Below are 56188 nucleotides of genomic sequence, written 5' to 3' on the forward strand. Positions count from 1 at the left end.
GCAACAAGTCGGACGAGCAATACAAGGGCGTCGCGACCTTCTTCGCCTATCTGTCCAAGACCGATGTGCAGGAATATCTGCACCAGAAGTCGGGATACCTGCCGGTGACGCTCGCCGCCTACGAGGCGACCAAGAAATCAGGCTTCTATGACAAAAACCCCGGCCGCGAGACACCCATCCTGCAGATGACGGGCAAGGCGCCGACCGACAACTCGAAGGGCGTGCGCCTGCCGAATCTGCCGCAGGTGCGCGATATCCAGAACGAGGAGATCGAGAAGATGCTGGCCGGCCAGCAAACCGCTCAGCAGGCGCTTGACAACGCGGTCACGCGCGGCAACGCCGCGATCAAGGAAGCGCTGGAGAACTGATTAGATTATCCCGGTTAATCGATTCGAATATCGCCCACGCGAGCTCGCGTGGGCGACCCCTGGATAGCGAGGGAAATCAGCCTGTCTCCACGCATCGTCTTTCCCAACAAGATCCTGCCCTACCTGCTGGTGGCGCCGCAACTCGCCATAACACTGGTTTTCTTCTACTGGCCGGCCGGTCAGGCGCTTTACCAGTCGATGCTCAGGCAAGACCCGTTCGGGCTGAGGACTAGGTTCGTCTGGTTCGCCAATTTCCGCAAGGTGCTGGCCGATCCGGCCTACCTCAACTCGATCCACGTCACCGTAGTGTTTTCGCTTGCGACGGCGATCGTTGCGATGGGCGTGGCCCTTTTGCTTGCGGTCATGGCCGAGAAGGCCGTGCGCGGCAAAGGCCTGTACCGCACATTGTTGATATGGCCCTATGCCGTGGCGCCGGCGATTGCCGGCATGCTGTGGCTGTTTCTGTTCAATCCTTCGATCGGCTCGTTGGCGTATTTGCTGAGAAGCCTCGGCATCGCATGGGACCCGCTGCTCAACGGCACCCACGCCATGATCCTGCTGGTGTCGGCGGCTGCCTGGAAGCAGATCAGCTACAATTTCCTGTTCTTCGTCGCCGGGCTGCAGGCGGTGCCGAAAACGCTGATCGAGGCGGCGGCGATGGATGGCGCCGGCGAGACCAAGCGCTTCTGGACCATCGTCTTCCCGCTGCTTGCGCCGACGACCTTTTTCCTGCTGGTCGTCAACACCGTCTATGCCCTGTTCGACACTTTCGGCATCGTTCATGCCGTCACCGGCGGCGGGCCGGGCAAGACCACCGAGACGCTGGTCTACAAGGTCTATAATGACGGCTTCGTCAATCTGATCCTGGGCGACTCGGCGGCGCAGTCGGTTATCCTGATGGCCATCGTCATTGCGCTCACCGCCATCCAGTTCCGCTACGTGGAACGCAAAGTCCATTACGGTTGAGGGCAGCGATGATCGGCCAATCCCCGCTCCGCACCTTCATCGCCCATGCCGTGCTCATCCTTGGCCTATTGATCGTGGCTTTTCCGATCTACTACACCTTCGTTGCCTCGACACACACGCTGCAAACCATCCTCAGGCCGCCGCTGCCGCTCTTGCCCGGCGGCCAGCTCTGGAACAATTACAGCGAGGCGCTGTTCGGCGGCATTGGCCGCATCGGCGGTGTCAGCGTCGGCCAACTGCTCCTCAACACCACGGTCATGGCGCTCGGCGTTGCGGTGGGAAAGATCTTCATCTCGATCCTGTCGGCCTATGCGATCGTGTTCTTCCGCTTTCCCTTGCGCATGACCTTCTTCTGGCTGATCTTCATCACCTTGATGCTTCCCGTTGAGGTGCGCATCCTGCCGACCTACAAGGTTATGGTCGACCTCGGCATGATCGACACCTACGCCGGCCTGATCATCCCGCTGATTGCCTCCGCCACCGCGACGCTGCTGTTCCGCCAGTTCTTCATGACCATACCGGGCGAATTGGTCGAGGCGGCGCGTGTCGATGGTGCCGGGCCATGGCGCTTCTTCTTCGATATCCTCTTGCCACTGTCGCGCACCAACATCGCGGCGCTTTTCGTGATCCTCTTCATCTACGGCTGGACGCAGTACCTTTGGCCGCTGCTCGTCACCAACAGCAACGATATGAACACCATCGTCATCGCGCTGAGAAAGATGGTTTCCTTCGCCGATGCCGATACCGAATGGCACCTGGTCATGGTCACGGCGATGCTGGCCATCGTGCCGCCGATCCTGGTGGTCGTGCTGATGCAACGCTGGTTCGTGCGCGGCCTGGTCGAATCCGAAAAGTGAGAAGCCGATGGCGACCGTCGATCTGAGGGACGTGAAGAAGGTCTATCCCGGCGGCGTCGAAGCCGTGAAGGGGATCTCCATCGCCATTCCCGACAGGGAGCTTTGTGTTCTGGTCGGCCCCTCCGGCTGCGGCAAGTCCACGCTGCTGAGGATGATCGCCGGGTTGGAGACCATTTCTGCCGGTACGGTCGCCATCGACGGCAAGGTGGTCAACGCCATTGGCCCGACCGAGCGCGACATCGCCATGGTGTTCCAGAACTACGCGCTTTACCCGCATATGAAGGTCTACGACAACATGGCCTATGGCCTGCGCAATCGCGGCACGCCGAAGGACGAGATCGACAGCAGGGTGCGCTCGACAGCCAAGGTGCTGGAGCTTTCGGCGCTGCTCGACCGGCGCCCGCGCGAGCTTTCCGGCGGCCAGCGCCAGCGCGTCGCCATGGGCCGCGCCATCGTGCGCAACCCGAAAGTCTTCCTGTTCGACGAGCCGCTCAGCAATCTCGATGCCAAACTGCGCGGCCAGATGCGGGTCGAGATCAAGAATTTGCAGCGCACGCTTGGCGTCACCTCGGTCTATGTCACCCACGACCAGCTGGAGGCGATGACGCTGGCCGACATCCTTGTTGTCATGAACGCCGGACTGGTCGAGCAAACGGGCGCGCCGCTCGACGTCTACGAGAAGCCAGCCTCGATCTTCGTCGCTTCCTTCATCGGCGCGCCGCCGATGAATCTTCTGGCGCTAACCGGAAGTTCCTCGGGCCCGCTACTGGCCGACGGCACGGCGATCGGCTTTGCGGCCCCTGCAACACCAGCCGTGACACTGGGTTTTCGTCCGGAAGATGCCGACGTGACCTTCAATGCGGGGGCGCTGGCCGGTGCGCTCGTCCTGCCGGCGACAGTCGAGGCAGTCGAACCGGTCGGTGCCGAAAGCTTTCTTCACTGCGCCGCAGGCGGTAGCCGTATCGTCGTACGCGTCTCAGGGCGCGCCGCCGCAAATCCTGGTGACCAGTTGCGCGTCGTGGCCAAAGCCGAAAAGCTGCATTGGTTCGATCAGGCCGGAAAACGGGTCGAGTGAAGCCAGCCTGTCGTCCTGGCCAGCGAACCGCGCGAGGCGCAAGGCCGTTCAGGCAAACACATGCGCCTTGCCCGACACCGTCAGCCGGACGATCTCGCCAACCCCCGGTGTGTCCATGCCCGGCTTGCGCAGGATCAATGGCGTGTTGCCGATCGCGGCTGCGTCCGGCGGATCGGGACTGTTCAAGAGCCGCACCGCGATGGTGCACATCGAACCGGCGAATTCGGACTCCGTCACTTCGCCGAACAGCATGTCCGGCGTGCCCGACATGCCTTCGCGCGATGTCCGTTTCAACAGCACCTGTTCCGGCCGCAGCATGATGCGGACGATATCGCGCCGCTCGGTGCTGTCGACGGCGATGCGGCCGAGCGGCGAGTTGGCGAAGCCGTCCGCGATCTTGGCCGGCAGGATGATGGCATCGCCGAGGAATTCGGCGACCATCCTGTCCTTCGGTTTGAGATAGAGTTCGTGCGGCGTGCCGATTTGCGAGAATTTTCCATCGCGCATCACCGCGACCTGGCTGGCAAAGGACAGCGCCTCGGCCTGGTCGTGCGTGACCAGGATCGTGGTGATACCGGCGGTCTCCAGAAGTTCGGCCACCGCCTTGCGCATCGAGGCGCGCAGCCCGGTGTCAAGCGCCGAGAACGGCTCGTCGAGCAGCATCAGTCGCGGCTTCATGGCCATGGCGCGGGCCAGCGCCACACGCTGCTGCTGGCCGCCGGAGAGCTCGTGCGGCCGCCGTTTCAGGATCGCCTTGTCGAGCCCGACGATATAGGCGAGCTCGACGATGCGCTCGGTGCGCTTGTCCTCGTGATGCCGCATGCCGAAGCCGATATTGGCGGCGATGCTCAGATGCGGGAACAGGGCGCCGTCCTGCGACACCACGCCGATGCCGCGCCGATAGGCGGGCACGGCGGCGCCGCCATTGGCCAGCACCTCGCCGTCAAGCACGATGCGGCCCTGGTCCGGCGCCTCAAAGCCGGCGATCAGCCGCAGCAAGGTCGTCTTGCCGCAGCCGGACGGCCCGACGATCGCGGTGCGGCTGCCGCTGGCCACGCTGAGATCGACACCGGCCAGTGCGGCCACCGGGCCGTAGTGCTTGTGCACATCGGTGAGTTCGAGGAAGCTCATCGTCCGGCCATCCGCTTAGACTGGACATAAAGCAGCCAGGTCAGCGGCAGCGAGATCGTCACCATAATGAGGGCGTAAGGTGCGGCGGACGCATAGTCGATCTCGCCGCTGTGCGCCCAGAACGCCATCGCCAGCGTGCGGGTGCCGTTGGGCGCCAGCATCTGCGTTGCGGTCAATTCGTTCATGATGCCCAGCGCCACCAGCGCCATGCCTGCCGCGGCACCCGGCGCCGACAGGCGGATCGTCGTCGACCACAGCGCCTTGAGCGGTGACCGGCCGAGACTGGCGGCGGCGAGTTCGAGCTCGACCGGCGCCTGCGCGATCGACGCCCGCAGGCTGATCAGGGCGCGCGGCAGGAACATCAGCGCATAGGCAACGAGGATTGTGAACAGGGTCTGGTAGAACGGCAGAGCGATGCGCACGGTGATGGTGACCAGCGCCAGCGCTACGACGACGCCGGGCAACGATCCGACGATGTAGTTGCAAGCCTCCAGAAGACGCTGCAGCGGTCCCGGCGCGCGGATTGAGATCCAGGCCATCGGCAGGGCGGCGATGGTGGCGAGCAGGGCGCCGGCGAGCGCCAGGAACAGGGTCTGGCCGAGCGCAAGGCCGATCTCATCGAGGCGCCAGACATCGGCACCGCCGGCCACGAGCCAGCGGCCGATGGTGACGAACGGCACGCCCAGCGCCAGCAGAGTGGTGATAACCGGCAGCAGCAGGCACGGGAGCGTGGCGCGGCCGAGCCTTGTGCGTTGCTGCTGGCGCGCGGCGCCCGAGCCGACGCGGGCATAACGCTCCTCGCCGCGCACGAGCACTTCGATCCCGAGCAGCACGAAACAGCATGTCACCAGCACCGCAGCCAGCATGTTGGCGGCGGGGCCATTGAAGGTCGACTGGAACTGGTCGACGATCGCCGTGGTGAAGGTGTCGAAGCGGATGAACACGTAAAGACCGTATTCGGCCAGGAGATGCAGGCCAACCAGTAGAGAGCCACCGCAGATGGCGAGCCTGAGCTGCGGCAGCACCACCCGCCGGAACACGCGCCACGGCCCGAGGCCGACAGCTGCCGCGGCATCTTCGAGAGCAGGATCGAGCCGGCGCAAAGCTGCCGCCACCGGCAGATAGAGGAACGGGAAATAGGCGACGACGGAAACCAGAACGCCGGCCCACAGGCCATGCAGTCCCGGCACCAGGGTGATCCAGGCATAGCTGTGGACGAAGGCGGGGATGGCGAGCGGCGCCACCGACAGCCAGGCCCACAGGCGGGAACCGGGTAGATCGCTGCGTTCGGTCAGCCAGGCCAGCGCCACCGAGAGCACGATACAGATCGGTACCGCGAGCATCACCAAAAGCAGGGTGTTGACCAGCAGCTCGCCGACGCGCGGCCGGAAGACCAGTGCCGATACGGTCTCCCAGCCGGTCTGCACGGCAATCCAGATGATGAAGGCGAGCGGCAGCAGGGAGAAAAGTGAGATCAGGATGGCGGCAAGCGAAATCCAGGATATCGGCGGCCGGCGCGTCCATTGCCCAGCAACCATGCCGATCGGCAGGACCGAGCGTGCAAGGTCGGCCGCAGACTGCATCAGCTCAGGCGCCGTGCCGCTGCCGCCCGATGGCGGAAGCGGTCGAAGGGCCGCAAACGCGGCCAGAAACGCAGCTTGTCGTCATGGACGAAATGCCACCTCGAAAAACAGAGCGCTCCTGCGGAAGCGAATTCCCGCAGGAGCGCAGTCGGTTGCCCTTTTAGGACGAACGCCGACTAAAGCAAGCCGGCTGCCGTCATCAAATCCGTCACCTTCTTGGAGTTCAGCGTCGTCGCGTCGACCTTCGGCGCCTGCAGTTCGGCCAGCGGCACCAGCGCCGGATTGGAATCCGCGTCCTTGCCGACCGCGTATTCGAAGGAATTGCCGGTCTTCAGCACGTCCTGACCACCCTTGCCGGTCACCCATTTCAGGAAGGCCTGGGCTTCCTTCGGGTGCTTGCTGGAGGCCAGCACGCCACCACCGGAAACCGAGACGAACGCGCCCGGATCCTGGTTCTTGAAATAGTGAAGCCCGATGTTCTTGCTGTTCTCACCGGTCTTGGCCTGGTCGCCGTAGTAGTAATAGTGATAAATCACTCCGCCTTCGACCTCGCCGGCATTGACCGCCTTCATCACCGTGCTGTTGCCTTTGTAGGCGGTGAAGTTCTCTTTCATCGCCTTCAGCCAGCCGGCCGTTGCGGCCTGACCCTTGAGCTGCAAAACCGCGCTGACGATCGCCTGGAAATCGGCGCCGGACGGCGAAGCGGCCCAGCGTCCCTTCCAACTCGGATCGGCGAGATCAAGCAGCGACTTGGGCAGCTGCTCCGCGGTCAGCTTGGTTTTGTTGTAAACAAAGACGGTGCTGCGCGCGGCGATGCCCACCCATTTTCCGCTGGACGGCTGGTACTCCTGCGGAACCTGGGCCAGCGTCTCGGCATCGACCGGCGCTAACAGGCCGGCGGATTCGACCAGCACCATGGCGGGGGAGTTTTCCGTCAGGAACACGTCGGCCGGCGACGCGGCGCCTTCGGCGACGATCTGGTTGGAGAAATCGCTGTCACCGCCGTGGCGAACGGTGACCTTGATGCCGGTTTCCTTGGTGAAACCTTCAACCCAAGCGTCGGTCAGGCTTTCATGCTGGGCATTGTAGACGACGATGCCGCCGTCCTGAGCCATTGCCGGGCCGACGATCAGGCTGATTGCAAGTGCCGCGGCACCGGCAAGGGCGGAAAGAGCATATTTCATGGACGTTATCCCTCTCGATCTCAATGGTCTTTGATTTAGCAAGACTGCACCTATCAATTCCTGATCGGTGTAGTCAACATTGATGAACGGCGCAATCGGGCGCTGGAGGTGAAACCTTCGTGATATTCCCATATTTTGGCTTGGACATTATTCGCCGGCCACGTAACAAATCAGCGCCGAGGCGCGAATATCGGGGAGTGAACTCTTGTGACCGGCAACGACGAGGCCGAGCTTTCCCGGCTGATGCGGGCCGCGATCGCGGGAGATGAAAAGGCTTACGCCGACTTTCTGCGCCGGACGGCTGCTCTCGTTCGCGGCTTTATCAGGCGCAAGATCGTTCAGGGCGGGGTCGATCCCGAGGACGTCGTGCAGGAAACCTTGCTGGCCATTCATGTGAAGCGGCATACCTGGCGGCAGGATCTGGCCGTGCTGCCCTGGGTCTACGCCATTGCGCGCTTCAAGTTGATCGATGCCTTTCGGCGGCGCGGGCGGCGCATCGAGATCGAAATCGACGAGATCGCCGAGACCTTCGCCGAGCCGGAGGTTGAGACGGTCAGCGAGCGCGACATCAATCGGGCATTGGACGGCCTGCCGCCGTCGCAGCGTTCCGTGGTCTCGTCGGTATCGGTCGAAGGCCGTTCCATCGGCGAGACGGCAGCGAAGTTCGGCATCAGCGAAACGGCGGTGCGCGTGTCGCTGCATCGTGGGCTCGCAACCATTGCCAAACGGTTCGGGGCCAGACAGTTCAAGCGGGAATGACATGAAGACCGACGATCTCATAAGGGCGCTCGACGCCGATGCCCACAGCAGGGCGATGCCGCTTGGCTCGGCCTGGTGGGTGGCCGCCGGTGCGGCTACGGCGATCGCGGCGGTGGTTTTCTGGCTGGCGATCGGCCCACGCACCGACATCGCGACCGCCATGCATACGATGCGCTTCCTCGCCAAGTTCGTCTTCACGACTCCTCTGGCCGTCAGCGCCTTCGCCTTGATCCGCGTCCTGTCGACACCCGGTGCATCGACGAGCAGGGCGGCGGCCTGGATGATTGCCGCACCGCTGCTGGTGATCGTTGCGATGGTGCTGGAACTCCTTTCCGTGCCTGAAGCCGACTGGGGCACGCGTCTGATCGGCAGCAATCTGGTGATCTGCCTGACATTCATCCCGCTGATCGGCATCGGTCCGCTCGCTATCTTCCTAGCGGTGCTGCGCTATGGCGCGCCGACGCGGCCGGTGCTTGCCGGAACGGTGGCGGGCCTGCTCGCCGGCGGGCTGGCGGCAACTTTCTATGCCGCACACTGCTTCGACGACTCGCCGCTTTTCGTCGCCACCTGGTACACGATCGCGATTGCCATCCTCGCGGCGCTCGGCGCGCTCGGCGGGCGGCTTCTCGTGCGCTGGTAGCTACGGCCCGCGATGGGAGACCGTGATGTTCTAAGGTCAAAACTCATTCATTTCTGAACGACCTAGTTCGACCCGTTGCGGAAGTTCGTTCGCCCGTGCCGAATTCACGCCCTTGACCCGATAATGACCTTCCTGACATCGCGCTTCAACGTCCGCACAGGGGGTGAATGCTGTCATTGTTGCGCAGTCGTGGAGGGACGAGCCACTGAATCTCGATCTGCGAGCAGGTAACGATCGGCCAGCGCCGTGATCACTCGGGATCAGTTCGACTCGCCGCCGCGGGGGCCAATGAGACCTTGGCATGCGACATGGCAGATACTGTGGGCTGGACAAATCATGGGCCGGCCGCATTCCGCCCCGACCCGGAACTCGGATTGGGACGCTTTGACAAAGCGCACGTGATTTCGTCGCGTGAGATACCAATGTCGTTAAGAATGTCATCCGGTGACCGGCTCAACCCGTCCGTTATCATCCACATAGCTTTTCGCTCGGCGCGAAGGCGGAACCATCCGCGAATATAGCCAATGGTGCCATTATGAAAACTTGTCCACATCGAAGTCATTCCTTAATCATCTGCTCGAACACACGGCACGGAACGGCACTGGCGGTATTCACCGCGAGAAGGACCGGTTACGTCGCATCAATTCCGAACTTATCGGTCTCGTCCGGCTGGGCGCCTCGCGGCGGCAGCGACTGCAACCGCGCCGGCGAGGGTTAAAAACTGATTGTTTTTCGTAACCTAGTTCTGTTTCCTTTCAGCGATGATGGTTCATCAAGCGATCAAGATGACATGCATAAGTTGTGCCGGCCGACAACATAAGGCCAGAACCATCATCTTCTTCTACAAACAATTGCTATGCTAAGTTTACGGTGCGTGAGGTCGCGCTCGAACACAACGAACAGATATTTCAAAGCTAATTTTCTAGCTTTAGCAAGCTATATTTTAACGGCAAGCTTGACAAATCCACCGCTAACCTCTCGGTGCTCCACCCAGGGTGGTCAAGAGACGTTCGGCAAAAAACGGGTTTGCGGGCCAGGGCCGCTTCGGAGCGGGCGGCGGATGCTTCGTTCCTTCTCTCACCGTTTGCACATGGGCGTTTGTCGCTACGCTATCGGCCTGCGTTGTGCTATACTTTTTCTTTGGCTTCTTTCGACGGGATGGAGATGTTCGCCCTGTCAACCTTGACGCGGAGAAGCATTGGCGTTGCTCTTGTCGGTTGCGCGTTCCTCGCGCCGGCTGCCATGGGAGCGGGAGATTCTGAAGATGTCGCGATGGGAATCCGCCTTGCGGAATTGCTTCGCGCTGGGCGAAGCGTTGTCTCCAACTATCAGACACTAATCAACGATCCCGCACTTGGCGACAAGCACCTCGACAGCGAGCGGTTTGCGAGCGAGGCCATCGCCGTTTACTCAAAAAACACCGGCCAGGACCCGTTTTCCGGCGAATTGACCAATCGCGACCGGCGTCTGCTTGAGGCCCAGATTGGGGCTATGCGGGAGGTGGTGGAAGAGCAGCAAGATGACATCAACCGCGCTGGGATCGGGTTCAAGGGCTTCGTGCCGGCCGTTTTCGCGCGTCTGTTGAATGAGAAATTCGCCGCCAAGGTTGGCAACGAGGCTCTGGTACGCGTGACTGCGCCCGAGCAACTCGTGCGCAACCGCAAATCTCTTCCGGACGCCTGGGAAGCCAGCATCATCGTAAGCGTCTTTTCAGATCCGAAGAGAGCAAAAGGCGAAGCCTACACGGATGTGACCGAGGTGGAGGGACGCCCGGCATTTCGAATGCTCCTGCCCGAATACTATACGGAGTCGTGCCTTTCCTGCCACGGCGAGCCGAAGGGCGAGATCGACATAACTGGATATCCCAAGGAGGGCGGAAAAGCCGGCGATCTGGGGGGCGCAATCAGCATCGTCTTGTTCAAATGAGCGTCCTGGAACAGACACCCCACGAGGTGGAAGCCCTACCGGCGCCGTCGAAATCCCTGGGACGTCGCCTTGCCAGTCTGCCGATCGCGGCCCGCGTAGCTGCACTGACAGCGGCCGGCCTCATCAGTCTCATCGTATCTTCCATCCTTCTCACGCAGGCGCTTTATCGCAGTGCCGACCGCACCGCAGACACAAAGGCATTGTTCGATCTCGCGGCGACTGCGGCTGCGGCACACGTGACCTTTGGCGAATTGCGATACTGGCTCACCGATTTGTCGGTCAGCTTGCTAATGAACTCCCAGCGGAATGCCGAGCAGGCGCGTGAGCGACTGCTGGACCAACTGGACGGCCTTTCGAAATCATCCCCCGATGCAGTGAGGGAAATCCGTGTCGAGATCGATGACTACGTCAAAAGGGCACTAGAGGCGGCGGACAGCTATACTCAGGATAACCGCATCATTGGAAACGCTCTCCTGGCCGAGGCGCGAACCCACAGCACGAATGTCGATGCCGCCCTTAACAAACTTGTCGAGCAAGTGAGCGCCGAGGCAGAAGCTGCTCGTAACGAGGCTGTAAGGCTAGCCCAGAAAACCGCGACTACCGCTGCCATTCTGGTGGTCGTCGTGCTGTTGATTGGGTCGCTTCTTACGATCCTTGTTCTTCGCTCGATCATTGGCCCGTTACGGCGGCTGAACCGGGTCATCGGCGAACTGACGCAAGGACGCTACGATATTGAAATACCGATTGAGGGAGGCGACGAACTCGGCGCAATGTCGCGGACGCTTCGACTTTTTCGCGCGGGCGCGATTGAAAAGAAACGACTGGAAGACGAGGCGGAGCAGCAAAGACGGACGATCGCAGCGGCGCTTGAGGCAATTTCTGACGGATTTGTCCTATTCGATCCGCAGGACAGGGTCATCCTGGCCAACAGCAAATTTTGCGAATTCTTCCCTGACCATGCGCGAGCTTCTCTTCCTGGGCAAAGCTTCCAAGAAATCTTGGAGCAACGCCTGGCGGGCGGGCAAGTCGACCTTGCGGGCGCGTCGCCGGAGGAGTGGATTGCCCAGCGGTTACACATCCACAAGGACCCGGCGGGCTTCGTCGGTGAGGATCGCTTCGGCGACAGATGGGTTCGCGTAAGCAGGCGAAAAACGCCTGACGGCGGCGCGGTCGCCGTTTACACCGACATCACGGAATTGAAACAGAGACAAGACGAACTCGAGCGCGCCAAGAGCCGTGCTGAATCGACGAATGAAGCCAAGAGCCGCTTCGTCGCATCCGTCAGCCACGAACTGCGTACGCCGCTGAACGCGATTATTGGCTACAGCGAGATGCTGATCGAAGATGCGAGCGACCAGCACATGGTGGAATTCGTTCCGGAACTGGAGAAGATCGCCGCGGCTGGTCGCCATCTCCTGGCGCTCATCAACGACATCCTCGACTTGTCGAAGATCGAGGCGAACAAGATGGAAATTTTCTTAGAAACGTTCGACGTCGCCGATTTGATGCGCGACGTCCGGGCCACAGTCGCGCCTTTGATGGCGAAAAACCGAAACGGTTTCGTACTGGACCTCGAGGACGACCTCGGGAAAATGCATTCGGACCAGACGAAGTTGCGTCAGAACCTTTTTAACCTGCTCAGCAACGCCGCCAAGTTTACCGAAGGGGGTCGAGTAGCACTCGCGGTGCGTCGCGACAGGCGACCAAACGGCGATTGGCTGATATTCAAAGTGTCCGACACCGGGATTGGGATGACGTCGGAGCAGCAGGAACGGCTCTTCGACGCTTTTACGCAGGCGGACGCATCCACCACTCGCAACTATGGCGGAACGGGGCTTGGCCTCAGTATAACCCGGAGTTTTAGCCGAATGATCGGCGGCGTTGTAAAGGTCGAGAGCGAACTCGGAAAAGGCTCGACCTTCACAATGGAGATTCCAGCCGAGTTCAAAAAAGAATCTAGCGAGCAACACCCCTCCGAAGCTGTGCCGTTGCCGCCACGAGACAAGGCGGTTCTGATCATAGATGATGAACCAGCCGCCCGAACCGTCATCGCCAGCGCTTTGGCGGAGGCGGGACTGGCATCGTTCGAAGCAGCAAGCGGCGAAGAAGGAATAGCCGCTGCTCGAGCGCATCGCCCCGCGGCGATCATTCTCGACATCATCATGCCGCATCAGGACGGCTGGTCAGTGCTGCGATCTCTGAAGAACGATAGGGAGCTTTGCGAGATTCCTGTGATCCTTGCGACTATACTTGCAGATCGCGAACTCGGCCTCTCACTCGGGGCGGTTGAATACCTGACGAAGCCGATCGACACCGAGAAGCTGATTCAAACAATTGAGGCTTGCGGCGGTGGCAACCGCGATGTGCTTGTAATTGATGACGACCAAGCCTCCCGCGATTTCCTTCGGCGTATCCTGATCAAGAAGGATTGGCGGGTTCACGAGGCAAGCGACGGCGTGCGCGGCCTTGGCCTGATGAAACGGCTGTTGCCGCGCCTGGTGGTGCTTGATCTGCTGATGCCCGAAATGGACGGGTTTCAGACATTGAGTGAAATGCAGCAGACGCCCGAACTGCAGAACATTCCGGTGGTCGTAGTTACCTCGAAAGATCTGTCGATGAACGAGCTCGAATGGCTCCGCGATAGGGCGGTTGCCGTTGTGACCAAGGGCGCGAACAGCAGGTCTCAATTCGTCAAGGCGCTCGAACGCCAGATTTCCGCGGCCGAGTAGGTTGGCCCGGCATCTCAGTTCGTTGACCCATCGTTAGAAGAGGCCGAAGATGACGAGAATCCTTCTGGTGGAAGACAACGAAATGAATCGCGACATGCTCTCGCGGCGGTTGTCGCGGCGTGGGTTCGAAGTGCTTATTGCGGAAAACGGACAATCCGGCGTGGAACTAACCATTTCGGAAAGACCGGATCTGATCCTTATGGATATGAGCCTGCCCGTGATGGACGGATGGGAGGCGACACGGCGGATCAAGGCTGATCCGGCCACCTCGGGGATCCCTATAATCGCGCTTTCTGCGCATGCTATGACCAGCGATCGGGAATTGGCGCTTGAGGCCGGCTGCGATGACTACGACAGCAAGCCGGTGGACCTGCCGAGGCTTGTCCAGAAAATCGAACAATTGCTTGCCGCAAATCCGTGAGCCGCCGAGTCGGCGGATTGGAGACATGACTGCCAACGAGTTCCAACGCCACGCAATAGCCGCCCATCTGGCGCAGACGCTTGCTGGACCAGCACGGGCAATCTCGGGATTTCAGGAACTGCTGCTAGAACAGGTGCAGAACCACAGTCTGGTGCACATCACTCCAGATCTTGAGAGGGTCGGCGCCGCTGCCCAGCAATTGAACAGCCTCATCGACAGCTTGATCCATGGCAAAGCCGACTATCCGGACCATGCAGGGCGCGAGATCGAGGCGAAACTGCGCCACGATTTGCGAACACCACTCAACGCGATTATCGGCTACTCCGAAATGATCCTTGAAGAAGCCGAAGAATTGCACGAACACGCATTGGACGAAGATGTCAGGGTGATGCTCGCGGCTGCGGCCGAGCTGTTGGCGCATGTCGATGCAATTGCCGGCCTATCGCGCGCCAGCGACAACGAAGGGCTGTGGACGACGGATCAGGCAGAAATCGATGCAGCAGGGCTCGAAAGGGCGCTGGGCAAGACGGAGCGCGATGCATTCTCAGGACGCAACGGTAGAATACTTGTCGTCGACGACATCAGCAGTAACCGCGATCTTCTCTCGCGCCGCTTGCTGCACGACGGTCATCAGGTAGTCACTGCCGAGTCAGGCCTGTCCGCGCTGACTCGCCTTGCGGAATATGAATTCGACCTTGTTCTGTTGGACATACTGATGCCGGACATGAACGGCATCGAGGTGCTCTCGCGATTGAAAGCTGAGCGCCGGTGGCGGCACATCCCGGTCATTGTGATATCGGGGCTGAACGAAGTCGACGCCGTGGTCCGCTGCATCGAGGCGGGAGCCGACGACTACTTGCTTAAACCGTTCAATCCGGTCCTGCTGCGCGCCCGGATCAACTCCAGTCTGGAGAAGAAGCGTTGGCGCGACCGCGAGCACCAGTATCTTCAGCGGATCGAGGCGGAAAAGCGGCGGGCCGACTCGCTTCTACATGCCGTCCTGCCCGGTCAAATCGTTGCGCGGCTGCAAGGGGGCGAGGAGATCATTGCGGACCGGTTCGAGGAAGTGACCATCCTTTTTGCCGATATTGTCGGATTCTCGCCTATCGCAGCGAAATTGCCGGCATCCGACCTTATCAAGCGCCTCGACCGGATGTTCAGCATGTTCGATGCGCTGGCGGAGAAGCATTCCGTGGAGAAGATCAAGACAATCGGAGACGCGTATATGGCCGCTTGTGGTCTTCCGGACCCGGCGGCCGATCACGCCGACAGGACCGTGGCGCTGGGAAAATCCATGCTGGACTCGTTGAGGCTCTTCGCGTCGGGCAGCGATAGTTTTCGCGTCCGAATCGGCGTACACACCGGACCGGTGATCGCCGGTCTGATCGGCCGACATCGGTTCGTCTATGATGTCTGGGGCGAAACCGTGAACATCGCAAGCCGGCTCGAGTCCCAGGGCGTAGCCGACCGCATGCAAATCTCGGAGGCAACCAGACGCGCTCTACACGCCTCTTGGGAGTTAGAACCGCGCTGCACGGTGGAACTGAGAGGCGTCGGCACGATGGAAACCTATCTCGTTCGACACTGATGTCTGATTCCCTCAGGATATTCCGCAAGGCGACGCGTAAGCGAGTAGCTTACGGTAGTAATAGCCTCTCAACGACCGCGCGCGATGTCCCTGAGCTCGTATCGCCGGTCAGCGCGTCGGAACGGGATGCTCGCCGCGATAGTCGTAGAAGCCGCGTCCGGTCTTGCGGCCGAGCCAGCCGGCCTCGACATATTTCACCAGCAGCGGGCAGGGGCGGTATTTCGAATCCGACAGGCCGTCATGCAGCACCTGCATGATCGACAGGCAGGTGTCGAGGCCGATGAAATCGGCAAGCTGCAGCGGTCCCATCGGATGGTTGGCGCCGAGCCTCATGGCGGTGTCGATCGCGTCGACCGAGCCGACCCCTTCATAGAGCGTGTAGATCGCCTCGTTGATCATCGGCAGCAGGATGCGGTTGACGATGAAGGCCGGAAAATCCTCCGAGACGGTGATCGTCTTGTCGAGATGGTTCACATAAGCCTTTGCCGCTTCAAAGGTCTGGTCCTCGGTGGCGATACCGCGCACCAGTTCGACCAGCTTCATCAGTGGAACCGGATTCATGAAATGAATGCCGATGAAACGCTCCGGCCTGTCGGTCTGCGCGGCGAGACGGGTGATCGAAATCGACGAGGTGTTCGTCGCCAGGATGGCTTCCGGATTGAGCTGCGGGCAGAGCTGGGCGTAGATCTTGCGCTTGACCGTCTCGTCCTCGGTCGCCGCTTCGATCACCAGATCGGCAGCCGCAAGGTCGGCCATGGTGGGCGCTGCCGAAATGCGCGCCATCGCTTCGTTGCGCAGCTTTTCCTCGAGTTTGCCGGAGCCGACCTGGCGGGCCATGTTGCCGCTGATCGTGGCGATGCCCTTTTCGATGCGGTCGGGTGAGATGTCGTAGACCAGCACCTTGTACCCCGCAAGCGCGGACACATGGGCGATGCCGCCGCCCATCTGGCCCGCGCCGATGATGCCGATCGTCTCGATCTTGTTCATTACACCGATCCCGTCAAAAGGCCTTTGCGGCCTGCTTTTTGTGCGGTGCAAACTAAAAGGGCGGGGCGACTTCGTCTACCCCGCCCTTCACAATTTAATACGCTTTGGCAGAAGGCGTCAAAGCGCCTTTTGCAGTTCCGGCAGAATGACGAAGAGATCGCCGACGAGGCCGTAGTCGGCGACCTGGAAAATCGGCGCTTCCTCGTCCTTGTTGATGGCGACGATGACCTTCGAATCCTTCATGCCGGCAAGATGCTGGATGGCGCCGGAGATGCCGACGGCGATGTAGAGATCGGGTGCCACCACCTTGCCGGTCTGGCCGACCTGCCAGTCGTTCGGTGCATAGCCGGCATCGACTGCGGCACGCGAGGCGCCGACGGCCGCACCGAGCTTGTCGGCGATCGGCAGGATGACTTCCTGGAACTTTTCCGAGGAGCCCAGCGCGCGGCCGCCCGAGATGATGATCTTGGCCGAAGTCAGCTCCGGACGATCGGTCTCGGAAAGCTTGTTCTCGACGAAGCTCGACAGGCCGGGATTGGCCGCCGCCTGAACCGTCTCGACCGGGGCGGAACCGCCCTCGGGTGCGGCCTGGAAGGAGGCGGTGCGCACGGTGATGACCTTCTTGGCGTCGCTCGACTGCACCGTCTGGATGGCGTTGCCGGCATAGATCGGCCGCTTGAAGGTGTCGGGCGATACAACTTCGATGATCTCCGATACCTGCGCGACATCGAGCAGGGCTGCCACGCGCGGCGCGACATTCTTGCCCGACGAGGTCGCCGGCGCGATGATCGTGTCATAGGCACCGGCTATGCCGACGACGAGTGCGGCCAGCGGCTCGGCGAGGCGCTCGGTGAGTTCGTCGGCTTCGGCGAGCAGCACCTTGCTCACGCCCTTGAGCTTGGCGGCAGCATCGGCAGCGCCGTTTGCGCCCTTGCCGGCGACCAGCACATTCACGTCCGAGCCGATCTGCAGTGCCGCCGAAAGCGCCTTGGCGGTCTGGTCGGAAAGCGTCGCATTGTCGTGTTCGGCAATCAGAAGAATTGTCATTTTTTGTCCCTTCCCAGCCTTACAGCACGCCGGCTTCGTTCTTGAGCTTGTCGATCAATTCGGCGACGCTCTTGACCTTGACGCCCGCCTTGCGGCCGCCCGGCTCCTCGGTCTTGATCACCTTCAGCCGCGGCTTGACGTCGGCGCCGTAGTCGGCCGGGCTCTTCTCGTCGAGCGGCTTCTTCTTGGCTTTCATGATGTTGGGCAGCGAGGCATAGCGCGGCTGGTTGAGGCGAAGATCCGCGGTGACAATCGCCGGCATCTTCAGCTCCACCGTCTGCAGGCCGCCGTCAACCTCGCGCGTCACCTTGGCGTTGTCGCCATCGATAACGACCTTGGAAGCGAAAGTGCCTTGCGCCCAGCCGAGAAGTGCGGCCAGCATCTGGCCGGTCTGGTTCGAATCGTCGTCGATCGCCTGCTTGCCGAGAATGACGAGACCGGGCTTTTCCGCCTCGACCACGCCCTTCAGCACCTTGGCGACGCCCAGCGGCTCCGTCTGCTCGTCGGTCTTGACCAGGATGGCGCGGTCGGCGCCCATGGCGAGGGCGGTGCGCAAGGTCTCCTGCGCCTGCTGCGGCCCGATCGAGACAACGATGATCTCTTCCGCCTTGCCAGCCTCCTTCAGCCGGATCGCCTCTTCGACCGCGATCTCGTCGAACGGGTTCATCGCCATCTTGACGTTGGCGAGTTCCACCGCCGAACCGTCAGCTTTCACACGAACCTTCACATTCGCATCCACAACCCGCTTCACGGGCACAAGGATCTTCATTTGCCTGTCACCTCTTTCACGATAGCCACCTCTTTCAAGATAGTCGGGGGCGCTATAGCAGTGTGCGCCTCTTCAGAGTTGTCGAAAGCCGACATTCCGGACGGAATTCTAGTCTCCGACCGCCTAAAGCGCGTCGCGTTTGACCGGCCTCGCGCGACGCGCTTTAGGTTGTTGTTTTATGCATGTCGTTATCGCAAAACCGCTGCACACTTTTGCGCGACATGCATTGTGGGAAAGCTTCCGTAGTTGCGGCGACCCCGCACGTCAATATCCGAGGCGCGCCCAAATTATCCGTGACGCACTCAAATCGGTTCAGTCCGGACTGGACGCGCTTCCCCGTCCCCAGCGCGGCGCCGCCTGCGCCGGTTGCGGGTCGCTTGACGCCGGCTCTGCGGCAACAGGCACCTGGCCGGCGACCACCACTGCCTCTTCCTCAGCACCGGCAAGCAGTGGTACGGCGCGATTGCGCAAAATGAGCACCAGCACGGCCCCGGCGATGATGCCGCCGACATGGCAGGCCCAGGAAATCTGATCCTCGCCACCGGCGGCGAACATCACGATCTGGAACAGGATCCACAGGATGAGCGGGATGAAGGCCGGGATCCGCAGCGGGATGCGGGCGAAGGCCAGCACCCATACCTTCACCCTGGGGTAGAGGATCAGATAGGCGGCGACCACGCCGGCGATGGCGCCCGAGGCACCAATCAGCGGAACCTGCGAGTCCCACGCGATCAGGCCTTGGAAGAAGGCGCCGGCGATGGCGCACAGCAGGTAGAAGATGAGAAAGCGTACATGACCGAGCGCGTCCTCGACATTGTCGCCGAACACCCAGAGGAACAGCATGTTGCCGCCGAGGTGAAAAATATCGGCATGCAGGAAGGAATAGGTGACGTAGCTCAAGCTCTCCGGGATCACGACAAACTGCGGAGCCAGTTCGACGCTGTCGTGGACGACGGACGGGATGAAGCCCAGGCCCAGCACAGCAGCGTTGGTGAACTGCTCGCCGCCAAGCGCGGTGGCGAAGTAGATCAGCGTGTTGAACGCGATCAGGCCGATCGTCACATATTGCTGCTTGATGTGGCGCAGCCGGTTGGTGTCATAAAGCGGGATGAACATCGGACCCCCTCCCGCCTCGGCAGATTCAGCGGTTCTTGCCGGGAACCCATAGCACGTCGGCGTTTCCATTGTCATTGACCGCGCGTGCGGCGACGAACAGAAAGTCCGACACGCGGTTGATGTATCTTATCGCCTCGCGGTTGACATGCTCGCTTGGGTCCTGCGTCAAAGCCACCATGATGCGCTCGGCCCGCCGTGCCACCGTGCGGGCAAGATGAAGGGCCGCCGCCGCCGCCGTGCCGCCGTTCAGCACGAAGGATTTGAGCGGCTGCAGGTCCTTGTTGAGCAGGTCGATGTCCTTTTCGACACGGTCGGTCTGCGCAGCGGTGATGCGCAGCGGCTCATAGCCGAGCGGCTTGCCGTCATCCGGCACGGCCAGATCGGCGCCGAGGTCGAAAAGGTCGTTCTGGATGCGGCCGAGCATCGCGTCGATCCCCGGATGTGCTGCCGCGGTGTGAATGCGGGCCATGCCGATGCAGGCATTGGCTTCGTCGATCGTGCCATAGGCGTCAATGCGCAGATCGGATTTCAGCCGCCGTTCACCGGTGCCAAGGCCGGTGGTGCCGTCATCGCCGGTGCGGGTGTAGATCTTGTTGAGCTTGACCACGCTCTGCCTCCCGAAATCGCTGCCCTCGTCACTTGCGGGTGAAATACACCGCCAGCATGATCAGCACCAATGCCACGAACTGCAGCAGCACGCGGGTCTGCATCAGCTTGTTGGAGGTCATGGCGGAGCCGCCGCGCATCATGTTGATGAGGCCGCGGATCAGCACGATCACCACGGCGACCATGACGAGGACAGCGAGGATGTTGAAGACGGTTGCCATAGTGTGTTTTCCAGTCGATTGCGTTCAGGCGCGTTTGGCAAGCAGGCGGTAGAGCATTGATGCCGGCAGGACGCGTTTGAGGATAACGCCGATCCTGGCCGGCACCGTTACCACATAATGCGGACGCGGGCGCCGCGACAGAAGCGCATGGCGCAAGGCCGCATGAACCACCTCCGGCCCAGGCTTCAGCCGTGACGTGCTGCCGCCGGCCTGCAGCCTTTGCAGTTGCGCCTCGTAGGCAAGACGGTGGACGGAATTCTCACGGTCGATATTCCTGAGAAACCACCCAAGGCCGTTGCTGGCGATCTTCGATGTTACCGGCCCCGGCTCGATCAGCGAGACATGGATGCCGCTGCCCTGGAGTTCCTGATGCATGCACAGCATCAGCCCTTCGATCGCGTGCTTGGACGCCGAATAGGCGCCGCGAAAGGGCAGCGGCGCCAGGCCGAGGATCGAGGAGCAATGGACGAGACGGCCATGGCCCTGGCGGCGCATCACCGGCACGACACGGCGGGTGAGGTCATGCCAGCCGAAGACATTCGCCTCGAATTGCTCCCTGAGTGCTGCGACCGGCAGGTCCTCGACGGCGCCGGGCTGGGCGTAGGCGCCATTGTTGAACAGGGCATCGAGCCGTCCGTCCGTCCGTTCCAGCACCGACGCCACCAGCGTCTCGATGGATCCAGGTTCGCGGTAGTCCAGATAGAAAGCCTCGATGCCATCGGCCTCGAGGGCAGCGATGTCCTCTGGCTTGCGCGCCGTCGCGAAGACCTGCCAGCCTTCCGCCTTCAGCGCTCGCGCGCAATAGGCGCCTATCCCGGAAGAAGCACCGGTGACGATGATGGTGCGCAACTCTTCTCCGGGAGGAAGCGTGGTTTGACCTAGGCTTGCCATTTGCAGCAATCCCTTCCCATATTCGCGGCGTCGAGACAATCGAAGGGAACGCGGTTCTTGTTGCGGAAGATCGTAGCCCTCAAACGCGTGCTTTATGACGCGTTCGGCCATTTCGATGCGGACGATGGCTGGGCGATGGCCAGTCATCTGGCGATCACGGCGCTGATGGCGCTTTTCCCCTTTCTGATTTTCGCCACGACACTGGCCAGCTTCCTCGGCGCACAGGCTTTTGCCGACACCGCCGTGCATCTCGTATTCGACACCTGGCCCGAGCAGATCGCCAAGCCGATCGCGCGCGAAGTGCTCAACGTGCTCACCGTGCAGCGCAGCGACCTGTTGACCTATGGCGTGCTGCTTGCCGCCTTCTTCGCCTCGAACGGTATCGAGGCGCTGCGCACCTCGCTCAACCGCGCCTACCGCGTTTCCGAAACGCGCGGGATCATCTATCGACGGGTGCAGAGCATCGCCTTCGTTTTGATCGCCACGGCAGGTTTTCTGGTGATCAGCGTGCTCGTGGTTTTCGCGCCCTTACTGGGGCGGCTGGCCGAGGCCAATTTCGAATGGATAAAGCCCTATATGGGCACGATCACGCTGTGGCGTTACATCATCGCCTCCGCCGTCATCGTCGGCGGGCTGTTCGCGGTGCATTACTGGCTGCCTGCGGGCAAGCGCCGCTTCGTCTCGATCATACCGGGCATCATCTTCACGCTGATTGCCTGGCTCATCGGGTCGACCATCTTCGCCGCCTATCTCGAGCGTTTCTCGTCGTATGTGACGACCTATGCCGGCCTTGCCTCGATCATGGTCGCGGTCGTCTTCCTCTACATCGTGTCGGCGATCTTCATCCTCGGCGGTGAGCTCAATGCCGCGATCAGCCGCTATCTGGAGGCACGCGCGAGAGTCGGCTGAGTCTTAGTTGAGCATGATCTTTTCCGAAAACCGGTTCCCACTTTTTGCTTCGCTGACCTTCGGTTCGGGATCATGCTTTGGTCGGCTGAGCGGTTGCCAGCCCGACGCCGAGCGTCGCGATCGCCATGCCGACGATCTGGACCAGGTTCAACTGTTCGCCGAACAATACCCAGGCGATGACCGCGGTGACGGCCGGGACCAGATAGAACAGCGAAGCGACTTTCGACATCTCGCCGTCGCGGATCATCACCATCAACAGGAAGATGGCGCCGATCGACAGCACCAGCACCAACCATGCCATGGCGAAGATCAACTCGCCGTTGACGACAACCGTTCGCGACTCGAAGGCGAGCGAGGCCAGGACCATCACCGATGCGCCGCCGACATATTGCCATTTGGTGGCCGCCACGAGATCGCCGCCGGAGGCGAAGCGCTTCTGCCAGATCGTGCCGGCGCTCATGCCGAGCACCGAGACAAGCGAGGCGGCCAGCGTCTCGGCCGTCACGCCGCCGCCGAGCGCACCGAGCTTCGGCCAGAGCACGATGACCACACCGACCAGACCGATGCCGAGACCGGCCCAATGGCGCGGCAGGATGGCCTCGCCGAGAAATCGGCCGGCCATCACCGCGGTGATCAGCGGCTGCAGCCCGACGATCAGGGCCGAAAGCCCGGCCGGCATGCCCCTGTGGATGGCCCAGAACACGCCGCCGAGATAGACGCCATGCATCAGGATGCCGGCGCCGGTGGCGTGGAGCGCTTCCGCACGCGTCGCCCGCCTGGAACCGAGTGCTGCCATCAAGGCGGCCAAGAGGACGGCGGCCAGAACGAAGCGGGCGGCGAGAAAGGTGAAGGGTTCCGCCCACGGCATGGCGTATCGCGCACCGATGAAGCCGGTCGCCCACAGGACGACGAAGGAGGCGGGGATGAACCGCTTGATGCTGTGCATTTTCGGGAGGCTGCCGCGTGATCGGTGAGGGTTGAGTGTCGCGACTGCTGTAATGCGGTTCAACCTAGCAAGCAAAACCAAACGGTTGATCCATAGGCTCATCCGAATTGAAGGGTGCGCTCATATTTGCGGTCGTATGCGCCGATCTAGAACCCAATCAGCCGCCTGACGTCGGCCGGCGATGCGCCGGCCTCGCGCAAGGCGGCAAGGCCGGTATCCCGAAGACTCTTCGACAGCTTTCGTCCGTCCGGGCCGAGGACGAGACGATGGTGGAAGTAGCTTGGTTGCGGCAGGCCAAGGATCTCCTGGAGCAGGCGCTGCACGCCGGTGGCGGAATAGAGGTCCTGGCCGCGCACGACATGGCTGACGCCCTGCAGCGCGTCGTCGACGACGACGGCGAGATGATAGCTGGTCGGGATTTCACGGCGCGCCACGATCACGTCGCCCCAGTCCTGCGGCCGAGCGTGCACCGTGCGTGTTGCGGAAAGCCGCTCATCCGAAAATTCCAGCCATGACAGGTCCGTCCCGACGCGCGCCATCGCAGCATCGACGTCGAGCCGCCAGGCGAAAGGCGCATTTTCGGCAATCCGACGCTGGCGTTCCCTCATCGGCATTACCTTGTCGACGGCGGGATAGAGCGGCACGCCGTCCGGGTCGCGCGGCCAGTCGCGCCCGCGCTTTTCGCTGGCGGCAATGAAGGCGCGGATTTCGCCACGGCTCATGAAGGCCGAGTAGACGAGCTCTTCCCTGATCAGCCGGTCGAGCACCGCCTGATAGTCCGCGAAATGATCCGACTGACGGCGCACCGGTTCTTCCCAGCCAAGCCCGAGCCATTTCAGATCGCGAAAAATGCCGGCCTCGAATTCCGGCGTGCAGCGCGTCGTGTCGATGTCCTCGATGCGCAGCAACAGGCGCCCGCCGGTTGCCCACGCCAATTTTTGATTGAGCAGCGCCGAATAGGCATGGCCGAGATGCAGTTCGCCATTCGGGCTCGGTGCGAAGCGGAATGTCAGGAGTGTCATCGTTCGGCGGCAATCGGGTTGTGCGGCGCTTTCGCCAGTTGCTACTTTGCGCCTGATTACATCTGCCATTTTGCGCCGGGAACAAGCAGACATGCAACGTATCGCCACGCTCGACGACATCTCGCGAGGGCTCGATGCGCTTTGCCTGCTCGACCCGCGTCTTGAAAAGGTGCGCGGCATGGCCGGCGAGGTGCCGCTTCGGCTTTCCGAGCCGGGGTTCAGAAGCCTTGCCTCGATCATCGTCTCGCAGCAGGTTTCCCGCGCCAGCGCCGACGCCATCTTCGGGCGGCTGACGAAACTGGTGGATCCGCTGACGCCGCAAGCGATCCTTGCGGCCGACGAAGCCATGTTTCGCGAGGCCGGACTGTCGCGGCCGAAGCAGCGCGGCCTGATCGCCGTGGCCCAGGCGGTGGTCGACGGCCTCGACCTCGATCATCTCTGCTTGCTCGATGCCGCGGAGGCGATCATGGCGATGACCAAGGTGTCGGGCATCGGCCCGTGGACGGCGGAAGTCTATCTTTTGTTCGCCGCCGGCCACCCCGATGTCTTCCCGGCACACGACGTTGCCCTGCAGAGCGCGGTCGGCCACGCGCTCGGCATCGACCCGCGTCCGCCCGAGAAAACACTGATCCAACTCGCCGAATCATGGAGTCCATGGCGAGGTGTCGCATCGCGGCTTTTCTGGGCCTATTATCGCGAATTGAAGGGCAGGGACGCCGCGCCTCCGGCCTGAATTCGCAAAAAAGCATTGAAATCAGGCGCTTTTGGCGTGGCGTTTGATCGACAAGCCGCTTCACATCCCTGTCATGTCGGGCTTACAGTATCCGCGCCGACAGGTTGCAGCGCCGCGCATCCAGTTGGATGCGCAATGACTCTGTAGGACTTTTGAAGCTGCGCATGATCCTTTCTGAAAATCTGATCCGATTTTCGGGGTCATGCGCTGAACCAAGGAGGTCAATGACGTGACGGTTGCCGTATCTCCGGATGGGCTTCCAGCACTTGTGCTGAACGCGGATTACCGTCCGCTCAGCTATTACCCCCTGTCGCTCTGGTCTTGGCAGGACGCCATCAAGGCGGTGTTCCTCGAGCGGGTGAACATCGTCGCCGAATACGAGCACGCCGTGTCGTCGCCGACCTTCTCGATGAAGCTGCCGAGCGTCGTCAGCCTGAAGGCCTATGTGAAGCCATCGCGGCATCCGGCCTTCACCCGCTTCAATGTCTTCCTGCGCGACCGTTTCCAGTGCCAGTATTGTGGCACGCCGGAGGATCTGACCTTCGACCATGTCGTTCCCCGCCATCGCGGCGGCGCGACGACGTGGGAGAATGTCGTCGCCGCCTGCTCGCCGTGCAATCTGAGGAAGGGCGGCATGATGCCGGCGCACGCCAAGATGTGGCCGTTGCAGAAGCCCTATCAGCCGACGGTGCATGATCTGCACAACAATGGCCGCCTGTTCCCGCCCAACCATTTGCATGAAAGCTGGATGGATTATCTGTACTGGGATGTCGAACTCGAACCTTGAGATCGTCCGATAATTCGGGAGGCTGGCCGTCTGAAGCGATTGTCTGCGCTTCCGATGCTCACGGACCCAAATGTCCGCTGCGCTTCGGTTCTCGACAATCACTCCATACGACTCAGCCTGCCGAATTCTTGGACGATCTCGCGCCGCGCTAGATTCAATCGCGCGCAAACGCACCACGGAAGGCGACCACGGCCAGGACAAAGCTGGCGATGGCGTTCCAGCCGGCCAGCGACAGGCCGAGGATGCGCACAGCCGCCTTGTCGCAGGAGGGCGGGACGAATTGGTCGAGCGCGTCGAGCACGCCCTTGCCGCCGGTGTCCACCGGTCCTGCCGCCGCCGCACAATCGGTCGGCCCCGGCCACCACGCCCATTCGACGCCGGAATGATAGACGCCGAGATAGACGCCGTAGGCCATCAGCAGGCCGCCGACGGCCAGCAGGCCGCGTGTCAGCCAAGTAGGCCAGCGCAGCGCCGACGACAGCACCGCCAGCAGCATCAGCGGCACGCCGATGTAGTAGGGGGTGCGCTGCTCCAGGCAGAGCTTGCACGGGATGTAGCCGCCCAGGTGCTGGAAGGCCAGCGCCGAGCCGACGGTGGCGGCCATGGCGACGGCGAGAAACACAGCCGTCCGCATACGCTGGCGTCGAGTGTCGGCATTCACGGTCGCTGTCATCGATCTACCGTCCATTCCCGTCAGAGCAAAGGATGGGTCAATTTGAACATCCTTGCTCTAGCCTGGGCTTCTCATACTAGAAGGCGTATTTGACGACGATATAGAGCGAAATCAGGGCAGCGGCGGCGGCGCCTGCGATCATGCCAAGGCGCTTTTCGATGAACTCGCGGATCGGTTCGCCATAGCGGCGCAGCAGCCAGGCCAGGAACAGGAAACGGGCGCCGCGCGCCACGATGGCCAGCACGATGAACAGCAGCAAAGGCGTTCCGATGACGCCGGACAGGATCGTCACCACCTTGATCGGCGGCAGATGGGCAAGGCCGGAGGTGATCAGCATCAGGATGATGAAGCCGGTGCCCGTCGAGACGCGCAGCGACTCGAAGTCGTCATACTTGCCGTAGAATTCGAGGATCGGCCGCGCCACCGTGTCGTAGGCATAGTGGCCGATATACCAGCCGGCGATGCCGCCCAGAACGGAGGCCAGCGTGGCGACCAGCGCGTAGCGATAGGCGCGATCCGGCCGCGACAGCGCCATCGGCAGGTAGAGCACATCGGCCGGCACCAGGAACACCGAGCTTTCGACGAAAGCGATGAAGGCCAGCCACCATTCGGCGGATTTCTTTGCCGCCAGCGACAAGGTCCAGTCGTAAAGTCCGCGAAGCATCGGCACTCCTAATGCACGTCGCCCAAAATGCGCAGCGGTTTTGGGATAACAATGCATAAAAACAAAGACCAAAAAGCGCGCCACATGAATCTCTCGAGACGCGACGCGCTTCAATGCGCTGCCTGTCTAGAAAGATTTTTCGCGCCGCACAATGGCCGTAGCTTCACGAAATCGGAAGGCTGGAGTTGAGCGAAGGCCGCATGTCAGGAATTGGCCAGTTGACGAACAGGCCTCCAACCGTATAGTCCGCGCCCATCCAGGCCGCCCGGCCTGAGCCCCTATGGCGGAATTGGTAGACGCGCTCGACTCAAAATCGAGTTCCGCAAGGAGTGCTGGTTCGATCCCGGCTAGGGGCACCATTTTCCACCCGAGACGTCTTGGAAGCTCGGCGGGATGTGTCCCGGGAGCATCCTGGGATAATCACAATCGAGGCCGGTCCTTCCTGACAACGTGGCCGGTCCTTCCTGATTAGATCGGACTCGGTAGCTCAGGTCGCCATCACATCGGCCCCGGGACCATCTTCGTCGGCTGCTCCGGCATCGGAAACGCGTAATTGTCGCATTTCACGTCAGGGTTTGTCGGACTGAACATTCCGAGCGGGTTGTCCTTGAACAGCCAGGCGTGAAGATCGTAGTGGTAGAACTCCGTCGGAATAAGCGGATAATGCCCCTCCATCGGCCCCTGGAACGTCTGTCCAAAGAGTTTCGGCGGCTCCTTGGTGTCGGGCGTCAGCGGAACAAGCCATTCCACGGCCACTAGGCGCAAGCCGCCGTCGACTGGCTCATAGATAAGGACATTGGGGCGCGTCGGATCTGGTGTCGGGCTGACGCTTGCGACGTTGACGAAATGAATGCCCATCGCGCCCTTAGGGTAATCCATAGCGCCAGCCACTTTTTCGCCGCTGTAATAAACGCATCCGACCGTCGACAGATAGAGGTCGCGAATGGCGGCCTTGTAGTCTTCGTACTTGGATAGCGATTTTTTCAGGGCATCGATCTCGGCCTTGTCGGGCTCGGCGGCCTGACCTGCAGCCGCAGTCAGGCAGGCGCCGATGAGGCCAGTCAAAGCGAGAATGCTGCGGCGCCTGAAGTAATTTGTTTTCGTCATGCATTCCTCCCAGATTTTTTTGTTCTGGCCGTGCAAGGCGGCAATGATGCTGGTTGCGCGGCCGAGATTATCGCCGATGCTAATCCTTTCCGCTGGTCGGGAGAATTAACCCTCATGACCTAGGCCCCTCGACACAGTGATTGGACAGGTCGGGCCGATCGGCCGAACGTCCACAGTCCCTTTCTGCGGCGAATCGCAAACCTTCGAGATTGGCCGAAACACCCCCTCCCTTCGTCATCCCAGGGTCTCCGCTACGTCGCTTCGCTCCTGCTCCGCCCTGGGATGACGAAGGCTCGGCCTGCCGGTTTCGCGACCACCCAGCCTACCGCCGTCCCAGCAAGCTCTTCATCCGGTTGTGCAGCAGGCGCGCCATGTTGCGGGTTTCGCGGTAGAGGTGAAGCTGCGACGCCGCCTGGCGGGCGAGGCGGTCGGCGTCCGGCGTCAGGCCGATGACCAGGGTGCCGATCGGCTTGCGCTCCGTCCACAACCGGCTCATCACCGGATGGTCGGGCACGGCGCAGGAATCGGTCATCATGATGTTGGGGTCGTCGAGGTGCTGCCTGGTCACCTCGATCATCAGCAGCGTGCCCGGCGAATAGGCGGCGAGCGTCTCGTCATAGGCCGTCTTCCAGGTGTAGGCGACGCCGGCCTCGACGAAGACGATCAGGCTGGCGATGGTGCGGTCGTCGAGCGTCAGCGAATGGATGCGGCACAGATCCTGTTCAGCCAGCCGGTGCACGGCCTCGCGGGCGAAGGCGGCGCGGTAGCGGTCGATGGCCATGGCGGTGCGCTCGCGGCCTTTCCAGCCTGCTGCTTCCAGCGTCAGGAAGCGTTCAATGGCATGGCGGATATTTGCCGGTCCGCGCGCCACGACATGCTCCAGCCTGCCGAGGTCGGCGAGGCGGCGCTTCAGGCGGCGGAACTCGCGATAGTGGTGCGAGCGCAGCGAGGCCTTCAGATATGCTTCGCCGTCGAGCCCGCTTTCGAGCATCGGGCGTTCGGCCTTGCCGGTGGTGACCAGCGTCAGGCCACGCGTCTCGGCGACGGTGGCCAGCAGGCTGGCCACCGGGCCGTCGAGCCGGATGTCGGGCAGGACGAAGACCTTCGGCAATTTGAGATGCGGCCGCGACAGCATCGCGAAGAAATCCTCGATGACGCCGACGGGATCGTCGTGGTCGACCAGCGGCGTGCCAATCGGGCCGAACGGGCTCGACCATGTGCGCATGACCGGGACGCCGAGCGGCACGCCCGGCCGCTCCACCGACAACGGCACCAGCAAGCGCAGCCGGTTGCGGTATTCGCCACCGTCGCGGATGACCGCCAGCCGCACCTCGCGGTCTTCCAGCCGCGGCATGGCGGGCGCCAGGAAGCGCGGATTGAAGAAGACGTTGGGCTCGATCGTGCGGGTGCAGAGATAGTCGAGTTCCTCGACCAGATCGAAGCCGGCGGAAGCCGGGTAGACGGCCAGTTTGCGCTCGGGCCGGTCGTTGGCCAAGAGCTCGATATGGGCGGGGTCGGCTTCGCGGGCGAGCCCGGCGAGGCCGGACACCATGGCGCCGGCCGGGCCGCCGCTGGTTTCCTCGAGCAACGGGATGGCAGCCATCATGCGGCTCCTTCGGCGGCTACGAAAATGGCCATGACGATGCCGAGCTTGCGCCACACCGTGAAGGACAGCGCGCCGGCCTCGAAGATCATCGCGAAGGCGGTGGCCATCGCCGCGCCCCACAGGCCGAAAAGCGGGATCAGCACCAGATTGAGGCCGATGTTGAAGGCCAGCGTCATGGCGTAGACGGCGGCGCAGATGTTCTGGTTGCCGCTCATTGTGAGCAGGCTTTCGCAGGGGCCGACGGCGGCGCGGGCGACGACGCCGAAGACCAGCAGGAACAACAGCGGATAGCCGGCAACGAATTCGGCGCCGAACAAGCTCAGCATCGGCTCGCCCAGCACCAGCACCAGCAGCGCCATCGCCAGCGACGGCCAGAACGTCCACGACACCGTTTCGCGGGCGAAGGCGGCGAGCTTTTCCGGCTCGCCATGGGTGAACTGCGCGTAGCGCTGGGCGACGCCCGCCTTGACCGCGAAATAGACGAAATGCACCAGCGCCAGCGTTTTCACGGTGGCGAAATAGACGGCGACGTCGTCGGGCTTCATATAGGCGCCGACCATCAGCACGTCGGCATTGGTGAGCAGGAAGAAGAAGCCTTCGACCAGGAAGATCGGCAGCGACACGAGGAACCATTGCGCGAAATGCACCTTCTTCGGCCCGGCCGGGATATTCCTGTCCATCCGCGCCGTGACGCCGATGAGCTGGCCGAGCGTGGTGGCCTGGGCGGCGGCGATCGAGGCGAAGATCGCGGTCCTGGCGTCGGGCGCAAAGCCGACCAGAAGCATCAGCGCCATCAGCGCCAGGATCAGCACCGGCCGCACCAGATAGGTCGGCGCCAGCGCAAACAGCGCCCATGAGTTGGCCCGCGCCAGCCCCTGCAGCAGGTCGGACATGGCGATCATCGGCATGCAGATCAGGCCGAGGATGAACGGCACGACATAATAGTTTTCGATAAAGGGCGAGAGCAGCCAGACGCCGAGCGCGCCCAGACCGGCGATCGCCGTCGAGGCAACCAGCACGAACAGGCGGCTGGTCAGCACGATGCCGCGCAGTTCGGCCAGCATGTTGCGCTCCCGGTATTCGGGAATAAAACGGATGACCGAGGTGTGGAAGCCGAGGCAGGCGAGGTTGCCGACGATGACCATCGTCACCCAGACGAGGACGAAGATGCCGTATTCGAACGAGCCCATCCAGCGCGCCATCAGCACCTGGCTGACGAAGGCGATGACGGCGCTGACGATGCGGATGGAGAAGGCGATCAGCGACATGCGGCCGGCTTCGCCGCGCTCGTCGGCGGTGAACAGCACGGCATCGATGCGACCAAGCAGCGGCTTTACGCGCAGCGCAAGGCGCTGCGGCAAGAACCGCCCGGCTGTTGTCGCCGCGGAAAAGCGCACCCACAACTCTCCGTTTTCCGCCTCTTTTCTGGGTCTGGGTCTAATGAAAACACATTAAGAAACGGTTGGGTTGGGGGCGCCCTTGGGGGAAGGTGGCCGAGCTAAGCTCAACCGGACGAGGGGGCCACTTGGCGCCGACGGCGATCCGTCAAATACCCCAACCGTCTTGGCGCTACGCGCCAATCCACCTTCTACAAGGTGACAAGGAGAGGCGACACCGATGCCTCGTCGCCGGGTAGCGGGTTATCTTGAAATAAGCGAGAGCGCCGACTCTTCCACCGATCCACAATCGTAAGGACCGTCTTTGCTGCGGTCAGCGAGTGGCCTATCAAACTCAACCCAATATACGAGCTTCTCTCCATCGAGAAACGGCTCAAACCGCCACGCCATCGATCCAGTCGCCGGTAAGGCTCGTAACGTAGTCGGGTGCGGCTCGAACCGTGCCAGTGCCCATTAACCCCAACCATAGGAATTGGTGATAAGCACTCGGTCGCCGTCAGAGAATTTTGCCACTACTTCACCTGCTTTTGGTAGGGACCGCGTGCCGCCGGCTTTAGCGCCTTCGCCGCGCGTGATAGCGGAGCGCCGGCGGGACAGCGCCCCCCTCTGGCCGCCTGATATCTCCCCCTCAGGTGGGGAGATCAGCTCATCGCGAGCGCCGGCGCTGCCCTCATCCGCCTGCCGGCACCTTCTCCCGGTAAAGTGAACGGGGAGAAGGAAAGCTTACGCAAACGCCCCGTGGCAGTGCTTGTACTTCTTGCCCGAACCGCACGGGCAGGCTTCGTTGCGGCCGACCTTGCCCCAGGTCGCGGGGTTGTTCGGGTCGCGGTTTTCGGGGGCGACGATGGCATTGGCCTCCTGGCGGACCAGAAGCCCGGTCTCGCCGCCGTTAAAATCGTCCTCGCCGGTGGTGCCGTCGAGATGGCTGCCGAACATGTCGGGCGCCTCGGGCGGCGGGGCTTCAGCAGCCTGGCGGACCAGCTCGACGCGCATCAATTGCGCGGTGACGGCCTGGCGCAGATTGCCGAGCATCGCCTGGAACAGCTCGAACGCCTCGCCCTTGTATTCCTGCAGCGGGTCGCGCTGGGCATAGCCGCGGAAGCCGACGACCGAGCGCAGATGATCGAGGTTGACGATGTGCTCGCGCCACAGATGGTCGAGCGTCTGCAGCACCACTGAGCGCTCGACATAGGTCATCACGTCGGGGCCGAAGCGCTCGGCACGCTCTTTCGCGGCAGTCTCGGCGGCCTGGCTGATGCGCTCGCGGATGTCGTCCTCGGCAATGCCCTCTTCCTTGACCCAGTCCTCGATCGGCAGGTCGAGATTGAGGAATTCGGCCACCTCGGCCTTGAGGCCGGCGACGTTCCACTGCTCGGCATAAGCGTTTTCGGGAATGGCCTTGGCGACGATCTCCTCGATGACGCCCTCGCGCATCTCGGCGATGGTCTCGGACAGGCCTTCACCGTCCATCAGCTCGAGGCGCTGCTCGAACACCACCTTGCGCTGATCGTTGGAGACGTCGTCATATTTCAGCAGGTTCTTGCGAATGTCGAAATTGCGCGCCTCGACCTTCTTCTGCGCTTTTTCCAGCGCCTTGTTGATCCAGGGGTGGATGATCGCCTCGTCTTCCTTTAGGCCGAGCTTCTGCAGCATGCCGTCCATGCGCTCGGAGCCGAAGATGCGCATCAGATCGTCCTGCAGCGACAGGAAGAATTTTGAGCGGCCGGGATCGCCCTGGCGGCCTGAGCGTCCGCGCAACTGGTTGTCGATGCGGCGCGACTCGTGGCGTTCGGTGGCGAGCACGTAGAGGCCGCCGGCGGCCAGCGCCTTTTCCTTCAGCCGGGCGACGTCGTCGCGGATCGCCTTTTCCCTGGCTTCGCGCTCGGGGCCTTCAGGCATATCGCCAAGCTCCTCGGCGATGCGCATGTCAGCGTTGCCGCCGAGCTGGATGTCGGTGCCGCGGCCGGCCATGTTGGTGGCGATGGTGATGGCGCCGGGTTTTCCGGCCTGGGCAACGATCGCCGCCTCACGCTCGTGGTGGCGGGCGTTCAGCACCTCGAAATCCGTAAAACCTTCCTTGCGCAGACGCGCGGCCAGCTGCTCGGATTTCTCGATCGAGGTGGTGCCGACCAGCGTTGGCTGGCCTTTTTCGCGCGCTTCCTTGATCTCCTTGACGATCGCCTTGTACTTCTCCTCGACGGTCCGGTAGACCTCGTCGTCCTCGTCGACACGGACCACCGGCAGATTGGTCGGGATCTCGGTGACTTCGAGGCCGTAGATATTGCCGAACTCCTCGGCCTCGGTCAGCGCTGTGCCGGTCATGCCGGCGAGCTTCTTGTAGAGGCGGAAATAGTTCTGGAAGGTGACCGAGGCGAGCGTCTGGTTCTCCGGCTGGATCGCCACATGCTCCTTGGCCTCGAGCGCCTGGTGCAGGCCTTCCGAATAGCGGCGGCCCGGCATCATGCGGCCGGTGAATTCGTCGATGATGACGATCTCGCCGTTGCGCACGATATAGTCCTTGTCCTTCTGGAACAGCTGGTGCGCCTTCAGGGCATTGTTGACGTGGTGGACGATGGCGACGTTCTCGACGTCGTAGAGCGACTCGCCCTTGAGCAGGCCGGCGTCGCGCAGAAGGTTTTCCAGCCTTTCGGTGCCCTCCTCGGTGAAGATCGAGGTCTTCTGCTTCTCATCGATCTCGTAGTCGGCCGGCTCGAGCTTCAGCATGAAGGCATCGATGGTGTTGTACATTTCCGAACGGTCCTCGAGCGGACCGGAAATGATCAGCGGCGTGCGCGCCTCGTCGACCAGGATGGAATCGACCTCGTCGACGATCGCGTAGCTGTGGCCGCGCTGCACCATCTGGGCGCGCTCGAATTTCATGTTGTCGCGCAGATAGTCGAAGCCGAGCTCGTTGTTGGTGGCGTAGGTGACGTCGGCGGCGTAGGCAGCATGGCGTTCCTCGTCGGACAGGCCATGAACGATGACGCCGACGGTAAGGCCGAGGAATTTGTAGACGCGGCCCATCCATTCGGAGTCGCGTTTGGCAAGATAGTCGTTGACGGTGACGACATGGACGCCCTTGCCGGCGAGCGCGTTGAGATAGACCGGCAACGTGGCGACCAGCGTCTTGCCCTCGCCGGTGCGCATCTCGGCGATGCCGCCATTGTGCAGCACCATGCCGCCGATCAGCTGGACGTCGAACGGGCGCATGCCGAGCACGCGGCGCGCCGCCTCGCGCACGGTGGCGAAGGCCGGCACCAGGAGATCATCGAGGCTGGCGCCGTTGGCGACGTCCTGGCGGAATTTTTCCGTGCGGGCCGCCAGCTCGGCGTCGGAGAGCGCCCGCATCTCGTTTTCCATAGCATTGATCGCTTCGACGCGCGGGCGGGTCGACTTGACCCGACGATCGTTGGAGGAGCCGAAAACCTTACGGGCGAGACCGCCAAAACTGACCATTCAATGGTCCTTTCGATAGTATTCCAAGTCGTTGCGACGGGTGCCGACGGCCCCATCAAATCCACGTGAAACGCGGACAAACGCAAAAAGCGCCCGGAAAACGGTTCTGGACGCAAAGTCGTTGGACAGATAAGAGGGGGCTCAATCGATGTCAACGGCGCGCTCGCCCTGTGGACCGTGCCAAATTCCGCCACAATCCGGCTGGTCTGGAAGCCATCCCGCTCTAGCTATCCCCCATTGGAGTCAAACGTATGTCCTCATTGTTCCGCCGCGCGTCGCTCGCCAGCCTAGGCCTGGCATTCGGGCTGTCGGCTCTGTCGCTGTCGCCGCTGATGGCGCAGGACACCGCCCCCGCCCAACCAGCCCCGGCCCAACCGGCCGCCCCCGCCCAACCGGCCGCGCCGGTCGATCCGAACGCCGTGGTCGCCACGATCAACGGCCAGACGCTGACCGAGGCAGACCTTGCCCTTGCCGAAGGCGAGCTGTCGCAGCAGTTCGCGCAGATGCCGCCCGAACAGCGCCGCGCCGCAGCACTTTCGGCGGCGATCGAGATCAAGGTCATGGCTGCCCAGGCGGTCACCACCGGCCTCGACAAGGATCCCGACTTCCAGCGCCGCATGGCATTCCTGCAGCAGCGCGCCCTGCATGGCGAAATGGTCGAGAAGGATGTCATCGGCAAGGTCACCGATGCCGAAATTCGCGCCCGCTACGACCAGGAAATCGCCAACACGCCGCCGACCAATGAGGTGCATGCCCGTCACATCCTCGTGAAGACGAAGGAAGAGGCCGATACGATCATCAAGCAGCTCGACGGCGGCGCCGATTTCCAGAAACTCGCCAACGAGCACACCAGCGATCCGAGCGGCAAGACCAGCGGCGGCGATCTCGGCTGGTTCGGACCCGGCCAGATGGTGCCGGAGTTCGACAAGGCGGTCTTCGCGCTGGCGGTGGGCAAATACACCGAGCAGCCGGTGCAGTCGCAGTTCGGCTGGCACGTCATCCAGGTCGAGGACAAGCGCGCCAAGCAGCCGCCGGCCTTCGACCAGGTCAAGGACCAGGCCCGCCAGGCGGTTATCCGCGACAAGTACATCGCTCTGGTCAAGTCGCTGCGCGCCGAGGCCAAGGTCGAGATCCCGGACGAGAAGCTGAAGAAGACGGTCGACGCGCTGGAAAACACCAAGTAGGCCAGCCCGCCACCGCAGATGATGGAGACGATCAATCGTTGGCGCCGGCGCCGCCCCCGATAATTGTGCCTCTGATGGTCTCCATCACGACAGGGCGTGGGTTTTGCTCTGCCGCCCCTGTCGCTTCTACCTGGTGGTGCGACCGATGACGCGTCGACGCCTCCGCCGGACCGCCGCGGCGTTGACCGAGCCGGCATCGTCGGCGGCTATGCCCTTCAACACATAGCCAACCGCCCTGCGCAGCGTCGCTTCGTCTTCGTCGAGGCGATTGGTCAAAAGATGCGTCCAGGCAAAGGAGGCGACCAGGTCGGCGACGAGCGTGGAATCGACGTCGGCCGCCACTTCGCCTCTTGCCTTGGCGCGTTCGATCATCTGGGCGGTATGGGCATGGCGTCCTTTCGTGTATTCGACAAGCACGGCGGCTACGGTCGCATCCGACTGCGCCTCGGCGATCAGCGATCTGAAGACGCTGCCTGAGGACGTTTCATGCCAGTGCGAGAACAGGTTCTTCAGGAAGCCGACGAGATCATCCTCGAGGTTTCCGGTATCGGGGTTGTCGACGCGCTTTAGCCGCTGATAGACGTCGAAGAGCAAAGCGGCCTTGCTCGGCCACCAGCGATAGATCGTAGGCTTTCCAGCACGCGCCCGCCGCGCCACCGCTTCGATCGAGAAGCCGGAATAACCGGCCTCGACCAGCACCGCCTCGGCGGCGTCGAGAATGGCGTCGGCGCTGTCGGGGTTGCGCCGCGCGCCAATTGATTTGCGGGCCTGATCTGCGTCCTCACCCATCTGCTGTTTTCCTTATCGGCAAGTTTCCTCAGCATGCATATACGAGCTCTTGACGAAACGGAACGGCCCGTTTTATATAACGGAACGTTTCGTAACGATAAGGAGACCAATGACCTCGACCGCCGCCCGCTTCTCGCGCCTCCGCTTTGCGCTGCTGGTGCTTGCCGGCGTCTATCCGCTGATCACCGCCATTCTCTATGTCGTGTTCCCGCTGACCGAACAGTGGGAGATCTGGCAGCGCACGCTGGTCATCGCCCCGCTAATGGTCGCGATCATGATCTGGGGGCTCATTCCCGGCGTGCAGAAGATGTTCCGGAGGTTCCTCAATCCCGCCCAATGACGCAAGCGTGCTGCCGGCAGTTTGGTGTCGTCCGCAACGGTCGGGAAAACGCCCTTGCACCGGCGCCCGCTATCGGGCAAACCGGCGTTCCCCTTGCGATTTTCCCGCCCGAGGTCTTCATGTCAGCCACCATTTCGCCGCTCGCGCCGAAGAAATATCCTGAAATGCCTGACATCGAGGGCGTCCGCATCGCCACCGCCGAGGCCGGGATAAAGTACAAGAACCGCACCGACCTGCTGACCATGGTCTTCGATGCCGGCACCACGGTCGCCGGCGTGTTCACCAAGTCGAAATGCCCGTCGGCGCCGGTCGATTTCTGCCGGCAGAATCTCGGGCAGGGCAAGGCGCGCGTGCTGGTCGTCAATTCCGGCAATGCCAATGCCTTCACTGGCAGCAAGGGCCGAGCCTCTACGGCAATGACCAGCGAGGCTGCAGCCAAGGCTGCGGGCTGCACACCGGACGAGGTGTTTCTGGCCTCGACCGGCGTCATCGGCGAGCCGCTGGCTGCCGGCAAGTTCAGCCATCTGCTCGCCGGACTGGTCAAGGACGGCAGGCCGGACCTGTGGACCGAAGCCGCCAAGGCGATCATGACCACGGACACCTATCCGAAACTGGCGACCGCGACGGTAAAACTCGGCGACGCCGACGTCACCATCAACGGTATTGCCAAGGGCGCCGGCATGATCGCGCCCGACATGGCGACGATGCTCTCCTTCATCGCCACCGATGCGCCGATCGCAGCCCCCGTGCTGCAGGATCTTTTGTCACGCGGCACGGCCAAGACCTTCAATGCGGTCACCGTCGACGGCGACACCTCGACCAGCGACACGCTGCTGATGTTCGCCACCGGCACCGCATCCAGGCGCGGCGCGCCTGACATCACCGATGCCGGGGATGCGCGCCTCGGCGCCTTCCGCCGCGCGCTCGGCAAGGTGCTGAAATCGCTGGCGCTGCAAGTGGTGCGCGACGGCGAGGGCGCCCGCAAGCAGGTGGAGGTCACCGTCACCGGCGCGAAATCGGCCCGCTCGGCCAAGCGCATCGCGCTGTCGATCGCCAATTCGCCGCTGGTCAAGACGGCGGTCGCCGGCGAGGATGCCAATTGGGGTCGCGTCGTCATGGCCATCGGCAAGGCCGGCGAACCGGCCGACCGCGACCTTCTGTCGATCTGGTTCGGCGATATCAGGCTGGCGCATGAGGGCGAGCGCGACGCCGCCTACTCCGAAGAGGCGACATCGGCCTACATGAAGCGCGACGAGATCCGTATCCGTGCCGATATCGGCATCGGCCGCGGCAAGGCGACGGTGTGGACTTGCGACCTCACCAAGGAGTATGTCGCCATCAACGGCGATTATCGGAGCTGATGGCGTTGGTTTCCAGACATCCGGCAAGCGTGCTTGCCATCGTGCGCCGCTACGAGGCGGCCGGCTTTCGCGCCTGGCCGGCGGCGGCGGTCCATTATGACGGCACCTGGGTTGTGCGGCTGACGGCGGGTCATCCGGCCAAGCGGCTGAATTCGGTCAATCCGCTCGATCCGGGCGACATCCAGCACATCGCCGAGCGCATCGGCCGCGCCAGCCGCCGCTTCGACGCCTATGGCCGGCCGCTGACCTTCCGCATATCGCCGCTGTCGGGGCCGGTCCTTTCCAAACATCTCAACAGCGAAGGCTGGAGCACATTCGACGAATCGCTGGTCATGCGGCTGCCGCTTGCAGACGCCCAGCTCGATGCCGCCATGGACCAGATTCCGCTGAAGGACATCAGCCGCTTCATCGGCGCGTCGCTCAAGGTAAGCGGCTCGGATGTGTCGTTGCGGCCGGGCCTGTCGGAGATCATCGGCGCCATCCAGCCGGAAGCCGGGCTGTTCGCGCTCGAAAAGGGCACCGAACCGCTGGCGACGCTGATCTGCGTCCATGATGGCGATCTTGCCGGGCTGTTCGAGATCGCCACCGACAGATCGGTACGCAACCAGGGCCATGGCCGCCACCTCATCCTGTCGGCGCTGAAATGGGCCCGGCTGCGCGGCGCCCGGGAAGCCTGGCTGCAGGTCGAGGCCGACAATGCGCCGGCGCTGGCGCTTTATCGTTCGCTCGGGTTCGACGAAGTCTATCGTTACCATTATCGCCGGCCGCCCGGCGCATGACCGGCCCGAACCCTCTCGGCAAGCGCCTGCTCCTGGTCGCAGCCTGCGCGCTGGTCGATAGCGACGGCCGCGTGCTGCTGGCGCAGCGGCCGGAAGGCAAGCAGCTCGCCGGCCTGTGGGAGTTTCCGGGCGGCAAAGTCGAGCCCGGCGAGACGCCGGAAGAATGCCTCATCCGGGAGTTGTACGAGGAGATCGGCATCGAAACCGATATTCCCTGCCTGGCGCCGTTCACCTTCGCCAGCCATTCCTACGATGATTTTCACCTGCTGATGCCACTGTTCGTCTGCCGTCGCTTCCGCGGCATCGCGCAGCCGAAGGAAGGGCAGGTGCTGAAATGGGTGCGGCCGCGCCAAATGCGCGATTTTCCGATGCCGCCGGCCGACGCGCCGCTGATCCAGTTCCTCATCGATCTTCTGTGATTGTGCCGTCACTGCCCGAGTTAGACAGCGTTAATGGAAGATTTATCTCGCTGTGGAAAATTGAGGCGTGGACATTGAAGGGAAGGCCGTGTTCAGGCCTTCGGAGGGCGGTTGCATGAGCCTCGACAGGGAATGGGATTCGATCCGACCCGACCGCAGCTTCGCTGTCCATGCCGGCATGGGCATTTTGCGGATCACGCTGCTATTCGGCTCGGCCGTCGTGGCGCTGGCCTTGATCGCGACGCCCTTCCTCGACAGCCGGACGCGATTGCAGACCGCCCGCGACCATTTTGCCGGCGGCCTCGATGGAATGAGCACAGGATCGATTGGGAGCCCAGGGTCGGTGGGGAGCACAGGCTCGATTGGAAACACGGGCTCGATCGGCCATCGTGGGACCTACACGCTGCGCAGGAGCGTGCTGCAGCCGCTGCCCAGTTCGGTCTGCGTGATACGCGACAATGGCAAGCGCAGCGGCGATTGCTGAGATGGTTTAGAGCAGCCGTTTCACCGCCTGTTAAGCCTTTGCCATTAACCTTTCTTAACAGGTCGGCGCTAGGGTTTCGGCAAGCGGGATCGACGGCCATGAAAATATTGCTGCAACGTTTTTTGGAAGACGAGACCGGCGCGACGGCCATCGAATATGGGCTGATCGTGACCGTGCTGTCGCTTACCATCATAGGCGGCATCGGTCAGGCGGCTGACGCATTGGCGTGGCTGTTCAGCGACAATTCCAGCAGGCTTGTGAACGCTTTCGCGCAGTGATCGCGACCGGCCACCAGCATCCGACAGAAATCCGGTCAACGCCCGCCGGGATTTTCCAGTATCGTCTTCAGCGATATTTTCGCCGAGCCCGGCTTCAGCGGTTTTTGCTGCGAGGCGTCGGGCGCCCAGCCTGACATCCAGACGATCGGAAAACTCGCCCTGATGCGACCATCGGCATCCGAAAACCGCTCGGCGTAGATTTCGGCGACGCGGGCAAACAGCCTTCGTGTGCCCGGTCGCCTGCTGCGGTCGATGAGCGCGCTGGTCTCGCCCATCGCCCGCAGGTCCGCCATCAGGCCGAACAGCGAATCGTAGCGCACCGTCACCGTCTCGACATCGGCGACGGGCAGGGCCATGCCGGCGCGTTGCAAAAGCGCGCCGGCGTCGCGCACATCGGTGAACGGGATGACGCGCGGGCTGGCGCCGCCGTAAAGTTCGGTCTCGGCGGCGAGCAGGCTTTCGCGCAGCTCGGAAAGCGTACCGGCGCCGGCAAAAGCGCCGAGGAACAGACCATCCGGCTTCAGGGCACGGCGGAGCTGCACCAGCATGCCGGGAATGTCGTTCATTGCCTGAAGGGACAAAAGAGACACGGCGAGGTCGAGGCTTTCTGGCTCGAACGGCACGGTCTCCAGCGGCGCCACCAGTCCGGCGGCATCGCCCAGGAACATAGCGTCCGCCTCCACGCGTATGATGTCCGTAACCTTGCCGCTTGCCGCGAGCACGTCGACCGCCACCGGCGTCTGGCAAAACAGCACGGCCGCTCTGTCGAATTTGCGCTCGACGGCGCCCAGCCGTTCGGCAAGCTCCTCGGTCGCCCGCCGCATCAGGAAATCCGCGCCGGCAGTCGGTCGGGCAAGCGCCCGGCGCTTGTGCGCCAGCCAGAGAGAAGTGTCCACTATAGGTTGCAACTGACGGTTCCTGGTTTCCGCTGTCTGATATAGGGTGGCGGGGGAGCAACCACGTGGCCGATCCAATGCCAGATATCAAGAGTATCGCTCGAAAGGCATTGGACTGGCCGGCGGGCATCCTGTTTCCGCCGGTTTGCGCCGGCTGCCGACGGCATGTCTCGCAGCCCGGCGTGCTGTGCGGCGCCTGCTGGCCGAAGCTCAGGTTCCTGGAGCGGCCATGGTGCCCGGTGATGGGCACGCCGTTCATCCATCACATGGGCGAGGGGTTCCTGTCGGCCGAGGCGATCGCCGACCCGCCGCCGTTCGAGCGCGCGCGGGCCGCGGTCGCTTACTCCGGTGTCGCCCGCGAGATGGTGCAAGGGTTGAAATACCAGGATCGCACCGACCTGGCGCCGTGGATGGCGCGCTGGATGCTGCGCGCCGGTGCCGAACTGATCGCGGAAGCCGATGTGGTCGTGCCGGTGCCTCTGCACTGGCGGCGTTTTTTCAGGCGCCAGTTCAACCAGTCGGCGGAACTGGCAAGGGCGGTATCGCAACTTGGCGGCCTGCCTTTTGCGCCCTCCGCGGTCAGGCGCGTCAAACTCACCCGCCAGCAGGTCGGGCTGGAGCGGCGGGAACGCGAGGAGAATGTGCGTGCCGCATTCAGAGTGTCTGAGGAGGCCGAGATCGAGATCGCCGGCCGCCGGGTGCTCTTGATCGACGATGTCTATACCACCGGCGCCACTGTCCGCGCGGTCGCCAAGGCGCTGAAGAAGGGCGGTGCCGGGACCGTCGACGTGCTGACCTTTGCGCGCGTGCTGCCGGGGGACTTTCGGGCCGACGAATCCGCGACTATATAGATTGAAGAAAGGCAGGATTGCTGACCGATGGTCGACGTGACGATCTATACACGGATGATGTGCGGCTATTGCGTGGCGGCCAAGCGGCTGCTCGAGCGCAAGGGCGTTGCCTACACCGAGCACGACGCCTCCTTCTCGCCGGAACTGCGCCGGGAAATGATTTCCCGCGCGAATGGCCGCTCGACCTTTCCGCAGATATTCATCGGCGATACGCATGTCGGCGGCTGCGACGATCTCCATGAACTGGAGGCAGAGGGCCGGCTGGACAGTCTGCTCGCCAATGGCTCGACGAATTGAGGACATGACGATGGGTGCTTTCAAGGCGGCGGCGATCCAGATGCGTTCGGGCACCAGCCCCGAGCGCAACGCGGCCGATCTGGAGCGGCTGGTGTGCGAGGCGGCGGGTCTCGGCGCGACCTATATCCAGTCACCGGAAATGACCGGTGCGCTGGTCCGTGACAGCCAAGCGCGGGCCGCCTCCTTCACCTCCGAGGACAAGGACATCATCGTCTCGACTTCGCGGAAGCTGGCGAAAGATCTTGGGATCTTCCTGCATATCGGCTCGACCGCCATCCTGCGTGCCGACGGCAAGCTCGCCAATCGCGCGTTTCTGTTCGGGCCGGACGGCGCGACGATTGCCACCTACGACAAGATCCACATGTTCGACGTCGATCTCGACAATGGCGAAAGCTGGCGCGAATCCGCCGCCTACGAGCCGGGCACCCAGGCCGTCGTCACGGAGATCAGCGGCGCCGGGATTGATGGTGCGAGGCTGGGTTTCGCCGTCTGCTACGATCTGCGCTTTCCGCAGCTCTTCCGCGCCGAGGCGCTGGCCGGCGCCGACCTGCTTTCGGTGCCCGCCGCCTTCACCCGCCAGACCGGCGAGGCGCACTGGCATGTGCTACTGCGGGCGCGCGCCATCGAGAACGGCGCCTATGTCGTTGCCGCGGCGCAAGGCGGACTGCACGAGGACGGCCGCGAGACCTATGGCCATTCGCTGGTCGTCGATCCCTGGGGCCGCATCGTCGCCGAAGCGGCACATGACGAACCGGCGGTGATCATCGGTGAGATCGACCCAGCGCAGTCGGCCGCCGCGCGCAAGAAGATCCCAAACCTGAAGAATGCGCGGGATTTTGCCGTAAACGGCGGACAGGCTGAGGCACTGCCACTCAGGGGTGCGGCATCTTGATCCGGTTTTCTCTGATCTGCGAGCACGAGCACGAATTCGAGGGCTGGTTTCGCAGCAACGACGATTTCGACACCCAGAAGAAGCGTGGCTTCGTCGATTGCCCGACCTGCGGCTCGCACAAGGTCGAGAAGGCGTTGATGGCGCCGGCCGTCTCCACCGGTCGCAAGCAGGAGAAGATCGCACTAGCCATGGGCGAGGCCCAGAAGCAGGCGTTGGCGCAATTGAAGGCGATGGCCGAGAAGGTGCGCGAGAACGCCGACTATGTCGGCGACAAGTTTGCCGAGGAAGCGCGCAAGATCCATTTCGGCGAGAGCGATCCGCGCGGCATCTATGGCGAGGCGACGCTAGAGGAGGCGAAGAGTCTGGCCGAGGAAGGCGTTGAATTCATGCCGATTCCAAGCTTCCCGGACGAGCGGAACTGACAGGCTAGCTGACGCTCCCTATCAATTTCCCCAGCAGGCGAGCAAGCGTCTCTTGTTCGGTGCGCGTCAGACCGGAAAGTATCTCGTGCTCGTTGGCGACGTGGGCGGTGACCGCCTCATCGACCAATGCGAGACCTTTTCCGGTCAACTGCACGACGATCCCGCGCCGATCGTTGGGGTGCGGACCGCGCAGGATCAAGCCGGCCTTCTGCAGCCGATCGAGCCGGTTGGTCATGGCGCCCGACGTCACCATCGTCGCTTCGTAGAGGGCAGTTGGCGTCAGCGCGTAAGGCGATCCGGAACGGCGCAGCGTCGCCAGCACATCGAATTCCCCGGATAGCAGTCCGAAACGGGCAAACAGCGGAGCGAGGCGCTCTCGTGCAATCAGCGACGAGGCTTCGTTCAACCGTCCAAGCACGGCCATCGGAGAAACATCCAGATCCGGCCGTTCTTTTTTCCACTGCTCGATGGCTTTCGCGGCGCGATCCATCTATCTCACCTAAATATCTTGACGTTAAGAATCTTTCCATTATCTTATCTCAAGACGCATTGCTCGCCAAGAGCTGCAAAGACAATAAGGTGCCGTTATGAAATTTCTCTGGGATTCAGCGCCCGGCCTTTTGGTCGTCACCGGCGGCCTGCTCGGCCTGACGCTGCCGTTCGGCAAGATCGCCACGGCGGCCGGCGTTTCGGCCATGGTCTGGGCCCTCGTCATTTCGCTCGGCGCCGGCGGTGTGCTTTTGTGCGCCCTGCTTCTGCGCGGGCAACGCATCCGGCTCACCCCGCACAGGTTGCGCTACTTCGTCGTCACCGCGGCGGTGTCCTATGCATTCCCCAATCTCTTGATGTTCTCGGCCATTCCGCATCTCGGCGCCGGCTATACCGGTATCATGTTCACGCTGTCGCCAGTGGTTACCCTGGTGTTTTCGATCCTGCTCGGCGTTCGGCGCCCTAATCTGCTTGGTGTCGTCGGCATTGCCGTCGGCTTCCTTGGTGCGGTGATGGTGGCGGGGACGCGCGGCGAGGCCGGCCAACCGGCCGAATTTTTCTGGGTGGCGGTGGGGCTGCTCATTCCGGTCAGCCTTGCCGCCGGCAACATCTACCGCACGGTCGACTGGCCGGAAGGGACCGGACCGATCGAGCTTGCCGTCGGCAGCCATCTGGCATCGGCTGCGCTGCTTCTTTGCGGTATCTTCACGCTGCAGGGCGGCAGTTCGCTCGCCCTGGTCGGCGGCGTGCCAATGGTGGTCGTCGGGCAGGTCGCGTCAGCCGCGGCGATGTTCGTCTTCTTCTTCCGGCTGCAGGCGGTCGGCGGCCCGGTCTACCTCAGCCAGATCGGCTATGTCGCGGCTGCGGTCGGATTGTTTGCCGGCACTATGTTTCTCGGCGAGCACTATCGATTGCTGACCTGGGCGGGTGCTGCCATCATCATCGCCGGCGTGTTCATCACCACCAAAGCGCAAAGCCAGATCACCACAAAGGCGGGTGAGAAGGTGGCGGCGTGAGAAGGTTTCAGACGTTCGTGAGAAAGTTCAGGCGGGTGCCTTCTCCGCCAGCACCATGTAGTTGACGTCCATATCCTTCGACCGCTGCCAGCGGTCGGCGAGCGGATTGTAGGTGACGCCGGTGCGGTCGATGATGGTCAGGCCAGCGCCGGTTATCGCCTTTTCCAGCTCGTCTGGCCGCACCAGCTTGCCGAACTGGTGGGTGCCGCGCGGCAACCAGCGCAGCACATATTCGGCGCCGATAATGGCCAGGCCCAGGGCCTTCAGTGTGCGGTTGATGGTGGCCACGAACATGATGCCGCCGGGCTTAAGCATGTCGCCGCATTTGGCCACGAACAAGTCGATGTCGGCAACATGCTCGACCACTTCCATGTTGAGGATGACGTCGAATTTCTCGCCGGCGTCAGCCAGATCCTCCGCCGTCGTGGCACGGTAGTCCACCGTCACGCCGACCTCCGCCGCATGCAGCTTGGCCACTTCGATGTTGGTGGCCGATGCGTCGGCGCCGACCACTTCGGCGCCAAGCCGAGCCATCGGCTCGCACAACAGCCCGCCGCCGCAGCCGATGTCGAGGAAGCGCAGGCCCTCGAACGGCCGCGCCGCACGCGGGTCGCGGCCGAAGCGCGCCGCTACCTGGTCGCGTATATAGGCAAGCCGGATCGGATTGAACTTGTGCAGCGGGCGGAATTTGCCGTTCGGATTCCACCATTCGGCGGCAAGGGCGGAAAAGCGCTCCACTTCTCCGGCATCGATCGTCGATCGTCGGGGTTCTGGCATCGTGTGGTCTCCTCGAACGTTAGGAAGTCGGTCGAGAGCCAGCGAATGTCAAGGCAGCAAATTTCGACTGTTGCCCGTTGCGCCTATGCGACAGGTATGCGGGTACGCGCGTTGCGCTCGTGTGTCGCCTTCGCCGCCCAGGGCAAGCGGCGGCACGCCTTGCGAAACCCGTAGCATTTGGCTAAGGAGGCCGCGAATTCGGCGACCGGCCCCAGGCGGGCGCTCCCTTTCCGTTATTCGGGCGCCGGTCCGGCACCTAGTCAAAGGCATTTCGCTTCCATGGCGCGCATCGTGATGAAATTCGGCGGAACCTCCGTCGCCGACATCGCCCGCATCCGCAATGTGGCGCGCCATGTCAAACGCGAGGTCGATGCCGGCCATGAGGTTGCGGTGGTCGTCTCGGCGATGGCCGGCAAGACCAACGAGCTCGTGCAGTGGACGCGCGAAGCCTCGCCCATGCACGATGCGCGCGAATATGACGTCGTCGTCGCCTCCGGCGAGCAGGTGACCGCCGGCCTGCTGGCGATCGCGCTGCAGAACATGGGCGTCCATGCCCGCTCCTGGCAAGGTTGGCAGATCCCGATCAAGACCGACAATGCGCATGGCGCGGCGCGCATTCTCGACATTGACGGCGCGTTCCTGATCAAGCGCTTCGGCGAGGGCCAGGTGGCGGTGGTCGCCGGCTTTCAGGGCATCGGCCCGGACAATCGCATCGCCACGCTCGGCCGCGGCGGTTCCGACACCAGTGCTGTCGCCATCGCGGCGGCGGTCAAGGCCGACCGCTGCGACATCTACACCGATGTCGATGGGGTCTACACCACAGACCCGCGCATCGAGCCGAAAGCGCGGCGGCTGGCCAAGATTTCCTTCGAGGAAATGCTTGAAATGGCCTCTCTCGGCGCCAAGGTCCTGCAGGTACGCTCGGTCGAGCTTGCCATGGTGCACAGGGTGCGTACTTTCGTGCGGTCGTCCTTCGACGATCCCGACGCGCCCGGAATGGGGGATTTGCTCAATCCGCCCGGAACGCTTATTTGCGACGAGGAAGAGATCGTGGAACAGCAGGTCGTCACCGGAATTGCCTATGCCAAGGACGAAGCGCAGATTTCATTGCGCCGCGTCGGCGACCGGCCGGGCGTCGCCGCCGGCATTTTTGGGCCGCTGGCCGAGGCCAACATCAATGTCGACATGATCGTCCAGAACATTTCCGAGGACGGCAAGTTCACCGACATGACCTTCACCGTGCCGTCCGGCGATGTCGACAAGGCGCTTGCCGTGCTCGAGCGGCTGAAAACCACGATCGGCTACGACGTCGTGCAGTCGGAAGCCGGCATGTCGAAGGTCTCGGTCATCGGCATCGGCATGAGGAGCCATGCGGGCGTCGCCGCCACCGCTTTCAAGGCGTTGGCCGACAAGGCGATCAACATCCGTGCGATCACCACCTCCGAGATCAAGATTTCGATCCTGATCGACGGTCCCTACACCGAACTTGCGGTTCGCACTTTGCATTCCGTCTACGGTCTGGATAAGCAGTAGCAGACTGCATCGGCTCGAGAATCGGAGTCGATTTCGGAAAGCACGATGCAGCAGATCGAAAGTCTTAGAGCGTCCTTTGGCGTCCAATTGGACGCATGGCGCTCTAATTGAGTTGTTGCGTGAGCGCCAGCCGCGGGAGAAACTGCGGCGGGCAAAATGTCCATTGGAGAACAAGCCGCGATGCGTGATACGGCCAGTGGCCCGCGCGTTTTGCTGAAACGGCTCCGCGAGCTCATGCAGGAGCCGCTGGAGCCGCAGGAGCGGCTCGACCGCATCGTGCGCGATATTGCCGCCAATATGGTCGCCGAAGTGTGCTCGCTCTATGTGCTGCGCGCCGATTCAGTGCTCGAACTCTATGCCACCGAGGGTCTGAACCCGAACGCCGTCCATTTGGCGCAGCTCAGGCTGGGGGAAGGCCTCGTCGGCACGATCGCGGCCTCAGCACGGCCGCTCAATCTCTCCAATGCGCAGGAACATCCAGCCTTCGCCTATCTGCCGGAGACGGGGGAAGAGATCTACAATTCCTTCCTCGGCGTGCCGGTGCTCAGGGCAGGGCGCACGCTCGGTGTGCTGGTCGTCCAGAACAAGACCATGCGCCACTATCGCGACGACGAGGTCGAGGCGCTGGAAACGACGGCGATGGTGATCGCCGAGATGATCGCCACCGGCGACCTTGCCCGGCTGACCCGGCCCGGGCTCGAACTCGACCTGCGCCGCCCGGTGAGCTTTACCGGCCTGTCCTTCAACGAAGGCGTCGGGCTCGGTCATGTCGTGCTGCACGAGCCGCGCATCGTCGTCACCAATCTGTTCAACGAGGACAGCGATGAGGAGATCAAGCGGCTCGATGCATCCCTCGGCTCGCTCAGGCTCTCCATCGACGACATGCTGGAACGCCGCGAAGTCGCCTTCGAGGGCGAGCATCGCCAGGTGCTCGAAGCCTATCGCATGTTCGCCAACGACAGCGGCTGGGTGCGCCGGCTGGAAGAGGCGATCCGCAACGGCCTGACGGCGGAAGCAGCGGTGGAAAAAGTGCAGAGCGACATGCGTGCCCGCATGCTGCACATGACCGATCCGTATCTGCGCGAGCGAATGAGCGATTTCGACGATCTCGCCAATCGGTTGCTACGCCAGTTGATGGGGCGAGGGCCGGACGATGTCGCGGCCTCGCTACCGAAGGACGCCATCATCGTCGCCCGCTCGATGGGGGCTGCCGAACTGCTCGATTATCCCAGAGACAAGCTGCGCGGGCTGGTGCTCGAGGACGGCGCGGCGACCAGCCACGTCGTTATCGTGGCGCGGGCCATGGGCATACCGGTCGCGGGCCAGATGAGGGGCGCCGTTTCCATGGCGGAAAACGGCGACGCCATCATTGTCGACGGCGAAGAAGGCGCGATCCATCTGCGCCCTCAGCCCGACCTCGAAGCCGCCTATGCCGAAAAGGTCCGCTTCCGGGCGCGGCGGCAGGAGGTCTATCGCGAACTGCGCAAGAAGCCGTCGGTGACCAAGGACGGCGTCCAGGTCGACCTTTTGATGAATGCGGGCCTGGCCGTCGATCTGCCGCAGCTTGCGGAGGCGGGCGCCGCCGGCATCGGCCTGTTCCGCACCGAGCTGCAATTCATGGTCGCCTCGACCTTTCCGCGTGCGGAAGCCCAGGAACGGCTCTACCGCGACGTGCTCGACGCGGCGCGCGGCAAGCCGGTGACCTTCCGCACCATCGATATCGGCGGCGACAAGGTGCTGCCCTACTTCAAGGACACGATCCAGGAAGAGAACCCGGCGCTCGGCTGGCGCGCCATCCGCCTGACGCTCGACCGGCCGGGCCTGTTGCGTACCCAAATCCGTGCACTTCTAAAGGCCTGCGGTGGGCGTGAACTGAAGCTGATGCTGCCTATGGTGACGGAGCTCGGCGAGATCGCACAGGCGCGCGAAATCATCGATCGCGAGGTGCGGCATCTGTCGCGTTTTGCCCATCATCTGCCGACCAGCCTGAAGCTTGGGGCCATGCTGGAAGTGCCGTCGCTGCTGTTCCAGCTCGACGAGCTGATGAAGGCCGTCGATTTCGTCTCGGTCGGCTCGAACGATCTGTTCCAGTTCGTTATGGCCGTCGATCGCGGCAACACGCAGCTCTCCGACCGTTTCGATGCGCTGTCGACGCCGTTCCTGCGCGTTCTGAAGCAGATTGCCGACGCCGGGGTGCGCAATCAGACCTCGGTGACCTTGTGCGGCGAACTGGCGGGCAAGCCGATCTCGGCGATGGCGCTGATCGGCCTTGGCTACCGGTCGATCTCGATGTCGCCGGCTTCGATCGGTCCGGTCAAGGCGATGCTGACGGAACTGCCGCTAGCCGAGCTGGAGACGTTCTTCGACGACAATCTTATGGCGCCGGCCTACGGGTTGCCGATGCGGGCGCTGCTGCAAGCCTTTGCCGACGACCGCTCCATTCCGTTGTAGACCTTCACCATGATCAACCTGCCCCGCGACCGTATGGATCAAGTCGTCAAGCGTTTCGATATGCTCGAAGCGCAAATGTCGGCCGGGCCGGCGGCGGACGCGTATGTCAGGATGGCGTCGGAATATGCCGACATGCAGGAGATGGTGGCAAAGATCAGGCAGCTGCGTGGCGCCGAGCATGAACAGGCCGACTTGCAGGCGATGCTCGCCGACAAAAGCACCGATGCCGAAATGCGGGCATTGGCCGAGGCCGATCTGCCCGAGGTCAGGGAACGCATCGAGGCGCTGCAGAGGGACATCCAGATCCTGCTTCTGCCCAAGGATGCCGCAGACGACAAGAACGCCATCCTCGAAATCCGCGCCGGCACCGGCGGCGACGAGGCGGCTCTCTTTGCTGGCGACCTGTTCCGCATGTACGAACGCTATGCTGCGGCACGCGGCTGGCGTTTCGAGACGGTGTCGGCGAGCGAGGGTGAGGTCGGCGGCTACAAGGAAATCATCGCCACCATTTCGGGCAAGGGGGTCTTCGCCCATCTGAAATTCGAGTCCGGTGTGCATCGTGTGCAGCGCGTGCCGGCGACCGAGGCCGGCGGGCGCATCCATACCTCGGCGGCGACGGTTGCGGTGCTGCCCGAAGCGGAAGAGGTCGACATCGACATCAGGGCCGAAGACATCCGCATCGACACGATGCGCGCCTCGGGTTCGGGTGGCCAGCACGTCAACACCACCGATTCGGCGGTGCGCATCACCCATCTGCCGACCGGCATCATGGTGGTGCAGGCGGAGAAGTCGCAGCACCAGAACCGGGCGAAAGCCATGCAGATCCTGCGCGCCAGGCTTTACGACATCGAGCGCAGCAAGGCTGACGAGGAACGCTCCGAATCGCGCAAATCGCAGGTCGGTTCGGGCGATCGCTCGGAGCGCATCCGCACCTATAATTTCCCGCAGGGCCGCGTCACCGACCATCGCATCAATTTGACGCTCTATAAGCTCGACCGGGTGATGATGGGCGAACTCGACGAGATCATCGACGCGCTGATTGCCGACCACCAGTCGAAGCTGCTCGCCGATATCGGCCTCGATGGCTGACAATCTGCCCGGTACATTAGGGCCACTGCTGAAAGCGGCGCGGGCACGCCTTGCCGCGGCCGCAGTCGCCGATCCGGCGCTGGATGCAAGGCTGATCGTCGAACATATTTCCGGCATGACCCGCACACAAGCCATCGCCGATCCCGAATGCAGGGTCGATGCCGGCGCGATTGCCGAGATCGATTCAGCCCTGAGGCGGCGGATCGCCGGCGAGCCGGTGCATCGCATCCTGGGTTATCGCGAATTCTACGGCTTGCGCCTGTCGCTGTCACCGGAAACGCTTGAGCCGCGACCGGACACCGAAACGCTGGTCGAAGCGGTGCTGCCCTTCGTGAAGGCGACAGCGGAACGGCAAGGCCAATGCCGCATCCTCGATCTCGGCAGCGGCACCGGCGCCATCGCGCTGGCGCTGCTCAGCGCCGTTCCGGCGGCGGTCGCTACCGGTGTCGATATTTCGCAAGGCGCGCTGGCAACCGCCATGCGCAATGCCAGGGAATTGGGGTTAGCCGACCGGTTCCAGGTGCTCAAATCCGACTGGTTCGAAAAAGTTTTTGGCCGATACCATGTAATTGCCGCTAACCCTCCCTATATAGCAACCATAGACATTGAAAATCTGCAGGACGAAGTCCGCGATTTCGATCCACGCCAAGCCCTCGACGGCGGCGTGGATGGTCTGAGTCCCTACAGGATCATCGCCGCGGAAGCGGCAGGTTTTTTGGAAGCCGAGGGCAGGATTGCGGTCGAGATCGGCCACACCCAACGCAAAGAGATTACGGGCATATTCTCCGCAGCCGGCTATGTGCCGGCGGGGGTATTCCGCGACTTTGGCGGAAACGAGAGGGTTCTGATCTTTGAACTGACAAAGCCGTGATGCAGTGCGAAAAAAGCGCTTGGCAATGCCGGGGAATGCGGCTAGGGTCGCCTTAACCGGATGAGACGAAGCAGGCAGTGCTCTTAGCGATTCGGTTTCCTTGGAAATAGCTGCCTTCTTGCGCAAACGACGCCCAAGCTTCGTGCGGGAATCGTCCGACAAGTGATGTAACCGGAACAGGATGACACGTGGCGCCAACGCAATCGATGCGGGCGAACGCCGGTGAAGAGACGAAACGGGTGGCTGCATGAGCGCCTCCGTTCGTGAAAAAGGTTTTCGAAAATTCAAAATTGAAGAGAGTCGAATGAGGCCACAACAGCAGAACAGGCGCATGCGCGGTCGCAATAACAATGGCGGCGGCAATAACAACAACAATAACCGCAAGGGCCCAAATCCCCTGACGCGCAACTACGAGAGCAACGGTCCGGATGTGAAGATCCGCGGATCGGCTCAGCAGATCGCCGAAAAATACGCGACCCTTGCCCGTGACGCGCAAAGCTCCGGCGACCGGGTGATGGCGGAAAACTATCTCCAGCACGCCGAGCACTACAATCGCATCATCGCTGCCGCGCAGGCGCAGTTACCGATCCAGAGCGCTCAGCAGAACCGCGACGATTTCGACGATGACGGCGACGAAGATCGCGACGAGTTCGACAATGCCGGCAACAGCAATGTCGGTGAGACTGCGGCTCCGGTGGTCAACCACGGTGGCGGCCCGCAGCCGGTCATCGACGGCACGCCAGCCGAGTTGGCGTTCAACCAGGAAAACGGCCGCGACAATCGGGATAATGGTGGGCGCGATACCGGTGGGCGCGACAATAGTGGGCGCGACAATGGCGGCCGCCATCGCGACCGTCGCCCCAATGGCGGCTACGGCCAGCGCGGCGAATTTGGTGCGCGCGGCGAACAGGGCGGACAACGCGACGATCAGAACCGGCGCGACGATCAGAACCGGCGCGGCGATCAGAGCCGGCGCAACGAGACACCGGTGCAGAACGAGACGCTCATACAGGCTGAAACTGTGTCTCCGGTCGAGCCGGTTTCTGTGGCCGAACCCGCGCCGCAGTTCGAAAGCTTTTCGCCGGCGGCTCTGGCTGCCCAGGCCGAGATGAACGAAGCAGCCGCCGAAAGCGGCGCTGCCCGCCGCCCCAGGCGTCCGCGCCGTCCGCGCGTCAACGCTGATCAGGTGGATGGCGGTAACGACAATGCTGGCGCCGATAACGTGAATGCAGCGCCGGCGGAAGACGCCGGTGGCGAGCCTGCCATCATCGACGTCAACAACTGATCGAGCAAGGCCTTCAGACTTTCTTGGACGGCGGAGAGAAATCTCCGCCGTTTTTGTTTTGCGCACCCGGGCAATATTATGCATTCACCATTATTGGGACGCCTTGAGGGTCCGTGGTTTGCGCCCCATATCTCGCGTGAACAGGACCCGGCTCGAACGGGCGGGTCCGTCACCGCAATCTGATCCGGTGCCGCAAAGCGGGCCGGTGACGGAAGGAGACAGAGATGAACCTTGAAAAATATTCCGAGCGCGTGCGAGGCTTCATCCAGTCCGCGCAGACCTTGGCGCTCTCGCGCAACCACCAGCAATTCACTCCGGAACATATATTGAAAGTGCTCGTCGACGACGACGAGGGCTTGGCCGCGTCGTTGATCGAGCGCGCCGGCGGCAGCGTCCGCGACGTCAAGCTTGGCGTCGAGACGGCACTTGAGGCGATGCCCAAGGTGGAAGGCGGCAACGGCCAGCTCTATCTGGCGCAGCCGCTGGCCAAGGTGTTCTCGACCGCCGAGGAACTGGCCAAGAAGGCCGGCGACAGTTTCGTTACGGTCGAGAGGCTGCTGACGGCGCTGGCGGTCGAGAAATCCGCCAAGACTGCCGACATCCTCACCAAGGCCGGCGTGACGCCACAGGCGCTGAACCAGGTGATCAACGACGTCCGCAAGGGTCGCACCGCCGATTCGGCGAGCGCCGAGCAGGGCTATGATGCGCTGAAGAAGTACGCGCGCGACCTGACCGCCGACGGCCGCGCCGGCAAGCTCGACCCGGTCATCGGCCGCGACGACGAGATCCGCCGCACCATCCAGGTGCTCTCGCGCCGCACCAAGAACAATCCGGTGCTCATCGGTGAACCCGGCGTCGGCAAGACGGCGATCGCCGAAGGTCTGGCGTTGCGCATCGTCAACGGCGACGTGCCGGAATCGCTCAAGGACAAGCAGTTGATGGCGCTCGACATGGGGTCGCTGATCGCCGGTGCCAAATACCGCGGCGAATTCGAAGAGCGGCTGAAGGCGGTCCTTTCGGAAGTTACCGCTGCCGCTGGCGGCATCATCCTGTTCATCGATGAGATGCACACGCTGGTCGGCGCCGGCAAGGCGGATGGCGCCATGGATGCGTCGAACCTGTTGAAGCCGGCGCTGGCACGCGGCGAACTCCACTGTGTGGGCGCGACGACGCTCGACGAATACCGGAAGCATGTCGAGAAGGACGCCGCCCTTGCCCGCCGCTTCCAGCCGGTCTTCGTCAATGAACCGACCGTCGAAGACACCGTCTCCATTCTGCGCGGCCTGAAGGAAAAATACGAGCAGCACCACAAGGTGCGCATCTCGGATTCGGCGCTGGTCGCTGCGGCGTCGCTGTCCAACCGCTATATCGCCGACCGGTTCCTGCCGGACAAGGCCATCGACCTTGTCGACGAGGCCGCGTCGCGGCTCCGGATGCAGGTCGATTCGAAGCCCGAAGCGCTAGACGAGATCGACCGCCGCATCATGCAGCTCAAGATCGAGCGTGAGGCGCTGAAGGTCGAGAAGGACGACGCGTCAAAGGACCGGCTCGCCCGCCTCGAAAAGGATCTTTCCGCTCTGGAAGAAGAATCGACCGAACTGACCTCGAAGTGGCAGTCCGAGAAGCAGAAGCTCGGGCTCGCGGCCGATCTGAAGAAACAGCTCGACGAGGCCCGAAACGAGCTCGCCATTGCCCAGCGCAAGGGTGAATTCCAGCGCGCCGGCGAGCTTGCCTATGGCAAGATTCCGGAACTCGAAAAAAAGCTGACGCAGGCCGAGGCGCAAGACGGCAAGGTCGGCATGGTCGAAGAGGTGGTCACCCCCGACCACGTCGCCCATATCGTATCGCGCTGGACCGGCATTCCGGTCGACAAGATGCTGCAAGGCGAGCGGGACAAGCTGCTGCGCATGGAAGACGAGATCGGCAAGCGCGTCGTCGGCCAGGGCGAGGCGGTGCAAGCCGTGTCGAAAGCCGTTCGCCGTGCCCGCGCCGGCCTGCAGGATCCGAACCGGCCGATCGGCTCGTTCATGTTCCTCGGACCGACGGGCGTTGGCAAGACCGAGCTGACCAAGGCGCTCGCCAACTTCCTGTTCGACGACGAGAGCGCCATGGTGCGCATCGATATGTCGGAATTCATGGAGAAACACTCGGTCGCCCGGCTGATCGGCGCGCCTCCCGGCTATGTCGGCTATGAGGAAGGCGGGGCACTGACCGAAGCGGTGCGGCGCCGGCCCTACCAGGTCGTGCTGTTCGACGAGATCGAGAAGGCGCATCCGGACGTGTTCAACGTGCTGCTGCAGGTGCTCGACGACGGCCGCCTGACCGACGGGCAGGGCCGCACGGTCGATTTTCGCAACACGCTGATTATCATGACGTCGAACCTCGGCGCCGAATATCTGGTCAATCTCAACGAGAACCAGGACGTCGATGCCGTACGTGACGAGGTGATGAGCGTGGTGCGGGTATCGTTCCGGCCGGAGTTCCTTAACCGCGTCGATGAAGTGATCCTGTTCCACCGGCTGCGCCGGCAGGATATGGGCCGCATCGTCGAGATCCAACTCAAGCGACTGGAAAACCTGCTCGTCGATCGCAAGATCACGCTTTCGCTGGACCAGGAGGCGATCGACTGGCTGGCGGCCAAGGGCTACGATCCGGCCTATGGCGCGCGGCCGCTGAAGCGGGTGATGCAAAAGGAACTGCAGGACCCGCTGGCGGAGAAGATACTGCTCGGCGACATCCTCGACGGTTCGACCGTCAAGGTCACCGCAGGTTCCGACCGGTTGAACTTCCGCTCTAAGCCGACGGTCATGGCGACCGAGGCGGCGGCCTGATTCGAGGCCGCCACATAATTAAACACTCAACGGCGGGGCGCAGATGACGCTGGATGACTACAACAGCTTCTGCGCCTCGCTGCAGTCGACGAGCCATGTCGTCCAGTGGGGCGGCGCCCATGTCTGGAAGGTCGGAGCCAAGGTCTTTGCGATAGGCGGTTGGAGTGAGGGCAAGGAGCCGTTCGTCACCTTCAAATGTTCCGACATCGCTTATGACATCTTGAAGGAACAGCCGGGCCTTCGGCCCGCGCCCTATCTTGCGTCACGCGGCATGAAATGGATCCAGCGCCAGACAAGCCAAAGCATGGATGATGAGGCGCTGAAGGACTATCTGCGTGAAAGCCATCGCCTTGTCGTACTCAAGCTGACGAAGCAGGCGCGCAAGGAATTGGGACTCGCCGCCAGCTAGCTATGTTGCTCTTATCACCAGAAATCCGCCATCTTCATGCCCGGTTCATGTTGGAACCTTATGGTCGGCAACTGATTTGCTGGCGAAGGGGTTCGCCTGCCGCATAGGCCCGAACTTCGAATTCGATTTTCGGAAAGCCTAGTGCGAAGATTTTAACAATTAGAGCGTCCTTTGCGCGTCCGAAGGGACGCGCGGCGCTCTAAAGAGACAACGCCGGGCGGCGGCAATTACGGACCGGAGAATTTGGCCAACATGTTCCGCACGATCTTCACCCTTTCGGC

The 56188-nt window shown here is 62.7% G+C and carries 55 protein-coding genes and 1 tRNA gene (2 of these 56 cut by a window edge); 34 read left to right on the plus strand and 22 right to left on the minus strand.

Going from position 1 to position 56188, the window contains the following annotated elements:
* The 4 genes from ugpB to A9K68_RS07410 all read left to right on the plus strand — a co-directional run.
* On the plus strand, positions 1-368 hold the final stretch of the coding sequence (gene ugpB / locus A9K68_RS07395; RefSeq protein ID WP_065008492.1) for a sn-glycerol-3-phosphate ABC transporter substrate-binding protein UgpB. The gene continues 943 nt to the left of window position 1, outside the view; only the last 368 of its 1311 coding nucleotides appear in the window; the start codon falls outside the window, past its left edge; the stop codon is at positions 366-368.
* A gap of 81 nt (positions 369-449) precedes the next feature.
* A complete protein-coding gene (ugpA, locus tag A9K68_RS07400) occupies positions 450-1334 on the plus strand; it encodes a sn-glycerol-3-phosphate ABC transporter permease UgpA (protein ID WP_029348593.1) in 885 nt (294 codons plus the stop codon).
* Positions 1335-1342: 8 nt separating this feature from the next.
* Positions 1343-2191, plus strand: a complete 849-nt coding sequence (gene ugpE, locus A9K68_RS07405) for a sn-glycerol-3-phosphate ABC transporter permease UgpE (RefSeq protein ID WP_065008491.1) — start codon at positions 1343-1345, stop codon at positions 2189-2191.
* A gap of 7 nt (positions 2192-2198) precedes the next feature.
* Entirely contained in the window at positions 2199-3266 is a 1068-nt protein-coding gene (locus tag A9K68_RS07410; protein WP_065008490.1) for a sn-glycerol-3-phosphate import ATP-binding protein UgpC, read from the plus strand.
* Positions 3267-3314: 48 nt separating this feature from the next.
* Here the strand turns inward: A9K68_RS07410 and A9K68_RS07415 are convergent, their stop codons facing one another.
* From A9K68_RS07415 to A9K68_RS07425, 3 genes are all read right to left on the minus strand, one after another.
* On the minus strand, positions 3315-4397 hold the full coding sequence (locus tag A9K68_RS07415) for an ABC transporter ATP-binding protein (RefSeq protein ID WP_065008489.1): 1083 nt from the start codon (positions 4395-4397) through the stop codon (positions 3315-3317).
* The gene (locus A9K68_RS07420) at positions 4394-5980 is read right to left on the minus strand and encodes an iron ABC transporter permease (RefSeq protein WP_065008488.1); all 1587 of its coding nucleotides are present in this window, start codon (positions 5978-5980) and stop codon (positions 4394-4396) included. Before A9K68_RS07420 ends, A9K68_RS07415 begins: the two co-directional genes overlap by 4 nt.
* A 176-nt stretch (positions 5981-6156) precedes the next feature.
* Positions 6157-7164, minus strand: coding sequence for an iron ABC transporter substrate-binding protein (locus A9K68_RS07425; protein ID WP_065008487.1), 1008 nt, complete (start codon positions 7162-7164; stop codon positions 6157-6159).
* Positions 7165-7371: 207 nt separating this feature from the next.
* Between A9K68_RS07425 and A9K68_RS07430 the strand changes: the two genes are divergently transcribed.
* From A9K68_RS07430 to A9K68_RS07455, 6 genes are all read left to right on the plus strand, one after another.
* Entirely contained in the window at positions 7372-7923 is a 552-nt protein-coding gene (locus tag A9K68_RS07430; RefSeq protein WP_065008486.1) for a sigma-70 family RNA polymerase sigma factor, read from the plus strand.
* A gap of 1 nt (position 7924) precedes the next feature.
* Positions 7925-8563 (plus strand): NrsF family protein, encoded by a 639-nt coding sequence (locus tag A9K68_RS07435; protein WP_065008485.1) that lies wholly within the window; start codon positions 7925-7927, stop codon positions 8561-8563.
* A 1164-nt stretch (positions 8564-9727) separates the two neighbouring features.
* Positions 9728-10489 carry a DUF3365 domain-containing protein gene (locus tag A9K68_RS07440; RefSeq protein ID WP_065008547.1) on the plus strand — a complete coding sequence of 254 codons (762 nt, stop codon included), beginning with the start codon at positions 9728-9730 and terminating at the stop codon, positions 10487-10489.
* Positions 10486-13218: a response regulator gene (locus A9K68_RS07445; RefSeq protein WP_065008484.1), complete on the plus strand. Its 2733-nt coding sequence runs from the start codon at positions 10486-10488 to the stop codon at positions 13216-13218. The genes A9K68_RS07440 and A9K68_RS07445 overlap by 4 nt, the downstream gene beginning before the upstream one ends.
* A gap of 49 nt (positions 13219-13267) precedes the next feature.
* A complete protein-coding gene (locus A9K68_RS07450) occupies positions 13268-13639 on the plus strand; it encodes a response regulator (protein WP_031255744.1) in 372 nt (123 codons plus the stop codon).
* Between the two features lie 25 nt (positions 13640-13664).
* Entirely contained in the window at positions 13665-15227 is a 1563-nt protein-coding gene (locus A9K68_RS07455; protein ID WP_065008483.1) for an adenylate/guanylate cyclase domain-containing protein, read from the plus strand.
* Positions 15228-15335: 108 nt separating this feature from the next.
* Here A9K68_RS07455 and A9K68_RS07460 read toward each other — a convergent pair whose 3' ends face one another.
* The 7 genes from A9K68_RS07460 to A9K68_RS07490 all read right to left on the minus strand — a co-directional run bounded on the left by A9K68_RS07460 (position 15336) and on the right by A9K68_RS07490 (position 20864).
* Positions 15336-16214, minus strand: a complete 879-nt coding sequence (locus A9K68_RS07460; protein WP_065008482.1) for a 3-hydroxybutyryl-CoA dehydrogenase — start codon at positions 16212-16214, stop codon at positions 15336-15338.
* A 117-nt stretch (positions 16215-16331) separates the two neighbouring features.
* Positions 16332-17261 carry an electron transfer flavoprotein subunit alpha/FixB family protein gene (locus A9K68_RS07465; protein ID WP_065008481.1) on the minus strand — a complete coding sequence of 310 codons (930 nt, stop codon included), beginning with the start codon at positions 17259-17261 and terminating at the stop codon, positions 16332-16334.
* A gap of 19 nt (positions 17262-17280) precedes the next feature.
* The gene (locus A9K68_RS07470; RefSeq protein ID WP_065008480.1) at positions 17281-18030 is read right to left on the minus strand and encodes an electron transfer flavoprotein subunit beta/FixA family protein; all 750 of its coding nucleotides are present in this window, start codon (positions 18028-18030) and stop codon (positions 17281-17283) included.
* A gap of 312 nt (positions 18031-18342) precedes the next feature.
* Positions 18343-19146 (minus strand): rhomboid family intramembrane serine protease, encoded by an 804-nt coding sequence (locus tag A9K68_RS07475; RefSeq protein WP_065008479.1) that lies wholly within the window; start codon positions 19144-19146, stop codon positions 18343-18345.
* Between the two features lie 25 nt (positions 19147-19171).
* Entirely contained in the window at positions 19172-19753 is a 582-nt protein-coding gene (locus tag A9K68_RS07480; protein WP_065008478.1) for a cob(I)yrinic acid a,c-diamide adenosyltransferase, read from the minus strand.
* 28 nt (positions 19754-19781) lie between these two features.
* Positions 19782-19973 (minus strand): twin transmembrane helix small protein, encoded by a 192-nt coding sequence (locus tag A9K68_RS07485; protein WP_029348580.1) that lies wholly within the window; start codon positions 19971-19973, stop codon positions 19782-19784.
* A gap of 24 nt (positions 19974-19997) precedes the next feature.
* Positions 19998-20864 carry an SDR family oxidoreductase gene (locus A9K68_RS07490; RefSeq protein WP_082982390.1) on the minus strand — a complete coding sequence of 289 codons (867 nt, stop codon included), beginning with the start codon at positions 20862-20864 and terminating at the stop codon, positions 19998-20000.
* 57 nt (positions 20865-20921) lie between these two features.
* Between A9K68_RS07490 and A9K68_RS07495 the strand changes: the two genes are divergently transcribed.
* On the plus strand, positions 20922-21773 hold the full coding sequence (locus A9K68_RS07495; RefSeq protein WP_065008477.1) for a YihY/virulence factor BrkB family protein: 852 nt from the start codon (positions 20922-20924) through the stop codon (positions 21771-21773).
* A gap of 70 nt (positions 21774-21843) precedes the next feature.
* Here the strand turns inward: A9K68_RS07495 and A9K68_RS07500 are convergent, their stop codons facing one another.
* Entirely contained in the window at positions 21844-22719 is an 876-nt protein-coding gene (locus A9K68_RS07500) for a DMT family transporter (protein ID WP_065008476.1), read from the minus strand.
* A 146-nt stretch (positions 22720-22865) separates the two neighbouring features.
* Entirely contained in the window at positions 22866-23741 is an 876-nt protein-coding gene (gene gluQRS, locus A9K68_RS07505) for a tRNA glutamyl-Q(34) synthetase GluQRS (RefSeq protein WP_065008475.1), read from the minus strand.
* Positions 23742-23832: 91 nt separating this feature from the next.
* Between gluQRS and A9K68_RS07510 the strand changes: the two genes are divergently transcribed.
* Together A9K68_RS07510 and A9K68_RS07515 are read left to right on the plus strand one after the other, a co-directional pair.
* On the plus strand, positions 23833-24474 hold the full coding sequence (locus A9K68_RS07510; protein WP_065008474.1) for a DNA-3-methyladenine glycosylase: 642 nt from the start codon (positions 23833-23835) through the stop codon (positions 24472-24474).
* A gap of 229 nt (positions 24475-24703) precedes the next feature.
* Positions 24704-25261 (plus strand): HNH endonuclease, encoded by a 558-nt coding sequence (locus A9K68_RS07515; RefSeq protein WP_029348574.1) that lies wholly within the window; start codon positions 24704-24706, stop codon positions 25259-25261.
* 154 nt (positions 25262-25415) lie between these two features.
* Here A9K68_RS07515 and A9K68_RS07520 read toward each other — a convergent pair whose 3' ends face one another.
* Both A9K68_RS07520 and A9K68_RS07525 read right to left on the minus strand, forming a co-directional pair.
* Complete coding sequence (locus A9K68_RS07520; protein ID WP_065008473.1) at positions 25416-25934, minus strand: disulfide bond formation protein B; 519 nt, start codon at positions 25932-25934, stop codon at positions 25416-25418.
* Positions 25935-26010: 76 nt separating this feature from the next.
* Positions 26011-26598 (minus strand): YqaA family protein, encoded by a 588-nt coding sequence (locus A9K68_RS07525; protein ID WP_065008472.1) that lies wholly within the window; start codon positions 26596-26598, stop codon positions 26011-26013.
* A 274-nt stretch (positions 26599-26872) separates the two neighbouring features.
* Here A9K68_RS07525 and A9K68_RS07530 point away from each other — a divergent pair.
* Positions 26873-26957: transfer RNA gene (locus A9K68_RS07530), tRNA-Leu, on the plus strand.
* A 139-nt stretch (positions 26958-27096) separates the two neighbouring features.
* Here the strand turns inward: A9K68_RS07530 and A9K68_RS07535 are convergent.
* From A9K68_RS07535 to secA, 4 genes are all read right to left on the minus strand, one after another.
* Entirely contained in the window at positions 27097-27705 is a 609-nt protein-coding gene (locus A9K68_RS07535) for a hypothetical protein (protein WP_065008545.1), read from the minus strand.
* 322 nt (positions 27706-28027) lie between these two features.
* Positions 28028-29308, minus strand: coding sequence for a GNAT family N-acetyltransferase (locus tag A9K68_RS07540; RefSeq protein ID WP_065008544.1), 1281 nt, complete (start codon positions 29306-29308; stop codon positions 28028-28030).
* Positions 29308-30708 (minus strand): lipopolysaccharide biosynthesis protein, encoded by a 1401-nt coding sequence (locus tag A9K68_RS07545; RefSeq protein ID WP_065008471.1) that lies wholly within the window; start codon positions 30706-30708, stop codon positions 29308-29310. The genes A9K68_RS07540 and A9K68_RS07545 overlap by 1 nt, the downstream gene beginning before the upstream one ends.
* A 723-nt stretch (positions 30709-31431) precedes the next feature.
* Entirely contained in the window at positions 31432-34164 is a 2733-nt protein-coding gene (gene secA / locus A9K68_RS07550) for a preprotein translocase subunit SecA (protein WP_065008470.1), read from the minus strand.
* 251 nt (positions 34165-34415) lie between these two features.
* Between secA and A9K68_RS07555 the strand changes: the two genes are divergently transcribed.
* Positions 34416-35348 (plus strand): peptidylprolyl isomerase, encoded by a 933-nt coding sequence (locus A9K68_RS07555; RefSeq protein WP_065008469.1) that lies wholly within the window; start codon positions 34416-34418, stop codon positions 35346-35348.
* Positions 35349-35474: 126 nt separating this feature from the next.
* Here A9K68_RS07555 and A9K68_RS07560 read toward each other — a convergent pair whose 3' ends face one another.
* Positions 35475-36137 carry a TetR/AcrR family transcriptional regulator gene (locus tag A9K68_RS07560; RefSeq protein ID WP_082982389.1) on the minus strand — a complete coding sequence of 221 codons (663 nt, stop codon included), beginning with the start codon at positions 36135-36137 and terminating at the stop codon, positions 35475-35477.
* A gap of 109 nt (positions 36138-36246) precedes the next feature.
* Between A9K68_RS07560 and A9K68_RS07565 the strand changes: the two genes are divergently transcribed.
* The 6 genes from A9K68_RS07565 to A9K68_RS07590 all read left to right on the plus strand — a co-directional run bounded on the left by A9K68_RS07565 (position 36247) and on the right by A9K68_RS07590 (position 39798).
* On the plus strand, positions 36247-36477 hold the full coding sequence (locus A9K68_RS07565; protein WP_065008468.1) for a hypothetical protein: 231 nt from the start codon (positions 36247-36249) through the stop codon (positions 36475-36477).
* A gap of 119 nt (positions 36478-36596) precedes the next feature.
* Positions 36597-37838, plus strand: a complete 1242-nt coding sequence (gene argJ / locus A9K68_RS07570; protein ID WP_065008467.1) for a bifunctional glutamate N-acetyltransferase/amino-acid acetyltransferase ArgJ — start codon at positions 36597-36599, stop codon at positions 37836-37838.
* Positions 37838-38617, plus strand: a complete 780-nt coding sequence (locus tag A9K68_RS07575; protein WP_203546890.1) for a GNAT family N-acetyltransferase — start codon at positions 37838-37840, stop codon at positions 38615-38617. Before argJ ends, A9K68_RS07575 begins: the two co-directional genes overlap by 1 nt.
* On the plus strand, positions 38614-39036 hold the full coding sequence (locus A9K68_RS07580) for a (deoxy)nucleoside triphosphate pyrophosphohydrolase (protein WP_065008466.1): 423 nt from the start codon (positions 38614-38616) through the stop codon (positions 39034-39036). Before A9K68_RS07575 ends, A9K68_RS07580 begins: the two co-directional genes overlap by 4 nt.
* Positions 39037-39151: 115 nt before the next feature.
* Positions 39152-39520: a hypothetical protein gene (locus A9K68_RS07585; RefSeq protein WP_065008543.1), complete on the plus strand. Its 369-nt coding sequence runs from the start codon at positions 39152-39154 to the stop codon at positions 39518-39520.
* A gap of 98 nt (positions 39521-39618) precedes the next feature.
* Positions 39619-39798, plus strand: coding sequence for a Flp family type IVb pilin (locus A9K68_RS07590; RefSeq protein WP_065008465.1), 180 nt, complete (start codon positions 39619-39621; stop codon positions 39796-39798).
* A 35-nt stretch (positions 39799-39833) separates the two neighbouring features.
* Here the strand turns inward: A9K68_RS07590 and A9K68_RS07595 are convergent, their stop codons facing one another.
* Complete coding sequence (locus A9K68_RS07595) at positions 39834-40706, minus strand: methyltransferase domain-containing protein (protein WP_065008464.1); 873 nt, start codon at positions 40704-40706, stop codon at positions 39834-39836.
* A 53-nt stretch (positions 40707-40759) separates the two neighbouring features.
* Between A9K68_RS07595 and A9K68_RS07600 the strand changes: the two genes are divergently transcribed.
* From A9K68_RS07600 to A9K68_RS07615, 4 genes are read left to right on the plus strand one after another with little or no spacing between them, the layout of a single operon-like run.
* Positions 40760-41545 carry a ComF family protein gene (locus tag A9K68_RS07600; protein ID WP_065008463.1) on the plus strand — a complete coding sequence of 262 codons (786 nt, stop codon included), beginning with the start codon at positions 40760-40762 and terminating at the stop codon, positions 41543-41545.
* Between the two features lie 27 nt (positions 41546-41572).
* Positions 41573-41842, plus strand: a complete 270-nt coding sequence (gene grxC, locus A9K68_RS07605; RefSeq protein ID WP_065008462.1) for a glutaredoxin 3 — start codon at positions 41573-41575, stop codon at positions 41840-41842.
* 10 nt (positions 41843-41852) lie between these two features.
* A complete protein-coding gene (locus A9K68_RS07610; RefSeq protein ID WP_082982397.1) occupies positions 41853-42734 on the plus strand; it encodes a carbon-nitrogen hydrolase family protein in 882 nt (293 codons plus the stop codon).
* Positions 42731-43156, plus strand: coding sequence for a DUF1178 family protein (locus A9K68_RS07615; RefSeq protein WP_065008460.1), 426 nt, complete (start codon positions 42731-42733; stop codon positions 43154-43156). Before A9K68_RS07610 ends, A9K68_RS07615 begins: the two co-directional genes overlap by 4 nt.
* 4 nt (positions 43157-43160) lie before the next feature.
* Here A9K68_RS07615 and A9K68_RS07620 read toward each other — a convergent pair whose 3' ends face one another.
* Complete coding sequence (locus tag A9K68_RS07620) at positions 43161-43646, minus strand: MarR family transcriptional regulator (RefSeq protein ID WP_065008459.1); 486 nt, start codon at positions 43644-43646, stop codon at positions 43161-43163.
* 97 nt (positions 43647-43743) lie between these two features.
* Here A9K68_RS07620 and A9K68_RS07625 point away from each other — a divergent pair, with 97 nt between their 5' ends.
* Positions 43744-44661, plus strand: a complete 918-nt coding sequence (locus A9K68_RS07625; RefSeq protein ID WP_065008458.1) for a DMT family transporter — start codon at positions 43744-43746, stop codon at positions 44659-44661.
* 27 nt (positions 44662-44688) lie between these two features.
* On the opposite strand, the gene ubiG is transcribed toward A9K68_RS07625, so the two are convergent.
* Positions 44689-45438 carry a bifunctional 2-polyprenyl-6-hydroxyphenol methylase/3-demethylubiquinol 3-O-methyltransferase UbiG gene (ubiG, locus tag A9K68_RS07630; RefSeq protein WP_065008457.1) on the minus strand — a complete coding sequence of 250 codons (750 nt, stop codon included), beginning with the start codon at positions 45436-45438 and terminating at the stop codon, positions 44689-44691.
* A 279-nt stretch (positions 45439-45717) separates the two neighbouring features.
* On the opposite strand from ubiG, the gene A9K68_RS07635 reads away from it, so the two are divergent.
* From A9K68_RS07635 to A9K68_RS07670, 8 genes are all read left to right on the plus strand, one after another.
* Positions 45718-46971 carry an aspartate kinase gene (locus A9K68_RS07635; protein ID WP_029348549.1) on the plus strand — a complete coding sequence of 418 codons (1254 nt, stop codon included), beginning with the start codon at positions 45718-45720 and terminating at the stop codon, positions 46969-46971.
* 180 nt (positions 46972-47151) lie between these two features.
* Entirely contained in the window at positions 47152-49422 is a 2271-nt protein-coding gene (ptsP, locus tag A9K68_RS07640) for a phosphoenolpyruvate--protein phosphotransferase (protein ID WP_065008456.1), read from the plus strand.
* Positions 49423-49431: 9 nt separating this feature from the next.
* The gene (gene prfA / locus A9K68_RS07645; protein WP_065008455.1) at positions 49432-50511 is read left to right on the plus strand and encodes a peptide chain release factor 1; all 1080 of its coding nucleotides are present in this window, start codon (positions 49432-49434) and stop codon (positions 50509-50511) included.
* Positions 50504-51382 carry a peptide chain release factor N(5)-glutamine methyltransferase gene (gene prmC, locus A9K68_RS07650; protein WP_065008454.1) on the plus strand — a complete coding sequence of 293 codons (879 nt, stop codon included), beginning with the start codon at positions 50504-50506 and terminating at the stop codon, positions 51380-51382. The genes prfA and prmC overlap by 8 nt, the downstream gene beginning before the upstream one ends.
* Positions 51383-51686: 304 nt before the next feature.
* On the plus strand, positions 51687-52667 hold the full coding sequence (locus A9K68_RS07655) for a DUF4167 domain-containing protein (protein WP_065008453.1): 981 nt from the start codon (positions 51687-51689) through the stop codon (positions 52665-52667).
* Between the two features lie 224 nt (positions 52668-52891).
* Entirely contained in the window at positions 52892-55498 is a 2607-nt protein-coding gene (gene clpB, locus A9K68_RS07660) for an ATP-dependent chaperone ClpB (protein ID WP_065008452.1), read from the plus strand.
* 43 nt (positions 55499-55541) lie between these two features.
* Positions 55542-55907 carry an MmcQ/YjbR family DNA-binding protein gene (locus tag A9K68_RS07665; RefSeq protein WP_065008451.1) on the plus strand — a complete coding sequence of 122 codons (366 nt, stop codon included), beginning with the start codon at positions 55542-55544 and terminating at the stop codon, positions 55905-55907.
* Between the two features lie 252 nt (positions 55908-56159).
* Positions 56160-56188, plus strand: the beginning of a protein-coding gene (locus A9K68_RS07670; protein WP_065008450.1) for a L,D-transpeptidase family protein. The gene runs 1438 nt beyond the window's last position; the window shows 29 of its 1467 coding nt (coding positions 1-29); it begins with the start codon at positions 56160-56162; the stop codon falls past the right edge of the window.

Origin of the sequence: Mesorhizobium sp. AA22 (assembly GCF_001672375.2) — a bacterium.
GTDB classification, from domain to species: Bacteria; Pseudomonadota; Alphaproteobacteria; order Rhizobiales; family Rhizobiaceae; genus Mesorhizobium; species Mesorhizobium wenxiniae.

Excerpts from the sequence above, each read along its gene's own strand:
- ugpE (WP_065008491.1), top strand. The coding sequence starts at position 1,343 with ATGATCGGCCAATCCCCGCTCCGCACCTTCATCGCCCATGCCGTGCTC.
- A9K68_RS07410 (WP_065008490.1), top strand. The coding sequence starts at position 2,199 with ATGGCGACCGTCGATCTGAGGGACGTGAAGAAGGTCTATCCCGGCGGC.
- A9K68_RS07415 (WP_065008489.1), bottom strand. The coding sequence starts at position 4,397 with ATGAGCTTCCTCGAACTCACCGATGTGCACAAGCACTACGGCCCGGTG.
- A9K68_RS07420 (WP_065008488.1), bottom strand. The coding sequence starts at position 5,980 with ATGCAGTCTGCGGCCGACCTTGCACGCTCGGTCCTGCCGATCGGCATG.
- A9K68_RS07425 (WP_065008487.1), bottom strand. The coding sequence starts at position 7,164 with ATGAAATATGCTCTTTCCGCCCTTGCCGGTGCCGCGGCACTTGCAATC.
- A9K68_RS07435 (WP_065008485.1), top strand. The coding sequence starts at position 7,925 with ATGAAGACCGACGATCTCATAAGGGCGCTCGACGCCGATGCCCACAGC.
- A9K68_RS07440 (WP_065008547.1), top strand. The coding sequence starts at position 9,728 with ATGTTCGCCCTGTCAACCTTGACGCGGAGAAGCATTGGCGTTGCTCTT.
- A9K68_RS07445 (WP_065008484.1), top strand. The coding sequence starts at position 10,486 with ATGAGCGTCCTGGAACAGACACCCCACGAGGTGGAAGCCCTACCGGCG.
- A9K68_RS07450 (WP_031255744.1), top strand. The coding sequence starts at position 13,268 with ATGACGAGAATCCTTCTGGTGGAAGACAACGAAATGAATCGCGACATG.
- A9K68_RS07455 (WP_065008483.1), top strand. The coding sequence starts at position 13,665 with ATGACTGCCAACGAGTTCCAACGCCACGCAATAGCCGCCCATCTGGCG.
- A9K68_RS07460 (WP_065008482.1), bottom strand. The coding sequence starts at position 16,214 with ATGAACAAGATCGAGACGATCGGCATCATCGGCGCGGGCCAGATGGGC.
- A9K68_RS07465 (WP_065008481.1), bottom strand. The coding sequence starts at position 17,261 with ATGACAATTCTTCTGATTGCCGAACACGACAATGCGACGCTTTCCGAC.
- A9K68_RS07470 (WP_065008480.1), bottom strand. The coding sequence starts at position 18,030 with ATGAAGATCCTTGTGCCCGTGAAGCGGGTTGTGGATGCGAATGTGAAG.
- A9K68_RS07475 (WP_065008479.1), bottom strand. The coding sequence starts at position 19,146 with ATGTTCATCCCGCTTTATGACACCAACCGGCTGCGCCACATCAAGCAG.
- A9K68_RS07485 (WP_029348580.1), bottom strand. The coding sequence starts at position 19,973 with ATGGCAACCGTCTTCAACATCCTCGCTGTCCTCGTCATGGTCGCCGTG.
- A9K68_RS07490 (WP_082982390.1), bottom strand. The coding sequence starts at position 20,864 with ATGGCAAGCCTAGGTCAAACCACGCTTCCTCCCGGAGAAGAGTTGCGC.
- A9K68_RS07500 (WP_065008476.1), bottom strand. The coding sequence starts at position 22,719 with ATGCACAGCATCAAGCGGTTCATCCCCGCCTCCTTCGTCGTCCTGTGG.
- gluQRS (WP_065008475.1), bottom strand. The coding sequence starts at position 23,741 with ATGACACTCCTGACATTCCGCTTCGCACCGAGCCCGAATGGCGAACTG.
- A9K68_RS07510 (WP_065008474.1), top strand. The coding sequence starts at position 23,833 with ATGCAACGTATCGCCACGCTCGACGACATCTCGCGAGGGCTCGATGCG.
- A9K68_RS07520 (WP_065008473.1), bottom strand. The coding sequence starts at position 25,934 with ATGACAGCGACCGTGAATGCCGACACTCGACGCCAGCGTATGCGGACG.
- A9K68_RS07525 (WP_065008472.1), bottom strand. The coding sequence starts at position 26,598 with ATGCTTCGCGGACTTTACGACTGGACCTTGTCGCTGGCGGCAAAGAAA.
- A9K68_RS07535 (WP_065008545.1), bottom strand. The coding sequence starts at position 27,705 with ATGACGAAAACAAATTACTTCAGGCGCCGCAGCATTCTCGCTTTGACT.
- A9K68_RS07540 (WP_065008544.1), bottom strand. The coding sequence starts at position 29,308 with ATGGCTGCCATCCCGTTGCTCGAGGAAACCAGCGGCGGCCCGGCCGGC.
- secA (WP_065008470.1), bottom strand. The coding sequence starts at position 34,164 with ATGGTCAGTTTTGGCGGTCTCGCCCGTAAGGTTTTCGGCTCCTCCAAC.
- A9K68_RS07555 (WP_065008469.1), top strand. The coding sequence starts at position 34,416 with ATGTCCTCATTGTTCCGCCGCGCGTCGCTCGCCAGCCTAGGCCTGGCA.
- A9K68_RS07560 (WP_082982389.1), bottom strand. The coding sequence starts at position 36,137 with ATGGGTGAGGACGCAGATCAGGCCCGCAAATCAATTGGCGCGCGGCGC.
- A9K68_RS07565 (WP_065008468.1), top strand. The coding sequence starts at position 36,247 with ATGACCTCGACCGCCGCCCGCTTCTCGCGCCTCCGCTTTGCGCTGCTG.
- argJ (WP_065008467.1), top strand. The coding sequence starts at position 36,597 with ATGTCAGCCACCATTTCGCCGCTCGCGCCGAAGAAATATCCTGAAATG.
- A9K68_RS07575 (WP_203546890.1), top strand. The coding sequence starts at position 37,838 with ATGGCGTTGGTTTCCAGACATCCGGCAAGCGTGCTTGCCATCGTGCGC.
- A9K68_RS07580 (WP_065008466.1), top strand. The coding sequence starts at position 38,614 with ATGACCGGCCCGAACCCTCTCGGCAAGCGCCTGCTCCTGGTCGCAGCC.
- A9K68_RS07585 (WP_065008543.1), top strand. The coding sequence starts at position 39,152 with ATGAGCCTCGACAGGGAATGGGATTCGATCCGACCCGACCGCAGCTTC.
- A9K68_RS07590 (WP_065008465.1), top strand. The coding sequence starts at position 39,619 with ATGAAAATATTGCTGCAACGTTTTTTGGAAGACGAGACCGGCGCGACG.
- grxC (WP_065008462.1), top strand. The coding sequence starts at position 41,573 with ATGGTCGACGTGACGATCTATACACGGATGATGTGCGGCTATTGCGTG.
- A9K68_RS07610 (WP_082982397.1), top strand. The coding sequence starts at position 41,853 with ATGGGTGCTTTCAAGGCGGCGGCGATCCAGATGCGTTCGGGCACCAGC.
- A9K68_RS07620 (WP_065008459.1), bottom strand. The coding sequence starts at position 43,646 with ATGGATCGCGCCGCGAAAGCCATCGAGCAGTGGAAAAAAGAACGGCCG.
- A9K68_RS07625 (WP_065008458.1), top strand. The coding sequence starts at position 43,744 with ATGAAATTTCTCTGGGATTCAGCGCCCGGCCTTTTGGTCGTCACCGGC.
- ubiG (WP_065008457.1), bottom strand. The coding sequence starts at position 45,438 with ATGCCAGAACCCCGACGATCGACGATCGATGCCGGAGAAGTGGAGCGC.
- A9K68_RS07635 (WP_029348549.1), top strand. The coding sequence starts at position 45,718 with ATGGCGCGCATCGTGATGAAATTCGGCGGAACCTCCGTCGCCGACATC.
- ptsP (WP_065008456.1), top strand. The coding sequence starts at position 47,152 with ATGCGTGATACGGCCAGTGGCCCGCGCGTTTTGCTGAAACGGCTCCGC.
- prfA (WP_065008455.1), top strand. The coding sequence starts at position 49,432 with ATGATCAACCTGCCCCGCGACCGTATGGATCAAGTCGTCAAGCGTTTC.
- prmC (WP_065008454.1), top strand. The coding sequence starts at position 50,504 with ATGGCTGACAATCTGCCCGGTACATTAGGGCCACTGCTGAAAGCGGCG.
- A9K68_RS07655 (WP_065008453.1), top strand. The coding sequence starts at position 51,687 with ATGAGGCCACAACAGCAGAACAGGCGCATGCGCGGTCGCAATAACAAT.
- clpB (WP_065008452.1), top strand. The coding sequence starts at position 52,892 with ATGAACCTTGAAAAATATTCCGAGCGCGTGCGAGGCTTCATCCAGTCC.
- A9K68_RS07665 (WP_065008451.1), top strand. The coding sequence starts at position 55,542 with ATGACGCTGGATGACTACAACAGCTTCTGCGCCTCGCTGCAGTCGACG.